This is a genomic window from Aeromonas sp. QDB20 (assembly GCF_027707805.1).
Lineage (GTDB): Bacteria > Pseudomonadota > Gammaproteobacteria > Enterobacterales > Aeromonadaceae > Aeromonas > Aeromonas dhakensis.
In genome coordinates, this window is sequence record NZ_JAPCJC010000003.1 from 336746 (window position 1) to 383826 (window position 47081).

40 protein-coding genes and 1 tRNA gene are annotated in these 47081 nt (G+C 63.7%); 24 read left to right on the forward strand and 17 right to left on the reverse strand.

The genetic code is table 11. From position 1 onward, the window contains the following. Positions 1 to 2 precede the first annotated feature (2 nt). A tRNA-Val gene (locus PG897_RS05485) sits at positions 3 to 78 on the forward strand. A 49-nt stretch (positions 79 to 127) separates the two neighbouring features. On the opposite strand, the gene PG897_RS05490 is transcribed toward PG897_RS05485, so the two are convergent. Beyond that, positions 128 to 2233 carry a methyl-accepting chemotaxis protein gene (locus PG897_RS05490; RefSeq protein ID WP_270828776.1) on the reverse strand — a complete coding sequence of 702 codons (2106 nt, stop codon included), beginning with the start codon at positions 2231 to 2233 and terminating at the stop codon, positions 128 to 130. A 140-nt stretch (positions 2234 to 2373) separates the two neighbouring features. On the opposite strand from PG897_RS05490, the gene nadA reads away from it, so the two are divergent. Beyond that, positions 2374 to 3447 (forward strand): quinolinate synthase NadA, encoded by a 1074-nt coding sequence (gene nadA / locus PG897_RS05495; RefSeq protein WP_270828777.1) that lies wholly within the window; start codon positions 2374 to 2376, stop codon positions 3445 to 3447. Between the two features lie 71 nt (positions 3448 to 3518). On the opposite strand, the gene PG897_RS05500 is transcribed toward nadA, so the two are convergent. Together PG897_RS05500 and gap are read right to left on the reverse strand one after the other, a co-directional pair. Beyond that, positions 3519 to 4385, reverse strand: a complete 867-nt coding sequence (locus tag PG897_RS05500) for a D-hexose-6-phosphate mutarotase (protein WP_270828778.1) — start codon at positions 4383 to 4385, stop codon at positions 3519 to 3521. A 115-nt stretch (positions 4386 to 4500) separates the two neighbouring features. After that, complete coding sequence (gene gap / locus PG897_RS05505) at positions 4501 to 5496, reverse strand: type I glyceraldehyde-3-phosphate dehydrogenase (protein ID WP_005304894.1); 996 nt, start codon at positions 5494 to 5496, stop codon at positions 4501 to 4503. A 347-nt stretch (positions 5497 to 5843) separates the two neighbouring features. On the opposite strand from gap, the gene malQ reads away from it, so the two are divergent. The 4 genes from malQ to msrB all read left to right on the forward strand — a co-directional run bounded on the left by malQ (position 5844) and on the right by msrB (position 12883). Then, positions 5844 to 8033 carry a 4-alpha-glucanotransferase gene (gene malQ / locus PG897_RS05510; protein ID WP_054543477.1) on the forward strand — a complete coding sequence of 730 codons (2190 nt, stop codon included), beginning with the start codon at positions 5844 to 5846 and terminating at the stop codon, positions 8031 to 8033. Between the two features lie 82 nt (positions 8034 to 8115). Next, on the forward strand, positions 8116 to 10293 hold the full coding sequence (gene glgB / locus PG897_RS05515) for a 1,4-alpha-glucan branching protein GlgB (protein ID WP_043171911.1): 2178 nt from the start codon (positions 8116 to 8118) through the stop codon (positions 10291 to 10293). Then, positions 10293 to 12434 carry a glycogen debranching protein GlgX gene (glgX, locus tag PG897_RS05520; RefSeq protein WP_201880138.1) on the forward strand — a complete coding sequence of 714 codons (2142 nt, stop codon included), beginning with the start codon at positions 10293 to 10295 and terminating at the stop codon, positions 12432 to 12434. The genes glgB and glgX overlap by 1 nt, the downstream gene beginning before the upstream one ends. Before the next feature lie 56 nt (positions 12435 to 12490). Next, positions 12491 to 12883, forward strand: a complete 393-nt coding sequence (msrB, locus tag PG897_RS05525) for a peptide-methionine (R)-S-oxide reductase MsrB (RefSeq protein ID WP_201880141.1) — start codon at positions 12491 to 12493, stop codon at positions 12881 to 12883. An 80-nt stretch (positions 12884 to 12963) separates the two neighbouring features. Here the strand turns inward: msrB and chrA are convergent, their stop codons facing one another. The 3 genes from chrA to PG897_RS05540 all read right to left on the reverse strand — a co-directional run bounded on the left by chrA (position 12964) and on the right by PG897_RS05540 (position 15959). After that, positions 12964 to 14124 carry a chromate efflux transporter gene (chrA, locus tag PG897_RS05530; RefSeq protein ID WP_201880143.1) on the reverse strand — a complete coding sequence of 387 codons (1161 nt, stop codon included), beginning with the start codon at positions 14122 to 14124 and terminating at the stop codon, positions 12964 to 12966. A gap of 229 nt (positions 14125 to 14353) precedes the next feature. Beyond that, on the reverse strand, positions 14354 to 14797 hold the full coding sequence (locus tag PG897_RS05535; protein ID WP_005304883.1) for a nucleotide triphosphate diphosphatase NUDT15: 444 nt from the start codon (positions 14795 to 14797) through the stop codon (positions 14354 to 14356). Between the two features lie 157 nt (positions 14798 to 14954). After that, positions 14955 to 15959: an NADP-dependent oxidoreductase gene (locus PG897_RS05540; protein WP_139724867.1), complete on the reverse strand. Its 1005-nt coding sequence runs from the start codon at positions 15957 to 15959 to the stop codon at positions 14955 to 14957. A 204-nt stretch (positions 15960 to 16163) separates the two neighbouring features. On the opposite strand from PG897_RS05540, the gene PG897_RS05545 reads away from it, so the two are divergent. The 3 genes from PG897_RS05545 to PG897_RS05555 all read left to right on the forward strand — a co-directional run bounded on the left by PG897_RS05545 (position 16164) and on the right by PG897_RS05555 (position 17312). Next, positions 16164 to 16589 (forward strand): MarR family winged helix-turn-helix transcriptional regulator, encoded by a 426-nt coding sequence (locus tag PG897_RS05545; RefSeq protein ID WP_024943177.1) that lies wholly within the window; start codon positions 16164 to 16166, stop codon positions 16587 to 16589. 32 nt (positions 16590 to 16621) lie between these two features. Continuing rightward, on the forward strand, positions 16622 to 16849 hold the full coding sequence (locus PG897_RS05550; RefSeq protein WP_005304875.1) for a hypothetical protein: 228 nt from the start codon (positions 16622 to 16624) through the stop codon (positions 16847 to 16849). Between the two features lie 145 nt (positions 16850 to 16994). After that, entirely contained in the window at positions 16995 to 17312 is a 318-nt protein-coding gene (locus tag PG897_RS05555) for a hypothetical protein (protein ID WP_005304873.1), read from the forward strand. Positions 17313 to 17405: 93 nt separating this feature from the next. On the opposite strand, the gene PG897_RS05560 is transcribed toward PG897_RS05555, so the two are convergent. After that, complete coding sequence (locus tag PG897_RS05560) at positions 17406 to 17882, reverse strand: Lrp/AsnC family transcriptional regulator (RefSeq protein WP_005304871.1); 477 nt, start codon at positions 17880 to 17882, stop codon at positions 17406 to 17408. 307 nt (positions 17883 to 18189) lie between these two features. Then, the gene (locus PG897_RS05565; protein ID WP_019840775.1) at positions 18190 to 18813 is read right to left on the reverse strand and encodes a helix-turn-helix transcriptional regulator; all 624 of its coding nucleotides are present in this window, start codon (positions 18811 to 18813) and stop codon (positions 18190 to 18192) included. A gap of 153 nt (positions 18814 to 18966) precedes the next feature. On the opposite strand from PG897_RS05565, the gene PG897_RS05570 reads away from it, so the two are divergent. Further along, a complete protein-coding gene (locus tag PG897_RS05570) occupies positions 18967 to 20208 on the forward strand; it encodes an MFS transporter (RefSeq protein ID WP_201883701.1) in 1242 nt (413 codons plus the stop codon). A 379-nt stretch (positions 20209 to 20587) separates the two neighbouring features. Continuing rightward, positions 20588 to 21409 carry a Cof-type HAD-IIB family hydrolase gene (locus PG897_RS05575; protein ID WP_005304856.1) on the forward strand — a complete coding sequence of 274 codons (822 nt, stop codon included), beginning with the start codon at positions 20588 to 20590 and terminating at the stop codon, positions 21407 to 21409. A gap of 59 nt (positions 21410 to 21468) precedes the next feature. Here PG897_RS05575 and PG897_RS05580 read toward each other — a convergent pair whose 3' ends face one another. Continuing rightward, complete coding sequence (locus PG897_RS05580; RefSeq protein WP_201880149.1) at positions 21469 to 22032, reverse strand: DUF2799 domain-containing protein; 564 nt, start codon at positions 22030 to 22032, stop codon at positions 21469 to 21471. Positions 22033 to 22241: 209 nt separating this feature from the next. On the opposite strand from PG897_RS05580, the gene PG897_RS05585 reads away from it, so the two are divergent. Together PG897_RS05585 and PG897_RS05590 are read left to right on the forward strand one after the other, a co-directional pair. After that, positions 22242 to 23081, forward strand: a complete 840-nt coding sequence (locus PG897_RS05585) for an isopenicillin N synthase family dioxygenase (RefSeq protein WP_010636209.1) — start codon at positions 22242 to 22244, stop codon at positions 23079 to 23081. Between the two features lie 214 nt (positions 23082 to 23295). Next, positions 23296 to 24609 carry a sodium-dependent transporter gene (locus tag PG897_RS05590; protein ID WP_201880151.1) on the forward strand — a complete coding sequence of 438 codons (1314 nt, stop codon included), beginning with the start codon at positions 23296 to 23298 and terminating at the stop codon, positions 24607 to 24609. A 5-nt stretch (positions 24610 to 24614) separates the two neighbouring features. Here PG897_RS05590 and PG897_RS05595 read toward each other — a convergent pair whose 3' ends face one another. Further along, positions 24615 to 25334, reverse strand: coding sequence for a substrate-binding periplasmic protein (locus PG897_RS05595; protein ID WP_005304833.1), 720 nt, complete (start codon positions 25332 to 25334; stop codon positions 24615 to 24617). Positions 25335 to 25765: 431 nt separating this feature from the next. Here PG897_RS05595 and PG897_RS05600 point away from each other — a divergent pair, with 431 nt between their 5' ends. Then, on the forward strand, positions 25766 to 27079 hold the full coding sequence (locus tag PG897_RS05600; RefSeq protein WP_043171902.1) for a sodium-dependent transporter: 1314 nt from the start codon (positions 25766 to 25768) through the stop codon (positions 27077 to 27079). Between the two features lie 31 nt (positions 27080 to 27110). Here PG897_RS05600 and PG897_RS05605 read toward each other — a convergent pair whose 3' ends face one another. The 5 genes from PG897_RS05605 to PG897_RS05625 form a co-directional block, all read right to left on the reverse strand. Continuing rightward, complete coding sequence (locus PG897_RS05605; protein WP_201880154.1) at positions 27111 to 28736, reverse strand: hypothetical protein; 1626 nt, start codon at positions 28734 to 28736, stop codon at positions 27111 to 27113. A 113-nt stretch (positions 28737 to 28849) separates the two neighbouring features. Further along, positions 28850 to 29587: a DUF3142 domain-containing protein gene (locus PG897_RS05610; protein WP_201880157.1), complete on the reverse strand. Its 738-nt coding sequence runs from the start codon at positions 29585 to 29587 to the stop codon at positions 28850 to 28852. Next, the gene (locus PG897_RS05615) at positions 29557 to 31608 is read right to left on the reverse strand and encodes a hypothetical protein (RefSeq protein WP_236660933.1); all 2052 of its coding nucleotides are present in this window, start codon (positions 31606 to 31608) and stop codon (positions 29557 to 29559) included. Before PG897_RS05615 ends, PG897_RS05610 begins: the two co-directional genes overlap by 31 nt. 93 nt (positions 31609 to 31701) lie before the next feature. Continuing rightward, positions 31702 to 32166 carry a hypothetical protein gene (locus PG897_RS05620; RefSeq protein WP_201880163.1) on the reverse strand — a complete coding sequence of 155 codons (465 nt, stop codon included), beginning with the start codon at positions 32164 to 32166 and terminating at the stop codon, positions 31702 to 31704. Positions 32167 to 32207: 41 nt separating this feature from the next. Continuing rightward, positions 32208 to 33584 carry an aminotransferase-like domain-containing protein gene (locus tag PG897_RS05625; protein ID WP_201880166.1) on the reverse strand — a complete coding sequence of 459 codons (1377 nt, stop codon included), beginning with the start codon at positions 33582 to 33584 and terminating at the stop codon, positions 32208 to 32210. A gap of 117 nt (positions 33585 to 33701) precedes the next feature. On the opposite strand from PG897_RS05625, the gene PG897_RS05630 reads away from it, so the two are divergent. From PG897_RS05630 to putP, 10 genes are all read left to right on the forward strand, one after another. Then, the gene (locus PG897_RS05630) at positions 33702 to 34298 is read left to right on the forward strand and encodes a LysE family translocator (RefSeq protein WP_270828779.1); all 597 of its coding nucleotides are present in this window, start codon (positions 33702 to 33704) and stop codon (positions 34296 to 34298) included. 124 nt (positions 34299 to 34422) lie between these two features. After that, a complete protein-coding gene (locus PG897_RS05635) occupies positions 34423 to 35013 on the forward strand; it encodes a LysE family translocator (RefSeq protein WP_010636219.1) in 591 nt (196 codons plus the stop codon). Positions 35014 to 35182: 169 nt separating this feature from the next. Beyond that, positions 35183 to 35875, forward strand: coding sequence for an aspartate/glutamate racemase family protein (locus PG897_RS05640; protein WP_201880169.1), 693 nt, complete (start codon positions 35183 to 35185; stop codon positions 35873 to 35875). Between the two features lie 125 nt (positions 35876 to 36000). Continuing rightward, positions 36001 to 37605: a multicopper oxidase CueO gene (gene cueO / locus PG897_RS05645; protein WP_201880183.1), complete on the forward strand. Its 1605-nt coding sequence runs from the start codon at positions 36001 to 36003 to the stop codon at positions 37603 to 37605. 155 nt (positions 37606 to 37760) lie between these two features. Further along, a complete protein-coding gene (locus PG897_RS05650; protein ID WP_010636222.1) occupies positions 37761 to 38867 on the forward strand; it encodes a 1-acyl-sn-glycerol-3-phosphate acyltransferase in 1107 nt (368 codons plus the stop codon). Between the two features lie 309 nt (positions 38868 to 39176). Continuing rightward, positions 39177 to 39647, forward strand: coding sequence for a YhcH/YjgK/YiaL family protein (locus tag PG897_RS05655; RefSeq protein ID WP_005304798.1), 471 nt, complete (start codon positions 39177 to 39179; stop codon positions 39645 to 39647). Positions 39648 to 39821: 174 nt separating this feature from the next. Next, the gene (locus PG897_RS05660) at positions 39822 to 41021 is read left to right on the forward strand and encodes an acetate kinase (protein WP_005304795.1); all 1200 of its coding nucleotides are present in this window, start codon (positions 39822 to 39824) and stop codon (positions 41019 to 41021) included. Positions 41022 to 41144: 123 nt separating this feature from the next. Next, positions 41145 to 42386: a mechanosensitive ion channel family protein gene (locus PG897_RS05665; protein WP_005304793.1), complete on the forward strand. Its 1242-nt coding sequence runs from the start codon at positions 41145 to 41147 to the stop codon at positions 42384 to 42386. Positions 42387 to 42572: 186 nt separating this feature from the next. Beyond that, positions 42573 to 43499: a L,D-transpeptidase family protein gene (locus tag PG897_RS05670; RefSeq protein ID WP_005304791.1), complete on the forward strand. Its 927-nt coding sequence runs from the start codon at positions 42573 to 42575 to the stop codon at positions 43497 to 43499. Positions 43500 to 43787: 288 nt separating this feature from the next. Continuing rightward, a complete protein-coding gene (gene putP, locus PG897_RS05675) occupies positions 43788 to 45305 on the forward strand; it encodes a sodium/proline symporter PutP (RefSeq protein WP_201880185.1) in 1518 nt (505 codons plus the stop codon). A gap of 117 nt (positions 45306 to 45422) precedes the next feature. On the opposite strand, the gene PG897_RS05680 is transcribed toward putP, so the two are convergent. Next, positions 45423 to 46244 (reverse strand): alpha/beta fold hydrolase, encoded by an 822-nt coding sequence (locus PG897_RS05680; protein WP_201880189.1) that lies wholly within the window; start codon positions 46242 to 46244, stop codon positions 45423 to 45425. Positions 46245 to 46547: 303 nt separating this feature from the next. After that, positions 46548 to 46943, reverse strand: a complete 396-nt coding sequence (locus PG897_RS05685; protein ID WP_201880192.1) for a hypothetical protein — start codon at positions 46941 to 46943, stop codon at positions 46548 to 46550. Positions 46944 to 47081 lie beyond the last annotated feature (138 nt).

The window sequence follows — 47081 nt, forward strand, 5'->3', positions numbered from 1 at the left end:
CAGGTCGTTTAGCTCAGCTGGGAGAGCACCTCCCTTACAAGGAGGGGGTCACTGGTTCGATCCCAGTAACGACCACCAGATTGAAAAAGCCCGCAGCAATGCGGGCTTTTTTTATGGCTGTTTGGCGTCAGGTTCTCAGCCGCTCGAGCTGGTTGGCCAGCGCCGTCGCGGCCTGTTCCAACTGCTCGCTCAGGCGGTGGCTGGCATTGGCCTCCTGCCCCAGAGTAGTGGCGGCATCGCCGATCCGCATCAGGTTCTGGTTGATGGTGTCGCTGACGGCGCTCTGCTGCTCGGCCGCCGTGGCCACCTGGCTGATGTGGTCGTGGATCTGCTGGATCTGGGTGACCACCTGGTTGAGAGCTTCAAACGCCTGCTCCGTCCCTTCTACCGTGCTGGCCGAACGGGCGATGCCGGTACTCATCAACTGCTGGCTGCTGCTGACTTCGGTCTGCAGGCTGCCGATGAGCTGACCTATCTCGTCGGTGGACTCCCGGGTCTTGTTGGCCAGGGCCCGCACTTCATCTGCCACCACGGCAAAACCGCGCCCCATGTCGCCGGCCCGTGCCGCCTCGATGGCCGCATTGAGCGCCAGCAGGTTGGTCTGTTCGGCGATGGCCCTGATCACGTCGAGAATGCGGCTGATGTTGGTGCTGCGCTGGGCAACCTGAGCGACCGCCTTGTCGGCTTGATGCATGTCCTCGACCAGGGTGTGGATCTCGTTGCGGGCCCGGCTCAGGGTCTGCTGGGCCGTGCTTATGTGGTGGGTCGCCGTCTCAGACTCCTGGGCCGCCTGCTCCGCATAACCCGCCACGCTGACTGCCGTGGTGCTCATCTGATGCATGGCGCTGACCACGCTCTCCAGCTCCAGGCTCTGTTCATCCAGGCTGCTGCGCATGGTATCGGCCGTCTGCTTCATGCCGCTGGCCTGCTGGTGCACCTGCTGGCCGATCTGCTTGCTGCCCTGCACCATGCCGCGCAGCTTGCCGAGGAAGGCGTTGAGGTGGCTGCCCAGTTCGATCAGCTCCTGGTGGGTGTCTATCTTCATCTGCTGGGTCAGGTCTCCCTCGTGACTGGCGAGGTGAGACACATGGCGACTGATGAGGGAGAGGGGGGCCGTGATGCTCTGGATGAACCAGATGAGCAACGCCAGCGCCAGCAGGGTGACGACGACGATGGCGATCAACTGCTGCTGCTGGGTGGCCTGCAGCAGGTCGCCCAGCTGGTTGCTGATGGTGTTGGCCTGGCTGAGGGCCAGCGCCTTGGGCACCTTGATCATCAGCCACCACTGGCTGTCGGCGGCATCGATCCTGACCGGTTGCTGCAGGATGAAGTCGCTCTCCGTGCTCTGTGCCTGGCCGGTAGGGGCCGTGAGGCCGGCTTCCGTCAACGGCCGTCCCAGCTTGTCGGCGTGGCGGTTGCTGCCGACGATGAGCCCCATCTTGCTGACCAGGGTGACCTCGGCCTGGTTGTCGTAAAGGCTCTTGCCGAGGCTCTCGGCCAGTTGCTGGAAGATGGGGAGGTTCATGTCGACGCCGGTGATGCCGGCAAATTTGCCCGCCTTCAGGATGGGCACCGTCAGGCTGGTCATCAGCATCTGGTTGCCCGGGCTGATTTCGTAGAGATAGGGCTCCATCAGGCAGGGGCGCAGGGTGTCGCGGCCGCACAGGTACCACTCGCTGTTGCGAATGCCGAACTCGTTGACCGAGGTGTCGTATTTGGCGGCACTGCTGGCGGCATCCACCGGCTGCTGGGTGATCTGGCCCCCCTGATCCCGGGTAAAGTAAATCTCCAGGCTGCCCTTGCTGGCGACGGAGTGGGAGGCGCCGGCCATCCAGCTGGCATCCTGACCGTCATACCCGTCGGGCTCAAACTGGGCGTAGATGGAGCTGATACCGCCGGCCTGCTGCAAGCGGCTGCGAAGCAGCATCTCGACCTGGGGGCGGCTCAGCAGCCCGTCAGGCTGCGCCATGCTGCCCTCCAGTTGAGCCGCCATGCCCAGCGGCACCTGATAGGACTGTTGCAGCAGGGCGGCTATCTGCACCGCATAGCGCTCGGCTTGAAATTGCAGGGTTCGGGATACCTCCTGCTCCAGCGCCTGGCGGGTCTGGCTCACTATGTCGTTGCGCAGGGAGTTCAGCGAGGAGGATTGCATCAGGGTCATGGCGAGGCCGCTGGCGATAAACAGACCCATGGTGAGCAGCAGCAGCTTGGTCTTGAGTGAACGTTGTTTCATCCGACTACTCCTTTGGCAAGAATGACAACGAATGACATGAGTATATTCGGACGCTTGCACGGCACCTGATTTGTTGATGGGTTTGTGCACGGCTTCTGGTTATAATTTTTGCCTTTCCAAGCGTTGATGGAACAGTCGCAATGAGCAATGCACTGAACAATGTCCCGCCGGTAGTCGAGATGGACTATCCGTTTCCGGCCAAGCCCCTTCCCCTGAGCGCCGAGCAGAAGACGACCCTGATCGCAGACATCAAGGCACTGCTCAAGGAGCGCAAGGCGGTGCTGGTCGCCCACTACTACACGGATCCCGAGATCCAGGCGTTGGCGGAGGAGACCGGCGGTTTCGTCGGTGACTCCCTCGAGATGGCCCGCTTTGGCCGCGATCATGAGGCGCAGACCCTGATCGTCGCCGGGGTGCGCTTCATGGGGGAGACCTCCAAGATCCTGAGCCCCTACAAGCGGGTGCTGATGCCGACCCTGGAGGCCGAGTGTTCCCTCGATCTGGGCTGCCCCATCGAGCAGTTCTCCGCCTTCTGTGACGCCCATCCCGATCACATCGTGGTGGTTTACGCCAACACTTCGGCGGCGGTCAAGGCGCGGGCGGACTGGGTGGTCACTTCCAGCATCGCGCTGGAGATCGTCGAGCACCTGGACAGCCAGGGTCACAAGATCATCTGGGGCCCGGACCGTCACCTGGGGGCCTATATCGAGAAGAAGACTGGCGCTGAGATGCTGCGCTGGCAGGGCCACTGCATCGTCCACGACGAGTTCAAGGCCCGCGCCCTGCGCGAGCTGAAGGAGCAGAATCCGGATGCCGCCGTGCTGGTGCACCCGGAATCGCCCGCCTCGGTGATCGAACTGGCCGATGCGGTGGGCTCCACCAGCCAGCTGATCAAGGCGGCCAGGGAGCTGCCCCAGCAGAAGCTCATCGTGGCGACCGATCGCGGCATCTTCTACAAGATGCAGCAGGCCTGCCCGGAGAAGGAGATGGTGGAAGCGCCGACCGGTGGCGACGGTGCCACCTGCCGCAGCTGTGCCCACTGCCCCTGGATGGCGATGAACGGTCTGGTGGCCATCAAGTCGGCCCTGACCGATGGCGCCGAGCGCCACGAGATCCATGTAGATGAGGCACTGCGGGTGAAGGCTCTGATCCCGCTCGACCGCATGCTTAACTTCGCCGCCGAGCTCAAGCTCAAGACCCAGGGCAATGCCTGAGTGGGATAGGTGATGAGAGGCAGAGAGGGCTCCCGCGGGAGCCCTCTTTATTTATCTGAACCTCACCCGGCTCAGATGATCACGGTGGAGAAGCTGTGCTCTTCATCCGGCGCAACGGTCACACCCGCCTCGCCGGCGATGGCCGCCTCGACGCACAGCATGGTGCGATAACCGTCATCACTCATGTCGGCCATGGCACTCGCCCCTTCCAGCCAGGGAGTCCAGACCACCACGCTGTCGTGGTTGCCGCTGACCACTCGAGTCTGACGTTCGCCATCCTGGATGCTGACCTGGGCGTCTGGCTGCCAGTAGACCCTATCCAGCGGCCCGTTCAGGGTCAGAGGGCCCTGCTGCTGGCCATTCTGGCCAGTCAGCTTGTCGGCATAGGGCTCGCCAAGGCCGCTGACGCTCACTGCCTCCGGTGAGCTTATCTGCAGGTAGGTGTGCAGGGCACCGCTGTAGACAAGGGGCTCTTTACCTGTGTTGCGGGTAGTCAGTACCAGGGCCAGCTCCTTGCCCACCAGTACGTCCAGCTCTAGCTCGAAGGCGTGGGGCCAGAGCTGACGAGTGATCTCGTTGTCACGCAGAGACAGATGGACGAGCGTACCGTCGCCGTGATCGGAAACGCCATCCAGCGTCCACAGGCTGGTGCGGGCAAAGCCGTGGGAGGGTTTGCCGCTGCCGACGCGGGCTGGCGCCGGGCCAAACCAGGGCCAGCAGAGAGGAATGCCGCCGCGAATGGGCTTGCTGCCATCCAGCACAGCCTTGTCGCTGAGCCAGATGGATGCGGGTTCATCATGGCGCTGATAGCTCAGTACGTGGGCTCCAAACAGGCTGATTTGTGCCCTGGCGTAGCCGTTGTCGATGGTCAGCAGCGGCTGGCCTGCCGGGTGGTGACTGAGGGTACAGTGGGCAGTCAGAGTGCGTGTCGGTTGCATGAGGACTCCTGTGCTCGCGCACATTCAGAAGAGAAGGGTGGAATAATCCCGGTCCAGAATACAAAAAGGCGGCCCATGGCCGCCTTTTTCAAGCTACTTGATTGCTTATCCCAAATTACTTGGAGATGTGAGCGATCAGGTCCAGAACCTTGCTGGAGTAGCCCATTTCGTTGTCGTACCAGGATACAACTTTAACGAACTTGTCGGTCAGCTGGATACCAGCCTTGGCGTCGAACACGGAGGTCTGACGCTCGCCCAGGAAGTCGGTGGAAACCACTTCGTCTTCGGTGTAGCCCAGCACGCCCTTCATGGCGCCTTCGGAAGCAGCTTTCATCGCTTCGCAGATTTCTGCGTAGGTGGCCGCTTTCTTCAGGTTGACGGTCAGGTCAACTACGGATACGTCCGGAGTCGGAACACGGAAAGCCATACCGGTCAGCAGGCCTTTCAGTTCCGGGATAACGACGCCAACAGCCTTGGCAGCACCGGTAGAGGACGGGATGATGTTCTGAGCCGCGCCGCGGCCACCGCGCCAGTCTTTGGCAGACGGACCATCAACGGTCTTCTGGGTTGCAGTGGTAGCGTGAACGGTGGTCATCAGACCGGATTCGATACCGAAGGTGTCGTTCAGTACTTTGGCGATCGGAGCCAGGCAGTTGGTGGTGCAGGAAGCGTTGGAAACGATGTCCTGGCCAGCGTAGGTGGCGTGGTTAACGCCCATTACGAACATCGGGGTAGCGTCTTTGGACGGACCGGTCAGTACAACTTTCTTGGCGCCGGCAGCGATGTGCTTGCGAGCGGTCTCGTCGGTCAGGAACAGACCGGTAGCTTCGGCAACAACGTCAACACCGATGGCATCCCATTTCAGGTTGGCCGGGTCACGTTCAGCGGTAACACGTACGGTTTTGCCGTTGACAACCAGGTTGCCGTCTTTGACTTCAACGGTGCCCTTGAAGCGGCCGTGAGTGGAGTCGTACTTCAGCATGTAAGCCATGTAGTCAACGTCGATCAGATCGTTGATACCAACAACTTCGATGTCGTTGCGCTCGCAAGCCAGACGGAAGACGAAGCGACCGATGCGGCCAAAACCGTTAATACCTACTTTGATAGTCATAATTGGTTACCTAACTGTTCAGTAGTCAAAGAAAATTCCGCTTGTAAATTTACTAGAACTCCCCAGCGAGTCAACCAACAATCTGTCTGAAATTGCGCTATATCATGAAAAACTGTGAAATTTATTTTCTGTTTATGTAACTGACTACCAGCTTTTGGCGAAATAACTATCGATTGAACCGGCGTGGCAGTTATCAACAATAGTGCCTACTCGGTCACACAACCAGCCAGACAGATGTGTAAAAATGTGCGCGGTTTAGCATGGCCCATAGAGCCACTGTTCAAGTACCACCCATAAAAATTAATCAAAATAGTATAGATAGAATCCACAGCGGGAATTCTCAAACTATGACCACCCTGATTGAACAGCTGGCTGCCGCTAAAGGTATCGCCAGCGAGTATGTTGATGCCTGGGGCCACCCGGCTCAGGTATCCGAAGAGAGCAAGGCCGCCATGCTGGGCGCCATGGGTTACCGCGTCGACGACGAGGCCGCCCTGACCGAGCAGCTTGAGCAGGAACACCGCCAGCACTGGCTGCGTGCGCTGGATCCCGTGATGGTGGTCCGCAGCGGCGAGCCCATTACCCTCGAAGTCCGTCTGCCCATCGAATTCGTCAACGACGCCCTCACCTGGCAGCTCAAGCTGGAGCAGGGCGGCCTGTTGTCCGGTCAGCTTGCCCCCATCGACGGTGAGCTGGTCGGCGTGGCCGAATTCGAAGAGATGGAGTGCCAGGCCTATCGCGTGGCCCTGGATGTGCAGCCAGAGCTGGGTTATCACGATCTGATCCTGCTGGAGGAGGGCAACGACGAGCCGCTCGCCACCATGCGCCTCATCGTCGCGCCCAAGGCGTGCTACAAGCAGCCTCCCATCGCCAATGGCCGCAAGGTGTGGGGCCCGAGCGTGCAGCTCTACTGCCTGCGCAGCCGCCACAACTGGGGCATCGGTGATTTCAGCGATCTGGGTCAGCTGGTCGAGAAGATGGCCGCCTGGGGCGCCCACTTCGTTGGCCTCAACCCGATCCATGCCCTCTATCCGGCCAACCCGGAGAGCGCCAGCCCTTACAGCCCCTCGTCCCGACGCTGGCTCAACGTGGCCTACATCGATGTGGAAGCGGTGCCCGAATTCCAAGGGAACGCTGGTCTCAAGGCGGAAGTGGCAAGCCCCGCTTTCCAGCAGCATCTGAGCGAGCTGCGTGCCAAGGGCAACGTGGATTACACCGGCGTCATCGAGACCAAACTCGGCATGCTGCGCCAGGTGTTCGATCAGGCCAGCTTGAGTGCCGAGCGTCAGGCCGCCTTCGATACATTCGTTGCCGCCGGCGGCGACAGCCTGCAACAACAGGCCGCCTTCGATGCCCTGCAAGCCCACTTCTATGCCAAGGGCGAGAATGCCTGGGGCTGGCCGGTGTGGCCGGAGCCGTTTCGCGACTATCACAATCCTGAAGTGGCGGCCTGGATGGCCGAGCACAGTCAGGACGTGAATTTCTACCTCTATCTGCAGTTCCTGGCCGACGAGCAGCTGGCCCGGGCCGACGCCCGTGCCAAGGCGGCGGGCATGGTGATGGGGATCTACCGCGATCTGGCGGTGGGCGTCTCCGAAGGTTCCACCGAGATCTGGGCCAACCGGGATCTCTACTGCCCGAAAGCCTCGGTCGGTGCGCCGCCCGATATCCTGGGCCCGCTCGGTCAGAACTGGGGTCTGCCCCCCATGAACCCGAACCAGCTGTTCGAGGCGGCCTACCAGCCCATGGTGGATCTGTTCCGCGCCAACATGCGCTCCTGCGGCGCGCTGCGTATCGACCACGTGATGGCCTTACTGCGCCTGTGGTGGGTGCCGCCCGGAGAGTCCGCCGCCAAAGGCGCCTACATCTATTACCCGGTCAACGATCTGCTCGGCATCCTGGCCCTCGAGTCCCACCGCAACCAGTGTCTGCTGATCGGCGAGGATCTCGGTACCGTGCCGGAGGGGATCGATGTGACCCTCAAAGAGAACGGCGTCCACTCCTACAAGGTGTTCTTCTTCGAACGTTCGAAGGCCGATGGTGGCTTCATCTCCCCGGCTCACTATGCCGAGCAGGCGATGTCGGCGCTGACCACCCACGACATGCCGACCCTCAAGGGCTTCTGGCATTGTGACGATCTGGCGCTGGGGCGCGAGCTGGGTTTGTATCCGGATGAAGACGTACTCAAGACCCTGTATGCTGATCGCCACCAGGCCAAGCAGCGCATTCTCGACAGCCTGCACGGCCACGGGGTGATCTCCGGCAACATCAGCCACGACGTGAACTGGGTTGGCATGAACACCGAGCTCAACCACGGTCTGCAACTGCACATGTCCCGCGGCAGCTGTGCCCTGTTCAGCACCCAGCTGGAGGATTGGCTGGAGATGGACAAGCCGGTCAACGTGCCGGGCACCAGTTACGAGTACCCGAACTGGCGCCGCAAGCTCTCCACCGATCTGGAGGATATTTTTGCCAATGAGGCGCTCAAGGCGCTGGCAGGCAAGATGAGCCAGGCCCGTGACGAGGCCAGTCGTTGAGCCACTGCCGACAAAACGTGACTCACTTACATCCGCTTCGGCCCAGGCCGGAGCGGATGCTCAGCTATGAAAGGAAATCTCGATGCTCGTTGAACGTTTGGTTGCAGCCCGCTGTTCCGATCCCTTCTCCCACTTAGGCCTGCAGGCCAATCCGGATGGGCCCGGCCTCAAGCTGACCGTCTGGTTACCCGATGCCCAGGCCGTAAGGGTCAGGGATCTCAAGTCGGGCAAGATTGTTGCCACCCTGGCGCCCACCGATGATTCGGGCCTCTTTGAAACTGTTTTCACCCGCCGTAAAAATCCCTTCCCCTACCAGTTGCTTGCCGACTACCCAGATACCACCGTCGAGGTCATCGATCCCTATCAGTTCCAGGATGCGGGCTGGGCCGGGTTGGCGGAGCTCACCTACCAACCGGAAAACCTCTACCACACGCTCGGAGCCCAGCTGCGCACCGTGGAGCATCTGGACCAGCGAGTGGAAGGGGTGCGCTTTGCGGTCTATGCGCCGAGCGCCACCGCGGTGAGCCTGATCGGCGATTTCAACTTCTGGGATGGCCGTCGTCACCCGATGCAGCGCAGCCAGTGCGGTCACTGGGTGTTGTTTGTGCCGGGCCTCAAGGCGGGGGATCGCTACAAGTTCGAACTGAAAGACCCCATGGGTAACCGGCTGCCGCACAAGAGCGACCCGGTGGGTTTCTACTGCGAGCAGTACCCCTCGTTCGCCTCCGTGGTCTATGACCACGACCAGTACCAGTGGCAGGATGCCGCCTGGCGCGAGAGCCAGCTCAACGACAAGCGCGAGCAGCCGCTCTCCATCTATGAGCTGCACGTCGGCTCCTGGAAGCGCCACCCCAACGGCGACAGCCTGAGCTGGCGCGAGCTGGCGGTGGAGCTGGTCGATTATGTCAAAGAGATGGAGTACACCCACATCGAGCTGCTGCCGGTCTCCGAGCACCCGTTCAGCGGCTCCTGGGGCTACCAGCCGGTGGGCATGTTCTCCCCCACCAGTCGCTACGGCAGTGCCGACGACTTCAAGTACTTCGTGGACCAGTGCCACCAGGCCGGGATCGGCGTGATTCTGGATTGGGTGCCCGCCCACTTCCCGTCCGATGCCCACGGGCTGGCTCGCTTCGACGGCACCCCGCTCTACGAGTACGAAGATCCGCGCCGCGGCTGGCATCCGGACTGGAACTCCTACATCTATGACTTCGGTCGCAATACGGTGCGCCAGTTCCTGGTGGCCAGCGCCCTGTTCTGGCTCGACAAGTTCCACGTCGACGGCCTGCGGGTGGATGCGGTGGCCTCCATGCTCTATCTGGACTATTCCCGCAACGAGGGGGAGTGGGTGCCCAACGTCGATGGCGGCAACCACAACTACGAGGCGATCAGCCTGCTCAAGTGGACCAACGAGGAGGTGTACGGCAAGTACCCCCACGCCATGACCATCGCCGAGGAGTCCACCGCTTTTGCCGGGGTCTCCCGTCCCACCTTCCTGGGCGGTCTGGGTTTTGGCTTCAAGTGGAATATGGGCTGGATGCACGATACCCTCACCTACATGCAGAAGGAGCCCATTCACCGTCGCTACCATCACAACGACATGACCTTCTCCATGGTGTACCACTATGACGAGAACTTCATTCTGTCGCTCTCTCACGACGAGGTGGTGCACGGCAAGCACTCCATGCTCTACAAGATGCCGGGGGACGAGTGGCAGCAGGCGGCCAACCTGCGCGCCTACATGGGCTTCATGTATGCTCATCCCGGCAAGAAGCTCAACTTCATGGGCACCGAGATCGCCCAGAGCAACGAGTGGAATCACGATGCCCAGCTGCCCTGGCACCTGCTGCAGTATCCCAAGCATGGCGGCCAGCAGCGACTGATCCACGACCTCAACCACCTCTACCGTCATGAAGCTGCCTTGTATCAGGCGGACTATGAGCAGAACGGCTTCCGCTGGCTGGATCACAACGACGCCGACAACAGCATCTTCGCCTGGCTGCGGGCCGACAAGCAGGGAGCCAACCCGCTGGTGGTGGCCTGCAACTTCACCCCGGTGCCGCGTATCGGTTATCGTCTCGGGGTGCCTGCGGCCGGTCACTACCGGGTGGTGCTCAACACCGACAGCGAGCATTACTGGGGCAGCAACTATGATGTGGGTCTGGTGTTCGTCGCCGAGCCGACCCCCTGGCAGGGGATGGCGCACAGCATAGTGCTGGACTTGCCGCCGCTCGCGACCTTGTTCATCAAACAGGAGCCTTGATGTTTGCAATGGAAAAGGGGCAGGACTACCCGCTGGGAGTGCTGCTCGACAAGACGGGTTGTCACTTCTGCGTCTGGGCACCGCAATCGGACATGGTGGAACTCTGCCTGTTCGATGAGCAGGAGCGGGAGCTGGCCCGTCTCGAGCTGCCTGGCCGACGCGGCCAGTATCGCTTCGGCTATGTGCGCGGGGTTCGGGCCGGCCAGCGTTACGGCTACCGGGTGCACGGCATCTCCCAGGAGGGGATGCTGTTCGACCCGGACAAGCTGCTGATCGACCCCTATGCCAAGGCACTCAGCCGCCCCACCTATTGGGACGATGCCCTCTATCAGGGGGACAGCGCGGCCATGGTGGCCAAGTCGGTGGTGGTGGATGATGCCTTCGACTGGCAGGGGGTGGGCAAGCCCGCCATCGAGCCAGCCCGCACCGTCATCTACGAGGCCCACGTCAAGGGCCTCACCCGCCAGCATCAGGGGGTGCCGAGCGAGCTGCGCGGCACCTATCTGGGGATCTGCCACCCGCTCATCATCGAACATCTCAAGTCCCTCGGCGTTAGCGCGGTGCAGCTGATGCCGGTGGCGGCCTTCATGTCCGAGCCCAGGCTCGAGCAGTTGGGGCTCACCAACTACTGGGGTTACAACCCCATCGCCTTCTTCGCCCCCGAGCCGCGCTATGCGGCTCAGGAGGCGGTGACCGAGTTCAAGACCATGGTGCGCGAGCTGCACAGGGCCGGGCTCGAGGTGATCCTGGACGTGGTCTACAACCACACCGCAGAGGCGGGCTTCGACGGCCCAGTGCTCTCCTTCAAGGGTTTTGACAACGCTGGTTACTACGCCTTCGAGGCGGGGGCCCACGGCCCCGATTACACTCGCCACGCCAACGTCACCGGTTGCGGCAACAGCGTCAATCTGGATCACCCCAACAGCCTGCGGCTGGTGCTCGACGCCCTGCGCTACTGGGTCACCGAGATGCAGGTGGACGGCTTTCGCTTCGATCTGGCGGTCACCCTGGCGCGCGAGGCGGGGGAGTTCGACCCCATGGGGGCCTTCTTCAAGGCCATGATGGCGGATCCCGTGCTGGCGCGGGTCAAGCTCATCGCCGAACCCTGGGATATCGGCCCCTTCGGCTATCGGCTCGGCCAGTTCCCGAGCCAGTGGCTGGAAATCAACGACCGCTACCGCGACACGGTGCGCGCCTTCTGGCGCGGCGATGCGGGCAAGATGGGGGACTTTGCCACCCGGCTGGTGGGTTCAAGGGATCTGTTCCCGAAGAACTGGCGTTCCCCCCATACCAGCGTCAACTACCTCTGCTATCACGATGGCTTCACCCTGGAGGATCTGGTCTCTTACAACCAGCGCCACAACCAGGCCAACGGCGAGGACAACCGGGACGGCCACGGCAACAACCTCTCCTGCAACCACGGCGTCGAGGGGCCGACGCTCGACCCCAGGGTGAACAACCTGCGCCAGCAGCAGAAGCGCAACCTGATCGCCACCCTGCTGCTGTCACAAGGGACACCGCACTTCCTCGCCGGCGACGAGATGGGCCGCAGCCAGCTAGGCAACAACAACGCCTACTGCCAGGACAACCAGATCAGCTGGGTCAACTGGCAGTGGCGACCGGAGGACGAGCGGCTGCTCGCCTTCACCCAGCAGATGATGGCGCTGCGGGCGGAGTCCACCGTCTTCTCCAACCTGCAGCTGAGCGACGACAGCTGGAACGGTGCCTCCAGCAGCTGCCACCAGGTCAACTGGTATCACCCGGACGGTCATCAGCTCACCGATCAGGACTGGCACGCCCCCATGGGGCAGGCGTTTGCCATGGACATCGGGATGATCGGTTGCGGCGGGGAGCGCTGGTTCGTGCTGTTCAACGCCAGCGACTACGACATCCAGTTTCGCTTGCCGCCGCCGGGGGATGGCATGGAGTGGATCCAGACCATCGACACCGCCACCAATGACGGCTTGCCGTTCCTGCCCGACGACATCAAGCGGCAGGTGGCGGTGGGCCGGGCCCACTCCCTCAAGCTGCTGGAGCGGGTAGCCCTGAGTGCGGTGGCGCTGGCGGAGGAAGAGGCGCTTGCCACTGCGGATGTTGCCGCCGTGTTGCCAACGGGATCACAGTTCCCGCTGGCGGGGTAGAGTGCGGCGCCCTGACTGGGTATGCTGGGCACCGTTATTCACGGCAAGGAGTCAGTATGAGCGGCAACACCCCCAACCCCGAGCAGTGGCGCAAGCAGTTGAGCGCCGAGCAGTATCGCGTCTGCTGGGAGAAGGGCACGGAGCGTCCCTACAGCGGCGCCCTGCTCCACAACCGCAAGAGCGGCGACTACCTGTGCGTCTGCTGCAAGCAGGTGCTGTTTCACTCGGATGCCAAGTTTGATTCGGGCTGCGGCTGGCCCTCGTTCGATCGGGCCATTGACGGGACCGTGACCTACACAGAGGACAACAGCCACGGCATGAAACGGGTGGAGATCACCTGCAGCCAGTGCGGCTCCCACCTCGGTCACGTCTTCCCGGACGGGCCGACCGAGACTGGCCAGCGCTACTGCGTCAACAGCCTGAGCCTGGATTTCGATCCCGAGCCCTGAGCCTGGCGATCGACATACATGCAAAAACGGCCCCCTGCCTTGGCAGGGGGCCGTTTCTTTGTGGTTGCCGCCAGGGTCGCTCAGGCCAGCAGCAGGGTGGCGCCCATCAACAGGGTCGCCAGCGCCAGGATGGGCAGCCTGAGTGCCCGCAGCAGGTAGAAGCCGACGGCGGCCAGCGCCAGATCGGTGGGGGCCAGCACGGCGCTCTGCCAGACCGGCTGATAGAGTGCCGCCAGCAGCAGACCCACCACGGCGGCGTTGATGCCGGCTACGGCGCCGGCGAGTCGAGGGCGTGCCAGCCAGCTCTGCCAGCAGGGGCCCATGGCCCACAGCAGCAGAAAACCGGGCAGAAACAGCGCCAGGGTCGCCAGCAGAGCACCGCCCAACGGGGTGGCCGGCAGCAACTGGGCGCCGAGATAGGTCGCCAGGGTGAACATGGGACCGGGCACCAGCTGGGCCAGGCTGTAGCCGGTCAGGAGCTGCTGCTGGCTGAGGCTGTGCCCCGCGCTCTCCGCCAGCAGGGGCAGCACCACGTGGCCGCCGCCAAACACCAGGCTGCCGGCCCGGTAGAAGTCGGTGACCAGCTGGCCGACGGAGCCCCCCAGCAGCGGCAGGCCGACAAACAGCAGGGCGAACAGCAGCAGGGTGGGCCAGTGGGGTCGGCTCACTGCGCCGGCAGACGACAAGGGAGTGCCGCTGTGGTCTGCCTGGCGGGCACAGAGCAGGGCGGCGCCCGCCAGCATGACGAGCTGGGTCAGCAGGCCGGGTTGCCACCAGAGGGCGGCCGCAGTGGCGACCATGATCCCCTGATTGCGCGTTGTCTTGCAGAACTGGCGGCTCATGGTGAGCACCGCATCGGCCACCACCACCAGCGCCAGCAGCTTGAGGCCGTGCAGGGCGGTATCGAGCCAGACGTTGTTGCCGAGCTGGCCCAGACCGATGGCGGCGGCCAGCAACAGCAGGAAGGAGGGGAGGGTGAAGCCGGCGAAGGCGGCCAGCGCTCCGCCAAGCCCTGCCCGCTGGCGGCCGATGGCAAAGCCGAGCTGGCTGGAGGCGGGGCCCGGCAGCAGCTGGCAGAGGGCCAGCAACTGGGCGAATTCGGCCTGGGTCAGCCAGCCCAGCCGCTCGACGAAGGTACGCTGGAAGTAGCCGATATGGGCGGCCGGTCCGCCAAAGCTGATGCAGCCCAGCCACAGAAATTGCATGAATACCTGTCCCACCTCGTTGCTCCCCTCGCGCATTTCATCAGACGGTGGAGATGATATGACAAAGCGGTGACTTTTTTATGACAAATCAGGGGGCTGCTGGCAGGTAGCCGCGCCTTGTCAGCCAGCAGGCGATGGCTTATGGGGCCGGCTGGCTCGAGGTCGGCAGGTAGCAACGATTCGCCAGCCAGCAGGCGATGGTTTATGGGGCCGGCTGGCTCGAGGTCGGCAGGTAGCAACGATTCGCCAGCCAGCAGACGATGGCTTATGGGGCCGGCTGGCTCGGGGTCGGCAGGTAGCAACGGCCAGCAAGCCAGCAGGCGATGGACTGGCGGCTGGCATCGAAGTGGGGCTCTGGCAGATTGCGCGGGTCGCACCAGACCCAGCCTTCGCACTTCTCCGGCTCCAGCAGCTGGGGTTCTCCCTCTACCTCGGCCAGCAGGGTGACCGAGACATAGTGCAGGCCGCTCTCGCGCCAGGTCTCCAGGTTGTTGGTGACGGCGATGACGCTGGGGTTGCTGATCCGAAAACCGGTCTCCTCGGCCACTTCCCGGATCGCTGCCGATTCGAACGTCTCTCCCAGCTCCAGATGGCCGCCGGCGATGGACCAGTAGGGGGCGTGGCTCCCCTTGCGCTTGCCAAGCAGCACCTGGCCCTGGCGGTTGGTGAGGATCACGCCGACACCGACGCGGGGATAGGGAGTTGACATAAGAAGGGCTCCTTGCAGGGATGACGCGGGACAAGCAGGGAGCCCATGAGCGGCTCCTTGCACAAACGGCGAATTGCACCATAAAAAACGGGCCCACCTTAGGTTGGATGGGCCCGTCATGCAAGCAGTCTGCGGCGTCAGGCACCAGTGCTGCGGATCACCCCAGCTTGACCAGCATCTTGCCGGTGTTGCGCCCCTCGAACAGCCCGATGAAGGCCTGCGGCATGCTGGCGAGCCCCTGATAAACGGTCTCTTCGGCCTGCAGGGTGCCGGCGTCGAAGGCCGGGGTCACCTCGGCCAGAAACTCGCCGTAGTGCTGCCAGTGATCGAACACGATCAGCCCCTGCATGGTGAGGCGCTTGCGGATCACCTGGGAGAGGTTGCGCGGCCCGCTCGCCTCGCTCTGGCCGTTGTACTGCTCGATGAGCCCGCACATCACGATGCGACCGTGCACCACCATGTGGTTGAGGGCGGCGTCCAGCATGGCGCCCCCCACGTTCTCGAAGTAGACGTGGATCCCCTCCGGTGCCTGCCGGGCCAGCTCGGCATCGAGATCCGGGGTCTCGCGGTAGTTGATCACCTCGTCGGCCCCCAGGCTCTTGAGGTAGGCCACCTTGTCGGCCGACCCGGTGGAGCCGATGATGCGGGCCCCCGCCCGTTTGGCGAGCTGCACCACCATGGAACCGACGGCGCCGGAGGCGGCCGACACCAGCACGGTTTCACCGGCCTGCAGTTTGGCGATGCGGTTGAGCCCTGTCCAGGCGGTCATGCCCGGCATGCCGAGGGCGCCGAGAAAGCGCTGGGGCGGCAGGCGGGTGTCGGGCAGTCTGGTCAGCTGGGCGCCGTTGGCGATGAAGCGATCGCGCCAGCCCAGCATGCTGCTCACCCGGTCGCCCACCGCGAAATCCGGGTGGCGCGAGGCCTCCACCACGCCGATGGCGCCGCCATCGAGGGGGCCGTTGAGGGGGAAGGGGGGCACATAGCTCTTGGCCTCGCTCATGCGACCGCGCATGTAGGGATCCACCGACAGCCACTGGTTGGCGACCTGCACCTCGCCCTCCTGCAAGAGGGGAAGCGGCACCTCGACCAGGGCGAAGTCGGCTGCGGCGGGCAGGCCGACCGGGCGGCGCAGCAGTTGGATTTGATGGCTGGTGGCATTCATGGCGGTTCTCCCGTTGGATCTGGTGCAAGCCTCGCCGGCGACGGGCCGGGCCCTGTGTGTCGGCGGCGCTGGATGATTTTGTTTGCGTGCAAACTAAAATCAGGTTAATCCTGAAACGGAGGGCTGACAACTGTTTTGTGTGCAAATTATTCGACCCCCGATTTTCCTGGGGTATACTGGCCCCAGTCGTCAGCGAGGTGCCCCATGAGTGAATTGAAAAAGCAGGTCTGTTTTGCCCTCTACAGCGCCTCCAATGCTGTGATGCGGGCCTACCGGCCGCTGCTGGACAAGCTGGATCTCACCTACACCCAGTATCTGGTGATGTTGTCGCTGTGGGTGCGGGACGAGGTGAGCCTCAAGGAGATAGGCCAGGAGACCGGGCTGGATGCGGGTACCCTGACCCCCATCGTCAAGCGGCTGGAGAGCAAGGGCTGGCTGACCCGCACCGTCTCCCGCGAGGATGAGCGGCAAAAATGCATTCGTTTGACCGAGGCGGGCCGCCAGTTGCAGCAGGAGGTGCAGGGCTGCTGTCTGGCAGACAGCTTGCGCAATCAGGTGGATCTGGCCGATGCTGAACTGGCCCAGCTCAAGCAGCTCTGCGATCGCATCTCGGCCCAGCTGGGGCGTTGAGTTCGACCGACCATCCGTCTGAGGAGCCCTCCATGAGAATCTTGTTGCCCCTGTTTGCTCTGCTGCTGGGTGCCTGCAGCACCAGTTCCCACTCCCCGTCGATGGCCATCGACGATGCCGATGCCTGGCAGGCGATCTGCAAGGATGGCACCCGGGTGCGGGCCGTGGTGGAGGAGGGGATCTGCGCGGATCATCGCGGTGTTGCCATGTGGACGAATAAGCCAAGGGCCGCACGGATGGCAGAGGAAGCCGCCAAATAGTGTGATCCAGACGCCATAAAATGACACGACCGGCCGATTGGCCGGTTTTTTTCGCGATCCCGTCGGCACTTTGCCACCTTGTTCATGGTGCGCTCAGTTTTCTCTTCCCATACTGGCCCTACAGTTCCAAAAGAGGAGAGACGAGATGCAATCATCGTTGGTTGGGCTCTCCATTCTGTGGGGGCTGGCCAGTTTTGGTGTTCAGGGGGATTTCATCGAGAGCCGTGATTCCGTTGCGCCATCCTGGCAAGCCGAGTCCAGAGTGGAGATGGAAGGTTATCTGATTGAGTCGCTGGGGGAGGATCGCTGGCTGTTCGACAACGGCAGCGAGAGTCTGCTGGTCTCCCTGCCCCAGGGGCAGTGGGTGCCAACCGGCGAGCGGCTGCGGGTCAGCGGTGAGCCGCAGCAGGAGCAGGCCGGCTGGCTCCTGCAGGTGCAGGACGTGAGCCAGGTGGCGGTCTGAGTACCCTGCCAGCACCAGCAGTTTGAACATGTAAAAAGAGGAGGCTTTTGGGCCTCCTCTTTTTGATCTTGCGCTGACCTGAGTGGCTGGCAATCAACCCAGGTGATTGAGCGGCAGCGCCGTCTTGTGCTTGATCCGGCGCAGCACGAAGCTGGATCGCACCCCGGTCACCCCCGGAATGTGGGTCAGCTTGTCCAGCAGGAAGTGCTGATAGTGCTCCATGTCCCGCACCACCACCTTGAGCTGGTAGTCGGCGTCATTGCCGGTGATGAGGTCGCACTCCAGCACTTCGGGTAGTTCGCTGATGGCCCGATCGAAATTCTCGAACCGCTCCGGGGTGTGCCGATCCATGGAGATATGAATGTAGGCGGTGAGGGTCAGCCCCAGCTGGCGAGCGTTGAGCAGGGTGACGTGGGTGTCGATGAGACCGGCATCTTCCAGCGCCTTGACCCGGCGGGAGCAGGGGGAGGGGGAGAGCCCGACCAGCTCGGCTAGCTCCAGGTTGCTGATGCGGCCATTCTCCTGCATCAACTCCAGAATATGCCTGTCAATGCGATCAAGTTTCAGCATTCTCCGTTCCTCGTTGCAATTACTAATTCACTTTTCCTAGATTAAGGGTGAACTATTGCAAAAACAACTGAAAATACATGCTACTTCGCAACCACTCACCGGGCCGGCAGGGGTACCATGGTTACATCTTCCGGTGGCAAGACAGAAACCCAACCCGGTCTCTGTGGCAAATGACTTTACCGGGTCAAGAGCCCCATCAGCCGTCCCACCTTATCGGGCTACGACGGGCTGGAACGAGGACATCCCCTCCCCGAAGGCAACAAAGCAGGCATCCCGGCGCCTGCTTTGTTGTTTTTGTGCGCGGCGTTCAGCCCTGCTGCGGCTTGATGCGGTAGAGGCAGCGGTGATCCCCCTCCAGCAGATACTGTTCCCGTTCCACCTCGGCCGGCGCCAGCAAGCGGCGAAACAGCGCCAGCTCGCTGCGACAAAAGCCCCGGCAGGCGCTCGCCGCCGCGCAGATGGGGCAGTGACTCTCCCACAGCAGCCAGCTGCCATCCTCCTCCTGACGCAAGTCAGCCATATAGCCCTCTCGGCAGCGCAGCTCCTTGAGCCTGGCCAGCCGGTCGGCCAGCGCCGGCTGGTTCAGCTCGGCCTGATAGCGGGCCAGCTGCTGCTGTTCCCGCTGGTCGATCAGCCGCTCCATGCCCACCGCGCCAAACAGCTGCTGGATGTTGTCGATAAGCTGCAGGGTCAGCTCGCTGTGGCTGTCGGGGAAGCGCTGCCAGGCCTGCTCGGTGAGGTGCCACAGCCGCACCGGCCTGCCGCGCCCGCGGGCCTCGTCGTTGAAACTTACCCAGCCGTCGGCTTCCATCGTCATCAGGTGCTGGCGGGCGCCCATGGAGGTCATCTGCAGCTGCTCCCCAAGCTCGGCGGCACTCTGGGGGCCTTTGGTCTTCAACAGGTGGAGTATCTTGTCGGTGCTGGCATTCATGGGGCGGCTCTCGTGATCGGCTGGCACGCCAGAGGGGTGGCGCTCAGGTACCCATTATGGGGAGAGGGATTTCTTTAATCAACAATTCGCTTTACTTAATCCAGTTCACTGGCCAACATAAATAAACCAATGACTTTATTTAATGAGGCGAACATGGAGAGGATCAAGGGACAGGCCAGCTTGTGGGTATTGGTGATGACGGTGACGCTGGCGGTGGCGGGCTTCAGCCTGCCATCCCCGGTGCTGGCGCCGCTGTTGCTGGATCCGGCCCAGGGCATGTTGACGCCGGAAGCGTCGGACTGGAGCCGCAAGGTGTGGCTGGGGGTCATCATGGGACTCTATCCGTTGTTCCAGCTGGTGGGTTCCCCCTGGCTGGGCAAGCTCTCCGATCGCCATGGCCGCAAGCCGGTGCTGACCCTCTGTCTGGTGGGCGTGCTGGTGGGCTATGCCCTGATGGCGCTGGGGATCGCCTGGCGTTCCCTGCCACTGCTGTTGCTGAGCCGGGTGGTGGAGGGCTTCTTTAACGGTGACATCGCCATCGTGCAGGCCATGGCGGCCGACATGAGCACCGCCAAAACCAAGGCACGCAGCTTCGCCTGGATCAACATCGGCATGAACCTGGGCTGGGTGGTGGGCCCCATGATCGGCGGCTATGCGGCCGTGGTATCCGGTGATTACAGCCTGGCGGCCTGGCTGGCGGTGGCCATGACCCTGGTCAACCTGCTGCTGGTGCTCTGGCTGCTGCCCAATCGGCCGGCGGTGGCCCGCAGTGAGCAGCCGGCACCGGCCCTCTCTTCCCGTCAACTGTTGCTGCAGCCGGTGCTGCTGCCCTACTTCGTGCTGACCCTGCTCAGCTACGGGGCGGTGCAGCTCTATTTCACCTACTTCAACGTCTGGCTGGTGGAGCGGTTGGCCTGGGATCCGGTGCAGCTGGCGCAGGCCGCCGTGCTGGTGAGCGTGCCCATGATCGCGGGATCCTGGCTGGGCTCCCGTCTGGCTCGCCATTGGCGCGGCAGCTCCCTCGGGATCGTCGGTCATCTGGTGATGGCGGCTGGCATGTTGCTCTTCATCCTGCCCAGCCACTGGTGGGGGCTGGCGCTCACCTTTATCCCGGTCGGCATCGGCATGAGCCTGGGGGAGCTGGCCACTTCGGTGGCCGTCTCCAACCGTAGCCACGCCGAGCAACAGGGGCAGGCGATGGGGCTCTATCGCGGGCTGGCGGTGGGCAGCGAGATCCTGGCGGTAGTGGTCGGTAGCCTGGTGCTGCTGGCGGGCACCGAGTGGCCCTTCTATCTGGCGGCGCTGTGCGGTCTGCTCTGCGCCGCCGGCTTCTATGGCCTGCGCCGGGCGGCGGATCGGCGGCAGCGGTTCGACGCCCAGGTGGAAGCCGGCTGACGGGATCACAGAACGAGACGGAGGGGGCTGCCGGCGCTTGCATCGTGGCGCCGACTCTGGGACGGTATGGCTCTTTGCTTCGCTTGCCCGATCGCCCGGTGCTCCCTTGCTTCATCTGTACCTTGCGATGCTCAGCCTTTGGCGGTGGCATGAATCGTTATCAGGCCCTGGCGTTGGAAGCGGGTAGGTATGGCGGCGTATTCGTTTCGACACGCTTGGCGGTGATATGAGTTGTTATCAGGCCCTGGCGTTGGAAGCGGGTAGGTATGGCGCCGCATTCGTTTCGACACGCTTGGCGGTGATATGAGTTGTTATCAGGCCCTGGCGTTGGAAGCGGATAGGTATGGCACCGCATTCGTTTCGACATTTTGGAGGTGATATGAGTCGTTTTCAGGCCATTGCACTGGATATGGATGGCACTCTGCTGACCCGGGATCACAAGATCTCGTCCGCCACCCGGGCCGCACTGGCCCAGGCCCGCGCCCACGGCATCAAGGTGCTGCTGGTGACCGGGCGCCACTTCATGACAGCCCGCCCCTTCCATCACGAGCTGGCCCTCGACACCCCCATCATCTGCAGCAACGGCGCCTACCTCTATGATCCGGTGCAGGAGAGGATCCTGAGCGGGGATCCGCTGGCGGTGTCCCCTCTCGGCCGGCTGCTGGCCGAGGTGCAGGCGCACCAGATGGGGGCCCTGTTCCACCTCGACGAGGGGATCGGCTACCTCGGCTGCGAGGAGCATGTGACCCGGATGCGCCACTGGTCGGCGGCCCAGCCGGATCATCTCAAGATCTCCCTGCTGCCGGCGGAGGATCTGGCGAGCTGGCTCAGCCGGCCGGTCTGGAAGCTGGAGCTGTTCAACCAGGATCCCGCCCTGCTCCATCACTTCATGGCAGAGGTGGTCGCGCAGCTGCCCTTCACCTGCGACTGGGCGGCGCCCTATGCGGTGGAGCTGGTGCAGCCCGGCTGCAGCAAGGGTAACCGGCTGGCCCAGTGGGCCGCGAGCGAAGGGATCGCGATGGAGAACGTGGTGGCGTTTGGCGACAACAACAACGACATCAGCATGTTCGAACAGGTCGGGCTGGCGGTGGCCATGGGCAACGCGGCGTCACAGATCCAGGCGCTGGCAGATCGGGTGACCGCCGATCACAACGAGGACGGTATCGCGCTGGCGCTGCAGCGCTGGGTTCTGCCCGCCTAGGGGGCAGAAACAGAGAGTGGCAGAAGCAGAAAGGGGCCATGTCGGCCCCTTTTGGTTTGTCAGTTCCCGAAGGTGAACTGGATCACCCGATCCGGGAAGCGGATCCGGTTGTAGTCGCGGCGCAGCCCCTCGTAGTGACGGATGGCGCGCTCGCGCTGGGCGCGGTAGTAGTCGCGCTGCTTGCTGTCGTTCTCGTTGCGGATCTGGCGCTCCAGCGTCTGGATGTCGCGCTCGGTCCGCTCCATCTCGCTCTTGAGATCGCTCAGCTGCTTCTCCACCAGGTACTCCTTGCGGCCGCGGTCGTACTGGGTCAGGAAGCTGGCATCGTTGGGACAGACGCCCTGATACTCGGCGCCGGACTTGCCCTTGCTGTAGGCGAGCTCGGGAATGCAGTAGAGCTCCAGCCCCTTGGCATAGCCCCGTTTCCACTCCGCCTCGTCCACCTTGAGGCCGTATTCGCCGCAGGTCGAGACGTAGTCGCGGGTGGCGCTCGGGGTCTTGCCCTGCTCGCCATCCTGATAACCCAGGTTGTACCAGCTCATGGTGCGGCACTCTTCTTCCGACAGCGAGCTGCAACCGGCGAGCAGGAAGGGCAGGGTCAGCAACAGGATCTTGGGGGACATGGACGACGGGCTCCGAGAGAGATGATGGGGGGCATTCTAGAGAGGATGCCGGGGCAGGACAAGGGATGAAAAGCGGCGTCGGCCGGCGCCGTTTTTTGAGCGGTTTGTCACTATTTGCACAGGCTGGCGACGTAGCGGCCCGCGCCCTTTCCTTGTCGCCGGTCACGGGGTAAACTGCGCCATCTTTTAACTGGCGCGTAACAAAAACAATGAAAGTCCTGACCGTCGATTACCGCTCGCCCGACGCGGCGCAGCGCTTCACCGAATCCCTGCGGACCACCGGCTTCGGGGTGCTGACCAATCACCCCATCCCGAAAGAGCTGGTGCAGTCCATCTATGACAACTGGTATCGCTTCTTCATGAGCGAGCAGAAGCAGGATTTCCTGTTCAATCGCGAGACCCAGGACGGTTACTTCCCGCCGTCGGTGTCCGAAGTGGCCAAGGGCCACAGCCAGAAGGACATCAAGGAGTACTTCCACATCTACCCCTGGGGCCAGATGCCGGCCGAGCTGAAAGAGCAGGCGATGGAGTACTACCGCCTCGCCAACGACCTGGCGGCCGAGCTGCTGGGCTGGGTCGAGCAGTACACCCCGAGCGACATCGCCGCCCACTACAGCTGCCCGCTCTCCTCCATGATTGAAGAGAGCCAGAAAACCCTGCTGCGGGTGCTGCACTACCCGCCGTTCGACGGCACCGAGGAGCCGGGCGCCATCCGCGCCGCCGCCCACGAAGACATCAACCTGCTGACCATACTGCCCGCCGCCAACGAACCTGGCCTGCAGGTGAAGGGTTCCGATGGCGAGTGGATGGACGTGCCCTGCGACTTTGGCACCCTCATCATCAACATCGGCGACATGCTGCAGGAGGCCTCCCGCGGCTACTACCCCTCCACCACCCACCGCGTCATCAACCCGACCGGCGGCAGCGCCGCCAAGTCACGCATCTCCCTGCCGCTGTTCCTCCACCCGCGGCCGGACGTGGTGCTCTCCGAGCGTCATACCGCCCACAGCTACCTGATGGAACGGCTGCGGGAGCTGGGGGTGATCTAGTCCCCAAAGCTGTCCCACCACCCTGTAAAACCGGAGCAAAATTGCTCCGGTTTTTATTTGTTGGCAGGATTGTGCATTAAATAGAATTTAATTAGGTAATTATGCCAATAATGCGCGCTTTATCCAGATAAGCGGCGTTGTGATTGCGCAGCCCTCCCCGTACTCTGAGCGTCATTTTGGGCCCCTTGTGGCGGGCCCCACGGTTGGAGTTCTTATGAAGCAGTCCCAATGGTCATCCCGGCTCGGTTATATCCTGGCCGCCGCCGGTTCCGCAGTCGGTCTCGGCGCTATCTGGAAGTTCCCCTATGTGACGGCCGCCAACGGCGGCGGCGCCTTCCTGCTGGTGTTTCTGCTGTTCAGCTTCACCCTGGGGGTGGCGGTGCTGATGGGGGAGACGCTGCTCGGCAGCCTGAGCCGGCGCGGGGTGGTGGGAGCCTTCGGTGAGCTGATGGGCAAGCGCTGGCGCTGGGTCGGCGCCATGGGGCTGCTCAGCAGCCTGCTCATCTACAGCTTCTACAGCGTGGTGGGCGGCTGGACCCTGGGCTACACCGGCATGGCGCTGGCGGGCAGCCTGCAGCACGGTGATGGCGCGGCCCTGACCGCCCGCTTCAACGACTATGTGGGGGATCCGCTCTGGCCGGTGCTTACCCACCTGCTGTTTGCCGGGCTCACCTGGTGGTTCGTGCAGGGGGGCGTGCAGAAGGGGGTGGAGCGCACCCTGCGCTGGATGATGCCGGCCCTGTTCATCATGATCCTGATGCTGGTGGCCTTTGGCCTCACCCTGCCCAATGCCATGGCCGGGGTACGCCACTTCCTGATGCCGGACTTCAGCAAGCTCGGCATGTCCGGCGTGCTCGATGCCATGGGGCTGGCGTTCTTCTCCCTCTCCATTGGTCTGGGCATTCACACCACCTATGGCGCCTACCTGCCCTCCAGCGAGGGGGTCGGCCGCTCCAGCCTCTGGGTGGTATTGCTGGCAAGCCTCATCGCCGTGCTGGCGGGCTTGATGATCTTCCCTGTGCTGGCGGCCACCGGCATCGATCCCGCCTCCGGCCCGGGTCTCACCTTCATGACCATGCCGGCGGTGTTCCAGCAGTTGCCGTTTGGCCAGGGGCTGGCGGTGGTGTTCTTCGTCCTGCTGGTGGTGGCGGCACTCTCGTCGGCCATCTCGCTGCTGGAGCACCTGCAGTGCTTCGTCAGCGAGAGTCTGGGCTGGTCACGACGGGCCGCCTGCAGCCTGATCACTGTGCTGGTGATGGCCAACGGCATTCCGGTCAGCCTGTCGTTCGGCCCCTGGGCGGACGTGACCCTGTTTGGCAAGAACATCTTCGAGCTGCTCGACTTCGTCACCTCCAACCTGATGATGCCGATGTTCGGGCTGGCGCTCACCCTGCTGCTGGGCTGGCGGCTCGGTCGCCAGGCGCTGCCCGCCGGCCTGGCCCTGCATTGGCACACCCTGCTGATGGGCTGCTGGCGCTGGCTGGCACCGCTGCTCATCGGCGGCATCCTGGTACGCGGGCTGGTATAACCGGTTCAGGGATGAAGGGGGGCCGGCGTTGCCTGCGGGTGGCGGGCCCGCACCTTGTCGACGGCGGCCTGCCAGCGGGCGATCACGGCGTCATCCTCGCTCTTCGAGAAGACGATGTAGAGCCAGTTCTCCTGCAGCAGCAACCCGGAGTTCACCACGCTGCGGGGGGAGAACTTCATCTTGGCCAGGATGGCCGGCATGATCTGATCCCCCATGGGGAAGGCGTCTATCTTGCCGAGCACCAGGAGCTCGATGGCATCCTCGATGGTCTGGCAGCGCACCAGGTTGGTGTAACCCTCCCGGGTGAGCAGCTCGTCATCGGCGTTGCCGAGCAGCACGCCGACCCGCGGCAGCTTGCGCAGCTGGGCCAGGTCGGTCAGCGGCTTGCTGCCTCTGGTCTGGTAGATCACCACCCGGTTCGGGAACAGCGGCCCCACCCACTTGAACTGGGACTCCCGATGGGGCGTGCGCAGGATGACGAACAGGGCGAAACCGGGTTCGACCCGGGTCAGGGCGAGCGCCCGCTTGAGGGGGTAGATCTTGATGGGGTAGTGAACCCCCATCTCCTGCTGGACTTCCTGCACCAGCTGCACCGCCAGCCCGCCGAGCTTGCCGTTACTGGTGTGGGTAAAGGGGGGCAGCTCGTGGCTGATGAGGGTCAGCGGGGGCTGCGGCGTGGCCAGCGCCAGGGCGGGCAGCAGTAGCCAGGGCAGCAGCCAGTTCATCCAGTATCCGGTCAGGTGCGTCACGTCGGTGCATCCATGTTGCGCAAGGGGGTCGCCACGGGCGGTCGCTGACCGGCCTGCCGAGGCTAACTCTATTATTGCTCAAGGGATTGGGCTGCCTGATGATCTTTGCCGGCCGCGGCAGAGAATCCCTTTTTGAAGGGGGGGATGAAAAAAAGTTGATCGCGTTGTGTCAATTTTTCTTTCCATGGTTTAGGCTGTGATCCCGTTTGGCATTCAGGCCCGCTTATTCATGTCACCCCGTTGCGCACTGTTCGGTCGATTTTTTGGCTCGCAAGAGAGGTGACCTTGCACGCACAGCTTGTCTGAATGTTCATTGCAAAGGTCGCCACCAGGCGGCCTTTTTTGTTGCCCGCACCGTGCGGTTATCCATGGAGTATCGATGTGATGTTGTCTTGCCCGGAGGTTGTATGAGCCAGGTTCAGTGGTCTTCCCGTCTCGGTCATGTGCTGGCAGCCGCCGGTTCGGCGATCGGTCTTGGCGCCATCTGGAAGTTTCCCTATGTGACCGCCACCAACGGCGGCGGCGCCTTCCTGCTGGTGTTTCTGCTGTTCAGCTTCACCCTGGGGGTAGCGGTGCAGGTGGGGGAGACCCTGCTCGGCAGCCACAGCCAGCGCGGGGTACTCGGTGCCTTCCGCAAGCTGGTGGGGCCGAACTGGCGCTGGATGGGTTACATGGGGATCCTGTGCGGCTTCTTCATCTACAGCTTCTATAGCGTGGTGGGGGGCTGGACCGTGGGATACGCGGCTCTGGCCATCGGTGGCGAGCTCAACCTGAGTGAGGCGAGCGCCCTCACCGCCCTCTTCACCGGTTACGTGAGCGATCCTCTCTGGCCGGCCATCACTCACCTCATCTTTGCCGGGCTCACCTGGTGGTTCGTGCAGGGGGGCCTGCAGAAGGGGGTGGAGCGGGCGCTGCGCTGGATGATGCCGGCCCTGTTCGTGATGATGCTGCTGCTGGTGGTGACCGGCCTCTCCATGCCGGGAGCCATGACCGGGGTACGCCAGTTCCTGCTGCCCGACTTCAGCCAGCTCACCGGCCAGGGAGTGCTGGACGCGCTGGGGCTCGCCTTCTTCTCCCTCTCCATTGGCCTGGGGGTACACACCACCTATGGCGCCTACCTGCCCAGCAGTGACGGCGTGCTGCGCTCCGGCGTCTGGGTGGTGACGCTGGCAAGCCTCATCTCGGTGCTGGCGGGGCTGATGATCTTCCCGGTGCTCGCCTCCACCGGCATCGATCCGACCGCCGGGCCAGGGCTCACCTTCATGACCATGCCGGCGGTGTTCAACCACCTGCCGTTCGGCCAGGGGCTGGCAGTGGTCTTCTTCCTGCTGCTCTTGGTGGCGGCGCTCTCCTCCTCCATCTCCATGCTGGAGCACCTGGTGCGCTTCACCACCGAGGAGTGGGGCTGGTCGCGCCGTGGCGCCTGCCGGGTGCTGACCCTGCTGATCATGGCCTGTGGCATTCCGGTGAGCCTGTCGTTCGGCCCCTGGGCCGAGTACACCCTGTTCGGCAAGACCATCTTCGATCTGCTGGACTACCTCACCTCCAACCTGATGATGCCGCTGTTCGGCCTGGTGCTGACCCTGCTGCTGGGCTGGCGACTGGGGGATCGCATGGTGCCGGCGGATCTCTCGCCAGTGTTGCGGTTCTGCCTGCTCTGGTGCTGGCGGCTGGTGGCCCCGCTGCTGATCGGCGGGATCCTGGTGCGGGGCTTGCTGTAAGAGCGGCCCGGCGCTGGCCGGGCCTGAGGGCCTAGTTGGGGGGCGTGGTAGGCAGGCGGGTATTGAGGTGTGAGCGGATCTGCAGCAGCGTCTTCTGGTACTCCTTGGCATGATGCTCCATGAAGGAGGCGCTGTGGTTGAGACGCCGCTCCAGCCGGTCTACCAGCAGCGCCACCCTGGGAGCTGCCATGCCGGCCGGCCAGCACAGTTGCAGCAGCTCCAGCAACTGCCAGGCATCGCCAGGCAGGGCCGGGAACTCCTCCTGCAGCGTCAGCGCATACTGCACGGCCAGCTGGTGCTGGCCTGCCGCGCTGGCCCGCTGCCGCTCCTGGCGCAGATAGGTCAGCCGCAGCTCGCGCCGCTCCAGTTGTTTCGTCAAGTCGATGACGACCTGCTTGAACAACTGTTGCAGCAGCGGGGCCGGGGCGACCCTGGCCTGATACTGGCCTAGCTGGGTCAGGTAGCGTTTGGCGTGGTGGGGCAGTCCGCAGAACTGGCTGACGGCGAAGCCGAGCAGCTGGTTGAGGTGGTTGTCCCGCGCGCTCTCCGGCGGGTGCTTGGCCAGCAGCAGCAGGGCCTCGTCGAAGCGGTAGTCCAGGCTCAGCATCAGCGCCTTGAGCAGGGCGTCCTCATGAGCCCGCAGGGTGACGGCCTGGTTGAGGTAGCGATACTCCTGCTGCAGTGAGCTGATCCTGGCGGCGCTCGGGTAGTGCCAGAGCACCGACAGGCTGGCATTGAGGATGAAGTTCTCGATAGATACCCGCAGCTTGTGATCGGCAAAGAAGCGCAGGCTGAGGGCGTTGGCCTGCTCCAGCGCCTTGCCCTCATCCTTGATCAGCAGTGCCAGCAGGATGGCCGCCTGGCGCCACTCTGGTTGCCAGGCGTTTTTTTGCAGCAGATGGCCGAGCACGTCCCAGGCCGCCTCCCACTGCCCCTCGTGCAGCAGACAGGCCAGCGCCAGCTCCAGCTGCAGGGCCGGCGGCAGCCGCTCCCGGTTGCGGGCCAGATCCTTGCGCGCGCTCTCCAGCCTGCCGAGTCCCAGCAGGGCGTAGATCAATCCCTTGCGCGGCCACCAGGAATCATATTCCGTGGTACAGACTGCGTAGTGCTGGGCAGCGTGGAAGTGATCCTGCCATTGCAGCAGCATGTAGCCCTTGCTCCGGTCCAGCTGTTGTCCCAGCTCCCGATACTTCTGCTGCTCATAGAGCAGGTCCTCGCACAGGGCACAGCTCAGTTGCCACTCCCTGAGCCGCATCGGGGCCGGCAGGGCCCGGGTCAGCCCGGTCAGCTGTACCAGCTCGTGCAGGCGGGTGGTCAGTTGCTCCTGGGTAAAGGGGATGGTCAGCTGCAGGGAAAAGTAGAGATCCGAGGGGGGATAGTGGAGTGGCTCCGGGTCTGCATTGAGCAACAACAGCACGCAGCCCGGCTCCAGTAGCCCCAGATAGTGAGCCTCCTGCAGCATGCGCACTCCCTCCAGGTCCTGGTGATGGCTCTGGTGGCAGATGATGGCGTCGAACGACTGCTGGCGCAGCAGGGTTGGCAGGGTTGCCAGTTCCTTGCAGTGGGTCAGCTGGGTTGATGCTATGCCCTGCTGGCTCAGCCCCTGGGAGAGCGCCGTGCTGAGCATGGTGTCGTCTTCGATCAGGAGGATCTGCATCCTTGGCACTCCTTGGCCGGTTCAGGATCGGAACAAGTATGGTATGTGATGGAGTCAAAAAGAGCTATTACTCTGTTACAGAGGTGCCGTGCCGGTCAACCCCTCGTCCGAGCTCACCTGCGGTGGGGGGAGGGCGCCGGATTGACAAGAAACACCACCACGCCGCCATAGGCGGGGGAGCTGGTCAGACGGCGCTCCCACTCTTTATCCCACTCACCTCCCTGCACCAGCCCCACCTTGAAGGGGAGGGTCAGTCGCGTCAGCGCCTGCAGGTAGCGCGCGTAGCCGGGCTCGGTGCGACGGCCACGGTAGGTCTGCACCACCAGCTCGTCGATCGTGCCGGCGAGGGCGTTGAGGGTCGTCACATCGCCGGTGAGGGTCCAGTCCAGCAGGCCGGTGATGCTGATGGCGCAGTCGGCGGGCAGCTGGCTGCGCAGTTTGCGCAGGAAGTCGCCATAGTCCGCCAGTCGGTGGGTGCGGGCATCGAAGTCTATCTGGATGCCGCGTACCTCATTGCCCTTGCGCTGCCAGGTTGCCAGCTGGTTGGTCAGGCTCTTGAGCAGGGCCTCATCCCAGTCGAGCCGCTCCACCCGATAGGCGAGCCAAAGCTCCTTTACCGGCAGCTTGCTCGGCGCTATGCCCTGCCCCTGAAAACGCACGGGCTGGCGCGCATCGAGCGGGCCTATCTCCCCCTGATGCAGATAGAGCCGCTCGGCCTGCTGCAGCACCGGCTGGGGCCTGACCCCGGCCCACAGCCAGAACTGGCGGTAGTGGCTCGCCTCGACGGCGGTGCTGGCCTCGGCGCTCAGCAGCGCCAGCATCACCAGTAATATTTGAGCTGTTTGGCCCACTGGCTCGTTCCGTACTGGCGTTTGAGGGTGTTGAACCAGCCCTTGCGCTGGCTGAGGGGAATTTCCTGGCTGCCGCAGCTGTTGTTGCCGCTCGGGGCGTAGCAGTTGATGGCGCGATAGAGGGCGTAGGCCTTATCTTCCTTGGCGGCCTTGGGGTTGGCGATCACCTGTTGATACCAGTCGAGCCGGCTGCGCTGCTGGCCGGCAAACAGATCCCGGCTGCCCGCCAGGGTGTCGGCGCCCGGCCGCTGCAGGAGCGGATCCCAGTCCAGCCCCTTGCTCAGGAAAAACTCGCCGAGGCAGTTGAGCGCCTTGGGCGATTTGGGGTTGTCCGCCAGGGTGGTGACCACCGCGGTGAGCGCCGGGCATTGATACTCCTGGCTCCCTTGCCAGTCGAACGGGGCGGCCAGCGGGGCCAGCGCCAGATCCTGCAGGAAGCCCCGGTAGTCGCCGTGGGTCAGCTGCTTGTAGCGCAGGGTGTGGCCGGCGCGCTGGCGCAGGGGGTCGGAAGCCTGCTCATCCTGCACCATGCGGCGCAGCAGCGGAGCCGGCGCCACGTACTCCAGCAGCGGAATGCGGTAGTGATCGCTCTGGATGGGACTCTCCTTGGCAAACACCTGCTCCAGCCGGCCGGCCCGCTCCAGGGTCATGGCCAGCGCCAGTTGCAGCAGCTGATCCTGCAAGGGAGTGGGCTGGCTGGCGAGCAGGGCGCGCCACTGCTGCTCCGCCTCGGGCAGCGCCTGACTGGCCGCCAACGCCATGCCCTTGAGCACCTGCTGGCTGAATGCCAGGTTGTCGAGTGGCCCCTTGCCGAGGGCGGGAGCGGCGGCGATGACGGCGGCATAATCCTTGGCCAGATAATAGCGCTCGGCCTGTTGCAGGTAGGCGAGCCAGGCCGGGTTGCCGGCAAACTGGGCGCTCTGCTGCGCCAGCTCGCCGCTTTGCAGCGGCGGCCACTCGTCCCAGCTCTCGTGCAGCCGCAGCCTGCGCAGATCCTGCACCAGGGTCAGCTGCGGCATGGCGGCTGAGCCGGTGAAGCCGGGCTGCATCAGCAGCTTGAGGTCTATTTCGTTGAGCAGCTCCGGGTTGCCCGGCTGGCGGCTCGCCTGCTGGAACAGGCTGGCCAGCGCCGCCTCGTCCCCCTTGAACCAGGCGAGCCGGCGCAGCAGCCCGTTGGCGGAGTCGAGATAGCGCCCCTCTGGGTAGCGGCTGCGATAGTCGGCGATGAACTGCTCGGCGCGCTGCACGGCGGCCTGGTCAATCTGGTTGCGATTCAAGGTGCCCCAGTCATCGAAGGCGCTTTGCTGGGACTGGTTGAGGGCGACCCGGATCCGCATGTAATCCGCCGTCTCTTTCAGCCAGGGCTGATCCTGTCTGGCGAGGGCGGCAAATAGCGTATCGGCTTGGGCGAACTCCCCCTGATAGAAGAGCCGGCTGGCGGCCAGGTAGTCGGCAAAGCCCTGGCCGGCGGCCGACAGCGGCGTGGCCTTGTCCTCCGGCGCCGTGGCCGTTTCGGCCTGCTGGGCGCACTGGCCCAGCATGGCCAGCCGCTGGCGGGCCAGCTGGCTGCGCTCGTCGGCACCCAGCGCCGGGGTGTCGACCAGCGCCTGCAGGAAGGCTTCGGCCGCGATGGGGTTGTTGCTGATGCAGCGTCCCTCGCTCCAGCCGGCGGCCCGCTCCAGGGTGGCCTGGGTGGTGCTCTGCTCGATGCCGAGACCGGCGGCCAGCGCCAGCAGGGGATCCGGCACGGCGGGGGCCGGCTCGGCCTGGGTCGGATTGAGCAGATCCTCGATGGCGAAGGGCAGCGGTAGCGGCGCCTTGGGCAGCGAGAAGGCCTGCTCATCGGCCAGCAGCAGCGCCAGGTTGGTGCGGGTGTCGTTGTCGGGGGAGAGGAACGGCAGCCCGTTCAGATGGCACTGGGCGGCGGTCAGTTGCAGGGTGAGCGGCGTCTCGCAGCCATCTGGGCCGCAGGCCAGGGCGGGCAGGCTGCACAGGGCCAGCCACAGGGGAGTCAGTTTCATGGGCGCTTCCAGCAGGAGTCGGGATGCTGGCACGCTACAAGATGCCTTTGCACCTTTCAACTGACCATAGGGGCAGGTCAGCTGGCGGCGGGCCTACTGCAGGCCGGGCCCTTTGGCCGAAAAGGGGCAGTCGCGCTGCTGGATCAGTTGTTCCCCAGAGCCCGCCGCCCCCTGCCAGTACAGGGCGAGCTGGCCGAGGCGGCCCAGGTGGCGCAGCTCGAACTCGTAGCGCAGGCAGGGCTCGGTGAGGGGCAGGCTGGCCATGCCGGCCGGCAGCCGGTAGTCGTAGCGCAGCAGGGGGCCGTCTGTCAGCGTGCTGCGGCTGGGCAGCAGTCCTTGTGCCGTAGGGACGGGGGCACTCAGCCTGCGGCGCAGGCTGAGGGGGGCGTCGATCGCCTTCTGATAGTGCAGGCCGTTCATGGCCGCCAGCTCCTCTTCCAGCCGCTGCAACTCCCCCTCCAGCCCGCTCAGCGCGGCCCCCAACTGCTGGTGGCCGGGGGCGGCGCAGCCCCCCAGCAGCAGGGTGAGAAGCAACAAGGGGGCGCGGGTCGGGTGCATGGGCTCTCCTTTGAGCGCACGGATGGGCAGGGCCGGGCTGACTATAGCAGGGTATTGGTGGGCGGCGCGGCGCGCAGCAGGCCGGCGAGCCGCTCCAGCGCCTCGGCGACGCGGGCGTCGGTGGCCGGCTGGCTCAGGCTTAGCCGCACTCCCTGCGGGGCGGCGAACTGGCCGGCGGCGAAGTGTTCCCCGCTGGCCACCCCGACGTCAAGGGCGTTGGCGGCCTCGGCAAACTCCTGGCTGCGCCAGGGCTCCGGCAGCGGCAGCCAGGCGTGCATGGAGCCCGCCTGCCAGCAGGCCTCCGGCAACAGGTGGCGCAGCAGCTCGCCGCGACGTGCCAGGATCTGCCGTTGCTGCTCTACAAGAGGCATGATCTGGCGCTGGCTCACCAGCTTGCAGGCCAGCTCGATGAGCAGCGGGCTCACCATCCAGCTCGACAGTCGCATCGCCTGGGCGAAGGCACCGCGCAAGTGGGGTGGAGTCAGCACGAAGCCGACCCGCAGGCCACCGCAGGCGATCTTGGCCAGACTGCCCAGATAGATGACCCGCTCCGGCGCCAGGTTGACCAGCGGCGTCACCGGCTGCTGGGGCAGCAGGCCGTTGACGTCGTCCTCGATGATCAGCAGATCGTGGCGGCGGGCGATGGCGATGATGGCCTCGCGCCGCGCCAGGCTCATGGTGGCTGTGGTGGGATTCTGCAGGGTGGGGGTGAGGTAGAGCAGCTTGGCGCGGCGGATGCGGCAGGCCGCCTCCAGCGCGTCGGGCAGCAGCCCCTCCTCGTCCATCGCCAGCCCCACCACCTGATTCTTCAGCTGGCGGGCGTTGCCCAGCATGCCTGGGTAGCTGAGCCCTTCGCAGAACAGGGTCTCCCCCACGCAGCCGGTGGCCAGCAGGGAGAGCATGATGCCGTGCTGGGCGCCGTGGCTGAACAGCAGATACTCCTCGCTGCCCGCCACCCCCTGCTCTGTCAGCCAGTCGATAAAGAGCTGGCGCTGGCCGGGCTGGCCCGCCTCCTTGTCGTAACCGAGCAGGGCGTTGAGATCCCCGTCTGCCACTTCCGCCAGCATGGGCCGGATGATGGCGGCTCGATCCAGCTGCACTGGCAGGTTCTGCCACAACTCGATGCGGTGCCCCTCCTCCTTGCGGATCACCCAGGCGTTGGCCGGATCCTCATGCTCCCCCTTGACCCAGGTGCCATGGCCGACCCGGGCGGCCAGCAGCCCGCGCCGCTCCGCCTCGCCATAGGCGCGGGTGACGGTGCCGACGGTGACCCCCAGCCTGTCCGCCAGCGCCCTGTGGGTGGGCAGCCGGGTCTGGGGCGGCAGGGAGCCGTCCTGAATGGCTTGCTCGATGGCCTTCACCAGCTTGAGGTAGAGGGGGCCGGCGAAGGGGGTGAGGTCTGGGGTCCAGATTGTCATGGTGACAATAAATCCATTGATCGAAATGTATCGGCAATATAGCGTGATTTTGAACCCGATAACAATCAAAAACAGTGCATTGTATCGATACAATGTGCGCAGTTCAGGAGTACAAAGATGACGATCGAATGGTATGCCACCCTGTTTGGCTTTGCGGTGCTCACCTGTGGCACGCCGGGCCCCAACAACCTCATGCTGACCGCCTCCGGCGCCAACTTCGGGGTGCGCCGCACCCTGCCCCATCTGATCGGGGTGGCGGTGGGCCAGCCGGTGCTGCAGATGGTGCTGGCGCTGGGGCTCTACCCCCTGTTCGAGCGCTGGCCGCTGCTGCGCCTTGGCTTACAGATCTTCGGCAGCCTTTATCTGCTGTGGCTGGCATGGCGCATCGCGGTGGCCGGCGCTCCCGGTGATCCGGCCCGGCGCGCCCGTCCGCTGACCCTGCTGGAGGGGCTGGGCTTTCAGTTCCTCAACCCCAAGGCCTGGATGATGGGGATCTCCGCCATCAGTCTGTTCAGCCTGCCCGGCGCCAGCTACTGGCCTCGCCAGTTCGCGGTGATGGCCATGTTCGTGCTGGTGGCGCTGCCGGTCTGCTTCGTCTGGGTGCTGTTCGGTCATCAGCTCAGCAACTGGATCTGCACGGATCGGGGCTGGCGCCGCCTCAACGGCAGCCTGGGGGCGCTGACTGCGCTCTGCGTGGTGATGCTCTGGTACTGAGCCTTGCCAGAGGCCGCATAAAGATGCGAAGAAAGTGCATTTGCGGCCTTGTCTGACGGGCACCGGCTCTGCATATTAGAAGGCTTGTCGCCGAGTCGGCGCCCTGCATCATCAAGAGGTTGAGATGGATCTGAACTGGTTGCTTCCCCTGGCGGGCTTTGCCCTCATCACTTGCGGCACGCCGGGCCCCAACAACATGCTGCTCACCAGCGCCGGTGCGGCCCAGGGCTTTCGCCGCAGCGTGCCCCTGCTGGTGGGGGTGGTGGGGGGGATCAACCTGATGATCCTGGCCACGGCGCTGGGGCTGGGGGTGATGTTCGAGCAGGTGCCGTTGCTGCACGACGGGCTCAAGCTCATCGGCTCGGCCTACCTGCTCTGGCTGGCCTGGAAGGTGGCGACCGCCAGCGGCCCGGCCGAGGGCAATCGGCCGCTGATCCCGGCCCATCAGGGGGCCATGCTGCAACTGCTCAACCCCAAGGCGTGGATGATGGCGCTTTCCGCCATCAGCGGTTTCACCCTGGCGGGAGAGGCCTACTGGCCCTCCGCCATCTGGGTGCTCGCCATCTTCTTTATTACCGGCCTCTATACCGGGGCTTTCTGGGTGCTGTTCGGTGCCCAGGTGCGCCGCCTCATTCGCACCGCCAGAGGCTGGCGTCGTTTCAATCTCGGCATGGGGGTCGCCACGGCGGCCTGCGTGCTGATGATCTGGATTTAGTCCGGGCCTGCGCCCGGGCCTTTACCGCCTGTCTTGTTGGCCCTGCGGGGCCTTTTTTATTCCTGGGCGGTGCGATGACGCGCGCCGTCCTCTGTTTGGTGTACACGATCGGTTTGCACAATAGGTTTGCACGATTGTTTTACACGATCGGTTCACACAAGGAGGTCCCATGAAATGTATCGGTCTGCTGGGTGGCATGAGCTGGGAGTCCACCGTCAGCTACTATCAGGCACTCAACCGGGGCGTGCGAGCACGGCTTGGCGGCCTGCACTCGGCGCGGGTGCTGCTGAGCAGCGTCGACTTTGCCGAGATAGAGCGGCTGCAGCACGCCGGGGACTGGCCCGCCACCGCCCGCCTGCTGGCGGCCGAGGCGCGGGCCATCCAGGCCGGTGGCGCCGATTTTCTGCTGATCGGCACCAACACCATGCACAAGGTGGCGCCCGAGATCGAGGCCGCCATCGACATCCCGCTGCTCCATATCGCCGATGCCACCGCACGTCAGCTGCAAGCGGACGGGATCCAGAGGGTCGGCCTGCTCGGCACCCGCTTCACCATGGAGCAGGAGTTCTACAAGGGGCTCCTGCAGGAGAAGTTCGGGCTGGAGGTGCTGGTGCCGGGCGAGGCGCAGCGGGAGCGGGTGCACCGCATCATCTATGACGAGCTGTGCCTCGGCGACATTCGCGACGCCTCGCGGGCCGAGTACCTGGCCATTATCGAGGGGCTGGCGGCCGCTGGCGCCCAGGCGGTGATCCTCGGCTGCACCGAGATTGCCCTGCTGGTGGGGGAGGCCGACGCCGCGGTGCCGCTCTACGACACCACCACGATCCACGCCGAGGCGGCGGTAAGCCTGGCGCTGGCTTGACGACAGGGGCCTGCTGGCAAGCGGATAAGCCAGAAACTGTCCGGCCGCCGGCTCGGCAGGGCTTGACCTTGCCGCAGGGTTGCTGCATAGGCTGAAGGTCCGCTTTGGCCAACGAGGAGTGACTCATGCAGCGTCGCGATTTTCTCAAACTCTCCACCGCCGTCGGCATCGCCGGTGCCTTGCCTTGGTGGGGGCGGGCGGTTGCCGCCGAGCGCCCAGCCCTGCCTATTCCTGCGTTGCTGGAGGCGGACGCCAGCGGCCTGTTCCAGCTCAGGGCCCAGCCGGGCCAGATGCAGTGGCGACGCCAGCCGACCCGCAGCTGGGGCTACAACGGCAACCTGCTCGGCCCCACATTGCGTGCCCGCCAGGGGCAGGCGGTGCGAGTCCGGGTCGCCAACCAGCTGGCGGAGACCACCACGATACATTGGCACGGGCTGGAGGTGCCGGGCACCGCCGATGGTGGCCCGCAGGCCAGCATCCCCTCCGGCAAAGAGTGGCAGGCGGCGTTTCGCATCGAGCAGCCGGCGGCCACCTGCTGGTATCACCCCCATACCCACGGACAGACCGGCCATCAGGTGGCCATGGGGCTGGCCGGGCTCTTCATCCTCGACGACGAGGAGAGCCTGCGGCTGCCGCTGCCCCAGCGCTGGGGGGTGGACGACATCCCGCTGGTGCTGCAGGACAAGCGCCTCGATGGGCGGGATCAGGTGGACTACCAGCTGGACGTGATGAGCGCGGCGGTCGGCTGGTTCGGCGATCTGATGCTGACCAACGGCGCCGTCTATCCGACCCACGACGCCCCCCGCGGCTGGCTGCGGTTGCGGCTGCTCAACGGCTGCAATGCCCGCTCCCTCAGGCTGGCGACCAGCGATGGCCGCCCCTTGTATGTGATCGGCAGCGATGGCGGCCTGCTGGCGGAGCCGGTGGCGCTGAGCGAGCTGGCGCTGCTGCCGGGGGAGCGCTTCGAGGTGATGGTGGATGCCCGCAATGGCCAGGCGTTCGATCTGCTCACCCTGCCGGTACGCCAGATGGGGATGACCCTGGCGCCGTTCGATGCGGCCCTGCCGCTGCTGCGGATCCGGCCCTCCCTGATCGAGGGCAAGGGGCGCCTGCCGGACAGTCTGGCGCGGCTGCCTGCGCTGCCCGCCACTCAAGAGTTGCCGAGCCGCACCCTGACCCTGTCGATGGATCCCGAGCTGGACCGGCAGGGGATGCAGGCGCTGATGAGCCGCTACGGCCACGGCGCCATGGCGGGCATGAGCATGGATCACGGCGATACGGGCAGCATGGCCGGGATGAAGATGGGCGGGCAAGGCGACGGGATGGCAGGAATGGATCACGGCGACATGGCCGACATGAAGCAAGCGGGCGGCGCGCTGGACTTGCATGGCGGCAACCGCATCAACGGCCAGGCCTTCGCCATGAACGACCCGCAGTTTGCGGTCAAGCGCGGCCGCACCGAGCGCTGGATCATCTCGGGGGAGGGGGACATGATGCTGCACCCCTTCCACATTCACGGCACCCGTTTCCGGATCCTGAGCGAGAACGGTCAGCCGGTGGCCCCTCACCGCGCCGGCTGGAAGGATATCGTCAAGGTGGAGGGCGGGCGCAGCGAGGTGCTGGTGCGCTTCGATCACACGGCGCCGAAGGAGCGGGCCTACATGGCCCACTGCCATCTGCTGGAGCATGAAGACACCGGCATGATGCTCTCGTTCACGGTGGAAGAGTGAAATAATGGCCCGTTCGGGGCCATTGTTTTTTACTGGTCAGATCTCACTATCTGGCTGCGCCGCATACCCCTCGGCATAAAAGCGTGTAAAATTGCGCCCTGAATTTTCCGGCCGGCGCACGCCGGCCGCGACTCCTTACACGCAAGGCTGACATTGTGACAGAAGTAGATAGATTCGCGGACATTCGCCCCTACCGCGATGAGGAAGTACCGGCAGCCATCGAGCGGCTGATCCGGGATGATGAATTCATCGGCGCCATCGCCAAGTATCGCTTCGGCTCCCTGATGAGCTGGCTGGGCTGGGCCATTCGCCCGCTGATCCGCCAGTTCCTGCGCTACAAGTGGTCCAAGGTGACCACCATCCATCAGGTGCAGATGGGGGTGACCCGCTACATGAGCCGGATGATCGCCACCTCCACCCAGGGGGTGACCTTCTCCGGGCTTGAGCATCTTAAAAAAGAGCAGGGCTACCTGTTCGTCTCCAACCACAGGGACATCGCCATGGATCCGGCGTTCGTCAACTGGGGGCTGCATACCCATGGTTTCGATACCGTGCGCATCGCCATCGGCGACAACCTGCTGCGTAAACCCTGCGCCACCGAGCTGATGAAGCTCAACAAGAGCTTCATCGTCAAGCGCTCCGCCAAGGGGCCGCGGGAGATGATGAAGGCGCTCGGCGAGCTGTCGGCCTACATCGGCCAGTCGGTGCACGAAGGCCACTCCATCTGGATCGCCCAGAAGGAAGGGCGCGCCAAGAACGGCGATGACAAGACGGATCCGGCCATCCTCAAGATGTTCTACGTGGACGGCAAGAAGCAGAAGATCGAGTTCGTCGACTACATGCGCAGCCTCAATATCGTGCCGGTCAGCATCAGCTATGAGCTGGATCCCACCGACAAGGCCAAGGCGCGCGAGCTGTACGAGAAGTCCATCAACGGCAGCTACGAGAAGGGCGAGTTCGAGGACATCGAGAGCATAGTTGCCGGCATCGTCGGCCAGAAGGGGCGGGTACACGTCTCCTTCGGCGCCCCCATCACCGAAGGCTTCAGCGATCCGGACGAACTGGCGGCGCTCATCGACAAGGCGATCTGGGGCAACTACCGCCTCTTCCCGGGCAACTACCTGGCTGCGGATGTGGCAGGCCACGCCAATACCATCGAACAGGCCGCCTTCCTGAGCCGTCAGTCGGAGGTGCCGGAAGAGCACAAGGCCATCTGGCGTGCCATGTACGCCAAACCGGTGGAGAACGCCGCCAAGGCTTGAATGACACCGGTTTTGACCAGGTGATGCGAAAAAAACGGGAGCAGATGCTCCCGTTTTTGCGTCTGGTCAAAGTCGTCGGCAATGGAGTAGTGAATAATATTGTTTCAGCTGGTACGATCACCCGGCGAACGCGCTTGCCCCGCTTGGCAAGCCGAGGATGAGTGTGTAACAGTGCACTCACCACGCCGGAGAGAGCCATGGCTCCATCCCGGTCTGCACGGATAGCAGACGGTGTGACACAAGGACCTTCAACGGGTCCTTTTTCATTTTGCGGCTAAGATGTCGCCTGAATACACCTAAGGAAGCGCCATGATCACCGGCAGTCTGAATACCTTGCAGCGTACGCCGCTGCCCGCCCCGCTCGACCGCATCCTGGTCGAGGTGGTGCAAAGCGTCGACCGGTGGCGGCATGCCCCGCTCGGCAAGCAGGAGGTCGACGGCCTCAAGCTGTTCTGCCTGGTGAGCGAAGAGCTGACCGAGCCGGCGGCGGATCGCCGTGGCGAGTTCCATCAGCAGTACCTGGACATCCAGCTGTTGCTCGCCGGCGAGGAGTGGATCGGGGTCGGCCCGCACACCTACGCGAGCGAAGGGGCGGATCACCCCCATCCCGATCTCTGGTTCGTCGACGATGAACAGACCAGTTATCTGGCGTTGCAGCCCGGCGACTTCGCCATCTTCTGGCCGGGAGAACTGCATCGCCCCCTCTGCACCCCCAACCCGCCGGCCAAGGTGAAGAAGCTGGTGGTCAAGGTGCACCGGGATCTGCTGGCCGGCCTGTAACCGCTGGCGCAGCCTGACTGAGACGAGTGGCCGGAATCGTCCGGATTTGCACTTAACATATTGAAAAATTGGGCGCACTTTCCTGCGACCATAAGCCCCCGGCAGGGGAATCCCATCCATGTTGGATGACACGACACTGTCGGCATAAAGCCGAAGCACAGGAAGATGTAGAACATGAGCAAGTTGGTATTGATCCTTAACTGCGGTAGCTCTTCCCTGAAATTTGCCGTAATGGACGCCGAAACAGGTGAGGACATGCTGTCCGGCCTGGCCGAATGCTTCAATCTGGATGATGCACGTATCAAATGGAAACTCCACGGCGTCAAGGGCGAGGCCATGCTGGGCGCGGGTGCCGCGCACCAGGAAGCCCTCGACCACATCGTGGGTCACATCCTGCCGCAGGATCCGACCCTGGCCGAGCAGCTGGTGGCCATCGGCCATCGCATCGTGCACGGCGGCGAGCAGTTCTCCCGTTCCGTTCGCATCGATGACAGCGTGATCGCCGGCATCGAAGCCGCCATTCCGTTCGCTCCCCTGCACAACCCGGCGCACCTCATCGGCATCCGTGCCGCCCTCAAGGTCTTCCCGGCGCTGGCAGAGAAGAACGTGGCCGTGTTCGACACCGCCTTCCACCAGACCCTGCCAGAGGAAGCCTACCTCTACGCGCTGCCCTACAAGCTCTACAAAGAGAACGGCATCCGTCGTTACGGCGCCCACGGCACCTCCCACCGCTTCATTGCAGAAGAGACCGCCAAGGCGCTGGGCAAGCCGCTCGAAGAGCTCAACATCATCAACTGCCACCTGGGTAACGGCGCTTCCGTCTGCGCCATCCGTGGCGGCGAATCCGTCGACACCTCCATGGGGCTGACCCCGCTGGAAGGGCTGGCAATGGGCACCCGCTCCGGCGACATCGACCCCGCCGTGGTCTTCTTCATGCACGACCAGCTTGGTTACAGCGTGGAGCAGATCAACCACACCCTGACCCGTGAGTCCGGCCTGCTGGGCATGACAGAGGCGAGCAGCGACTGCCGCTATGTCACTTCCAACTACGCCACCGACGCCGGTGCCAAGCGTGCGCTGGACGTGTTCACCTACCGGGTGGCCAAGTATGTCGGTGCCTATGCCGCCGCCATGGATGGTCGTCTGGACGCCCTGGTGTTCACCGGTGGCATCGGTGAGAACGCCGCCATGGTGCGCGAGATGGTGCTGGATCGTCTGGCCCTGTTCGGCTTCAAGGTCGACAAGGAGGCCAACAACGCCGCCGTGCTGGGCGGCGAGGGCCCCATCACCGCCGAAGGCAGCCGCCTGGCGCTGGTGATGCCCACCAACGAAGAGCTGGTTATCGCCCGCGATGCCCTGAGCCTGGTCGGCTAACGCCCCCTCGCTCCCAGACAACGCCCGGCCCCTGCCGGGCGTTGTCGTTTGTGGGCCGGTGCCCATTTGACATGGGGTGGCAGATACGTACCCTGACCGCAGTTTCACGCACAGGAGGATGGGATGAAGGAGACGATTTTTCGCTGGCTGGCCGGGCTCGGACTGGAGGTGACCGGCATGACGGGGCTGGTGATCGCCCTCGGCTTCATCGTGCTCACCTCGCTGGTGCTGCACATGCTGCTGCACCGGGTGTTGCTGGTACGGCTGGTGGGCGTGCTCGGCAAGACCATGCAGGTGTGGCTGCCGCCCCAACTGCAGCAGCGGCTGTTCTACCGGCTCGCCTTCGTGTTGCAGGGGGCCGTGTTGCTGGGGCAGGCCGAGATCTGGCTGCCGCGCGACTCCGAAAGCCTGCAGCTCATCGAGACGGTGGCCCAGCTCTGGATCCTGCTGTTCCTGCTGCTGGCGCTGTTCGCCTTGCTCGACTGCCTGCTGTCGGTGAGCCGCTATACCCGGCTCGGGCGGGATCTGCCCCTGCGCGGCATCTTCCAGGGGGTGAAGCTGGTGGGCAGCATCCTGGTGGGCATCCTGATGATCGCCCTGCTGCTCGGCAAGTCGCCGCTGTTCCTGTTCAGCGGCCTGGGTGCCATGACCGCGGTATTGATGCTGGTGTTCAAGGACCCCATCCTCGGGCTGGTGGCCGGTATCCAGCTCTCCGCCAACCGCATGCTGAGCGTCGGTGACTGGCTGCAGATGGACAAGTACGGCGCGGATGGCGAGGTGACCGACATCGGCCTCACTACGGTCAAGGTGTCGAACTGGGACAAGACCATCACCACCATCCCCACCTATGCCCTCATCTCCGACTCTTTCAAGAACTGGCAGGGGATGACAGAGTCGGGCGGGCGGCGCATCAAGCGCAGCGTCAACATCGACATGACCAGCGTGCGCTTCCTGACGGCGGACGAACAGCTGCAGCTCAAGCAGGCCCAGCTGCTGGCGCCCTATCTGAGCCGCAAGGAGCAGGAGCTGAGCGCCTACAACCAGCAGCTGAGCGACGCCATCAGCTGCCCCATCAACGGCCGCCATCTCACCAACCTCGGCACCCTGCGCGCCTATCTGGACGCCTACCTGCGCGCCCACCCCGGCATTCGCAAGGACATGACCCTGATGGTGCGCCAGCTGGCGCCGACCACGGACGGCCTGCCGCTGGAGATCTACTGCTTCACGGCGACCACCGCCTGGGCCGATTACGAAGGGATCCAGGCCGACATTTTCGACCACATTTTTGCCATCATTGAGCAATTTCATCTGCGGTTGCACCAATCTCCCACAGGTTACGATATGCGCGCCTGGCAAAAGGGGTGAACGGCCATCAGACAAGGGCTGGCGGCGGATAAAAAAAGCGATATTAATCGCTGACCCGCCGCCACTTGTCAGTTGAAATTTGCCCGGCAGAGGAGAAAAATGGCGGCCTTCTCTCCGCCCCCGGATCGCCTGCCGCTCCCGGGTCAGCCCAGAGTCTTGAACCACGTCATCCATTACAGGAAAGTTATGAAGCTCCTCCACACTACTGCGGCCGCGCTGTGCTGCAGCCTCCTCTTGGGCGCCGCGCCTGCGCTCGCTGTTGAATACGCCCTGCCTGCGGCCAACAGCCGCCTGGTGGGTGAAAATCTGGAATACGTGGTCCCGGCCGAAGAAAACGGCCAGCCGCTGGAGGCCGCTGCCGCCAAATTCCAGCTGGGGCTGACCAACATGCTGGAGGCCAACCCCAAGGCGGATCCTCTGCTGCTGCAGACCGGCGAAAAGCTGATCGTGCCGCACCAGCTGATCCTGCCGGATGCGCCCCGTGAAGGGATCGTGCTGAACGTGGCCGAGATGCGCCTCTACTACTACCCGAAAGGTAAGAAGGTGGTGGAAGTGCTGCCCATCGGCATCGGCCAGCTTGGCACCGACACCCCGGAAAACTGGGTGACCAGCGTGCAGCGCAAGAAGGCGGGCCCGACCTGGACCCCGACCGCCAAGATGCATGCCGAATATGCCGCCCGTGGCGAGACCCTGCCGGCTGTATGGCCGGCCGGCCCGGACAACCCCATGGGGCTGTTCGCGCTCTACATCGGCAAGATGTACGCCATCCACGGCACCAACGCCCAGTTCGGTATCGGCCTGCGGGTGAGCCACGGCTGCGTGCGCCTGCGCAACGACGACATCGAGTACTTGTTCAAGAAGGTGCCGGTCGGTACCCGCGTCCAGTTCGTCAACCAGCCGATCAAGGCCAGTGTCGAGCCGGATGGCCGCCGCTACCTGGAAGTACATCAGCCGCTCTCCCGCAATCAGGAGGAGTTCAACTCCAGCCTGCCTGCGCCGCTGCCGATGACCCCGGCGGTGACCCGCTTCATCGCCCACGCCGACAGCGACTCCCAGCTGGTCAAGCAGGCGCTGGAGCAGCGCAGCGGCATGCCGATCGCGATCAACCGCTGATTGGCACCTGCCGAGATGGCCCCGACTTCTGGTCGGGGCTTTTTTTTGCCGCCGTGGCGGGATCGGGCCCCTGAACATGCCCGATGGATAAGCAGTTGCTGCGTCAGGATAAAATCTGGCGGAACGGGGCAAAGCTGGTCTGTTGGTTAAAGATGAAACGTTTATATTGTGTTTTCTGTTTGTTAAAAAAGGTTGAGGTCATGGGATCTGCTGATTAAGCTAGGGCGGTTTTTTTAAGGAAGAGTCCGTCGTCAGAACGGGCACACACGTCACATAACGGAGTTTTGAATGACAGCCAGCACACCCATGCTCATCACCTTTCTGGTGTACATCCTCGGGATGGTCCTGATCGGCTTTATCGCCTATCGCGCCACCCGCAACTTTGACGACTACATCCTCGGCGGCCGCCGGATGGGGAGCTGGGTGACCGCCCTCTCCGCCGGTGCCTCCGACATGAGCGGCTGGCTCCTGATGGGCCTGCCGGGCGCCGTCTTTATCGGCGGCATCTCCGAGAGCTGGATCGCCATCGGCCTCACCCTGGGTGCCTATCTCAACTGGCGCTGGGTCGCCGGCCGGCTGCGGGTACATACCGAGAAGAACCGCAACGCCCTGACCCTGCCGGACTACTTCACCTACCGCTTCGAGGACAAGAGCCGGGTGCTGCGCATCCTCTCCGCCCTGGTGATCCTGCTGTTCTTCACCATCTACTGCGCCTCCGGCGTGGTGGCCGGAGCCCGCCTGTTCGAGAGCACCTTCGGCATGAGCTATGACACCGCCCTCTGGGTCGGTGCCGCGGCCACCATCACCTACACCTTCTTCGGCGGCTTCCTCGCGGTGAGCTGGACCGATACCGTGCAGGCCACCCTGATGATCTTCGCCCTGATCCTTACCCCGGTGTTCGTCATCATCGAGGTGGGCGGCATCGACACCGCCATGGTGCAGGTGGCGGCGCAGAACGCCGGCAACCTCGACATGTTCAAGAACCTGGACTTCATCGCCATCATCTCGCTGATGGCCTGGGGCCTGGGCTACTTCGGCCAGCCCCACATCCTGGCGCGCTTCATGGCGGCGGACTCCCACCACTCCATGACCAATGCCCGTCGCATCAGCATGACCTGGATGGTGCTGTGCCTGGGCGGCGCCGTGGCCATCGGCTTCTTCGGCCTCTCTTACTTCTCCACCTTCACCGAGCAGGCTGGCGGTGTGACTGCCAACCCTGAGCGGGTCTTCATCGAGCTCTCCAAGATCCTGTTCAACCCCTGGATCGCCGGCGTGCTGCTCTCCGCCATCCTGGCGGCGGTGATGAGTACCCTCAGTTGCCAGCTGCTGGTCTGCTCCAGCGCCATCACCGAGGATCTCTACAAGCCGTTCCTGCGCAAGAACGCCTCCCAGCAGGAGCTGGTGTGGGTCGGCCGCGCCATGGTGCTGGTGATCGCGCTCATCGCCATCGCTGTTGCCATGAACCCGGAAAACCGGGTGCTGGGGCTGGTGAGCTACGCCTGGGCCGGCTTTGGTGCCGCCTTCGGCCCCGTGGTGCTGCTCTCCGTGCTCTGGTCGCGGATGACCCGCAACGGCGCCCTGGCGGGCATGCTGGTGGGCGCCCTGACCGTCATCGTCTGGAAGCAGTTCGGCTGGCTGGGGCTCTATGAAATCATCCCGGGCTTCCTCTTCTCCGGACTCGCCATTGTGGTGTTCAGCCTGCTGGACAAGGCCCCCTCCAAGGCCATGCTGGAGCGCTTCGACGACGCCGAGCGCGAGTTCCAGACCCCGCCGGATGCGCTGGGTCAGCCGGCAACCGTCAACTGAGTCGGCTACTGCCGATAGCAAAAAGCCCCGCGATGCGGGGCTTTTTTATGGCGCTCAGGCTGACATAGTCTGCTGCGCGGCTGTGTGCAGAGCAGGCCGGTCGGCAAGGGTCTCTGTTTACCCTTGCGCGGCGAGCCAGCGCTGCAGCAGCTGCACAAACAGCGCGGGCTGCTCGATGGGGTAGAGATGGCCGACATCCGCCACCTGCAGGCGCTGGCAGGCGGGGATAGCGTTGCCAAGGGCCTCGCACACTTGCGCAAACAGCGCTCTGGTCTGCGCGCCCTGCACGATGCAGGTGGGCACGCTGAGCGCGGCAAGGCGCGACGGCGACCAATCCGGCCGCTCGCTCTGGCTCAGCTGCTTGGGCAGGCTGGCGGCCTCCGCCAGTTGGGCCTGCTGCCACTTGAGGGGTTGTGCGGCAAAGTAGCCTGGGCGGTCCCCCGAGCCATCGATCAGGGTGGCCACCGCCTCTTGCAACTGCCCAGCTTCAACCTGATCAAACACGGGGCCGAACATGGCGCCGGCATCGGTCATAAAGGCGGCGAGCCCCTGCTCATCCAGCACCCCAGGGCAGCCCGGCTCCACCAGATAGAGGCTTCGGACGCGCTCCGGAGCTTGCAATGCGACCGTCAACGCTACATCCGCCCCATAAGACCAGCCGACCAGATGGACAGGCCCGCACGCCAGCTGTGCCAGCAGCGCCAGCAGATCGTCGGCATGGGTTTCAAGGCCGAAAGGCCCCTTTTTGCCCGCTTCGCCAAAGTGGCGCAGGGTGGGGGCATAGACGGTGTAGTGCTGTGAGAGCTGCTCGATATGTTCGAGCCAGAGGGTATGGTTGGCCAGCGCGCCGTGGATCAGCAGCAGCGGCTCACCGGAACCGGCCTGCAGGCAGGGCATTGGACTGCCATTGATCATAAAGGTGTGAGTCTGTGACTGCATATCAACGCCTCCTCGGCGTGTCGTAGAAGTGGGAGAATATATAGCAAGGGCCCAGCGGCCAGTAAGTGGGCGCTGTCAGATGCTTATAGGCTGGTGATAACCTCTATATGCAAAAGCTGGGTCATCAGAGGAAAACCTATAAATCCAGCTTATAGTGGCATCGGCGCACCTTGGGTTGTCTCAAGACGGTCGATATCAACCCCGCAAGGGGATCTTCCGATCCTTTTTTATTTCGTGGTGGGTTATTTGCGATTGTCCGAATACGCTACGCTATTCGAACCTACGGGCTGTATTGTCTATGATTTAAAACTCTTGGGCATAAATCACAACGGTATCATGTGCATTAATAATAGCTGCGTCAGCATATAACTCCTTTAGCTCCTGGTAAGTTAAGTTTCTCGAGCCAATTTTCCCACGATTAAACAAATGCTCAAATAGTTCAGATGAAAGAGATGTGTCTTTTATTCTTTCATATTCAAGAATGTCAGCTCCTTGAGGTCCTTTAGATTTACATTTTTCAATTTGACATATTGGAAGGTGTTCTCCTGATGAAATGAATTTTTGGTCTGATTTTTGTAATTTATCTGTAGGTCTTATAAAGCCGGAGCAGCATGGGAATCTATACTCTTTTTCAGAATTCTGCTGGCAGATTTCTTTATTACATACGAAAGCTCTCATTTTTTCTATTTGACATTTCATTCTATCATCAGAAAGATATAGTTTTTTATCTGTCCATATTTTGTATTGAACGATAACGATACCGGGAATTCAGATAATAAGTGCGACACTCATGGATGAATGGCGAGAGGTGGCCAACTGCTGATTGGTGGTACCCTT

What these genes read in the sequence shown, in the direction of transcription:
- PG897_RS05490 (WP_270828776.1), bottom strand. Translation starts at nt 2,233, where the DNA reads ATGAAACAACGTTCACTCAAGACCAAGCTGCTGCTGCTCACCATGGGT.
- nadA (WP_270828777.1), top strand. Translation starts at nt 2,374, where the DNA reads ATGAGCAATGCACTGAACAATGTCCCGCCGGTAGTCGAGATGGACTAT.
- PG897_RS05500 (WP_270828778.1), bottom strand. Translation starts at nt 4,385, where the DNA reads ATGCAACCGACACGCACTCTGACTGCCCACTGTACCCTCAGTCACCAC.
- gap (WP_005304894.1), bottom strand. Translation starts at nt 5,496, where the DNA reads ATGACTATCAAAGTAGGTATTAACGGTTTTGGCCGCATCGGTCGCTTC.
- malQ (WP_054543477.1), top strand. Translation starts at nt 5,844, where the DNA reads ATGACCACCCTGATTGAACAGCTGGCTGCCGCTAAAGGTATCGCCAGC.
- glgB (WP_043171911.1), top strand. Translation starts at nt 8,116, where the DNA reads ATGCTCGTTGAACGTTTGGTTGCAGCCCGCTGTTCCGATCCCTTCTCC.
- glgX (WP_201880138.1), top strand. Translation starts at nt 10,293, where the DNA reads ATGTTTGCAATGGAAAAGGGGCAGGACTACCCGCTGGGAGTGCTGCTC.
- msrB (WP_201880141.1), top strand. Translation starts at nt 12,491, where the DNA reads ATGAGCGGCAACACCCCCAACCCCGAGCAGTGGCGCAAGCAGTTGAGC.
- chrA (WP_201880143.1), bottom strand. Translation starts at nt 14,124, where the DNA reads ATGCGCGAGGGGAGCAACGAGGTGGGACAGGTATTCATGCAATTTCTG.
- PG897_RS05535 (WP_005304883.1), bottom strand. Translation starts at nt 14,797, where the DNA reads ATGTCAACTCCCTATCCCCGCGTCGGTGTCGGCGTGATCCTCACCAAC.
- PG897_RS05540 (WP_139724867.1), bottom strand. Translation starts at nt 15,959, where the DNA reads ATGAATGCCACCAGCCATCAAATCCAACTGCTGCGCCGCCCGGTCGGC.
- PG897_RS05545 (WP_024943177.1), top strand. Translation starts at nt 16,164, where the DNA reads ATGAGTGAATTGAAAAAGCAGGTCTGTTTTGCCCTCTACAGCGCCTCC.
- PG897_RS05550 (WP_005304875.1), top strand. Translation starts at nt 16,622, where the DNA reads ATGAGAATCTTGTTGCCCCTGTTTGCTCTGCTGCTGGGTGCCTGCAGC.
- PG897_RS05555 (WP_005304873.1), top strand. Translation starts at nt 16,995, where the DNA reads ATGCAATCATCGTTGGTTGGGCTCTCCATTCTGTGGGGGCTGGCCAGT.
- PG897_RS05560 (WP_005304871.1), bottom strand. Translation starts at nt 17,882, where the DNA reads ATGCTGAAACTTGATCGCATTGACAGGCATATTCTGGAGTTGATGCAG.
- PG897_RS05565 (WP_019840775.1), bottom strand. Translation starts at nt 18,813, where the DNA reads ATGAATGCCAGCACCGACAAGATACTCCACCTGTTGAAGACCAAAGGC.
- PG897_RS05570 (WP_201883701.1), top strand. Translation starts at nt 18,967, where the DNA reads ATGGAGAGGATCAAGGGACAGGCCAGCTTGTGGGTATTGGTGATGACG.
- PG897_RS05575 (WP_005304856.1), top strand. Translation starts at nt 20,588, where the DNA reads ATGAGTCGTTTTCAGGCCATTGCACTGGATATGGATGGCACTCTGCTG.
- PG897_RS05580 (WP_201880149.1), bottom strand. Translation starts at nt 22,032, where the DNA reads ATGTCCCCCAAGATCCTGTTGCTGACCCTGCCCTTCCTGCTCGCCGGT.
- PG897_RS05585 (WP_010636209.1), top strand. Translation starts at nt 22,242, where the DNA reads ATGAAAGTCCTGACCGTCGATTACCGCTCGCCCGACGCGGCGCAGCGC.
- PG897_RS05590 (WP_201880151.1), top strand. Translation starts at nt 23,296, where the DNA reads ATGAAGCAGTCCCAATGGTCATCCCGGCTCGGTTATATCCTGGCCGCC.
- PG897_RS05595 (WP_005304833.1), bottom strand. Translation starts at nt 25,334, where the DNA reads ATGAACTGGCTGCTGCCCTGGCTACTGCTGCCCGCCCTGGCGCTGGCC.
- PG897_RS05600 (WP_043171902.1), top strand. Translation starts at nt 25,766, where the DNA reads ATGAGCCAGGTTCAGTGGTCTTCCCGTCTCGGTCATGTGCTGGCAGCC.
- PG897_RS05605 (WP_201880154.1), bottom strand. Translation starts at nt 28,736, where the DNA reads ATGCAGATCCTCCTGATCGAAGACGACACCATGCTCAGCACGGCGCTC.
- PG897_RS05615 (WP_236660933.1), bottom strand. Translation starts at nt 31,608, where the DNA reads ATGAAACTGACTCCCCTGTGGCTGGCCCTGTGCAGCCTGCCCGCCCTG.
- PG897_RS05620 (WP_201880163.1), bottom strand. Translation starts at nt 32,166, where the DNA reads ATGCACCCGACCCGCGCCCCCTTGTTGCTTCTCACCCTGCTGCTGGGG.
- PG897_RS05625 (WP_201880166.1), bottom strand. Translation starts at nt 33,584, where the DNA reads ATGACAATCTGGACCCCAGACCTCACCCCCTTCGCCGGCCCCCTCTAC.
- PG897_RS05630 (WP_270828779.1), top strand. Translation starts at nt 33,702, where the DNA reads ATGACGATCGAATGGTATGCCACCCTGTTTGGCTTTGCGGTGCTCACC.
- PG897_RS05635 (WP_010636219.1), top strand. Translation starts at nt 34,423, where the DNA reads ATGGATCTGAACTGGTTGCTTCCCCTGGCGGGCTTTGCCCTCATCACT.
- PG897_RS05640 (WP_201880169.1), top strand. Translation starts at nt 35,183, where the DNA reads ATGAAATGTATCGGTCTGCTGGGTGGCATGAGCTGGGAGTCCACCGTC.
- cueO (WP_201880183.1), top strand. Translation starts at nt 36,001, where the DNA reads ATGCAGCGTCGCGATTTTCTCAAACTCTCCACCGCCGTCGGCATCGCC.
- PG897_RS05655 (WP_005304798.1), top strand. Translation starts at nt 39,177, where the DNA reads ATGATCACCGGCAGTCTGAATACCTTGCAGCGTACGCCGCTGCCCGCC.
- PG897_RS05660 (WP_005304795.1), top strand. Translation starts at nt 39,822, where the DNA reads ATGAGCAAGTTGGTATTGATCCTTAACTGCGGTAGCTCTTCCCTGAAA.
- PG897_RS05665 (WP_005304793.1), top strand. Translation starts at nt 41,145, where the DNA reads ATGAAGGAGACGATTTTTCGCTGGCTGGCCGGGCTCGGACTGGAGGTG.
- PG897_RS05670 (WP_005304791.1), top strand. Translation starts at nt 42,573, where the DNA reads ATGAAGCTCCTCCACACTACTGCGGCCGCGCTGTGCTGCAGCCTCCTC.
- putP (WP_201880185.1), top strand. Translation starts at nt 43,788, where the DNA reads ATGACAGCCAGCACACCCATGCTCATCACCTTTCTGGTGTACATCCTC.
- PG897_RS05680 (WP_201880189.1), bottom strand. Translation starts at nt 46,244, where the DNA reads ATGCAGTCACAGACTCACACCTTTATGATCAATGGCAGTCCAATGCCC.
- PG897_RS05685 (WP_201880192.1), bottom strand. Translation starts at nt 46,943, where the DNA reads ATGAAATGTCAAATAGAAAAAATGAGAGCTTTCGTATGTAATAAAGAA.